Raw genomic sequence first — 57671 nt, 5'->3', positions numbered from 1 at the left:
ACGAATTGATAGATTATGCCATTAGAACCGGTGCACCGTTAGAAGTTGTTGAAAATTTGCAGTCGATTGAAGATGAAGGTGAATCTTACGATTCAATTGAAGAAATCTGGTCTGACTATCCTACAGACGAAGATTATCTTTGGAATGAAGATGAATATTAAAATAAAAGCATAAAGAATAGTTAAAAAGTCTCGATTTGAGGCTTTTTTTTTGTTCTTATTTTTAATTTAACTAATAACATAATGTATCTTTGAGTGCTTTTTAAAAAGCATCAAAATACTCCTAAAACAACGTGCAGCTTAATTATAACACCGCATTGTTTTTTTTAAGCTCACATAATATAAAAACAACATACACATGAGTTTTTTAGATTCTGTACTAAAGATGTTTGTTGGCGATAAATCGAAACAAGATGTAAAAGCCCTAACACCTATAGTTGATAAAATTAAATCGTTTGAAGCCGCACTAGAGGCTTTATCGCACGACCAACTAAGAGAAAAAACCAATACGTTTAAGGCTAAAATTGCCGAAGCAAACAAAGCCATTGACGAGCAAATCGACAAGCTTTTAGAAGAAGCCGAAAATACCGAAGACATCGATGAGCGCGAAGATATCTACGAGCAAATCGACAAGCTTAAAGACGATGCCTATAAAATTACCGAAGACGTTTTAAACGATATTCTTCCCGAAGCCTTTGCCGTGATAAAAGAAACTGCAAAACGCTTTGTTAACAATACCGCTATTACCGTAACGGCCAATGAGTTCGACCGAACACTTTCTGGCGAAAAAGATTATGTGGTTTTAGACAACGACAAAGCCGTTTGGGCCAACTCTTGGGATGCCGCAGGAAAACCCATTACCTGGGATATGGTACATTACGATGTACAGCTTATAGGTGGTGTTGCCATGCACCAAGGTAAAATTGCCGAGATGCAAACCGGTGAAGGTAAAACCTTAGTAGCCACCTTGCCCGTTTACCTTAACGCACTAGCAGGAAAAGGCGTGCACCTAGTTACGGTAAACGATTATTTGGCAAAACGTGATAGCGCTTGGATGGCACCAATTTTCGAGTTTCACGGATTGAGTGTTGATTGCATCGATTATCACAAACCTAACTCGGCTGCCCGTAGAAAAGCTTACAATGCCGATATCACCTACGGAACCAATAACGAGTTTGGTTTCGATTACCTGCGTGATAACATGTCGCACGCGCCAGAAGATTTGGTGCAACGTCCGCACCACTACGCTATTGTCGACGAGGTCGATTCCGTTTTGGTTGACGATGCCCGTACACCATTAATTATTTCTGGCCCGATACCCAAAGGCGACCACCACGAATTTAACGAACTGAAACCCAAAGTAGACGATATTGTTGCCGTACAACGTAAATATTTAACTGGCGTATTGGCCGAAGCCAAAAAACTAATTGCCGATGGCGATACTAAAGAAGGTGGTTTCCAACTGCTTCGCGTGTATCGTGGTATGCCAAAAAACAAGGCATTAATTAAGTTTTTAAGTGAGGAAGGTGTAAAACAATTGCTTCAGAAAACCGAAAACTTTTACATGCAGGATAACAACCGCGAAATGCCAAAGGTTGATGCCGAGCTGTACTATGTGATTGAAGAAAAAAACAATCAAATAGAACTGACCGATAAAGGGGTGGAATACATTTCTGGAAAAGAAAACCCAGATTTCTTCATCCTTCCCGAAATAGGTGTTGAAGTTGCTAAAATTGAAGAGCAAAATCTACCAAAAGAAGAAGAAGCCGAACTTAAAGAAGAGCTATTCAAAGATTTCGGTGTAAAATCTGAGCGCATCCATACGCTTAATCAACTTTTAAAAGCATACGCTTTATTTGAAAAAGACACCCAATATGTGGTGATGGACAATAAAGTGATGATTGTTGACGAGCAAACCGGTCGTATTATGGACGGGCGTCGCTATTCTGATGGATTGCACCAAGCCATTGAAGCCAAAGAAAACGTAAAAATTGAAGACGCTACCCAAACCTTTGCTACGGTAACGCTTCAAAATTACTTTAGAATGTACCGCAAATTGTCTGGTATGACGGGTACAGCGGTTACCGAAGCTGGCGAATTCTGGGAAATCTATAAGTTAGATGTGGTTGAAATACCTACCAACAAACCAATCGCGCGCGATGACCGGGAAGATTTGGTTTACAAAACCAAACGTGAAAAATATAATGCGGTTATTGAAGAAGTTACACAATTATCGCAAGCTGGTCGCCCAGTATTAATTGGTACCACTTCGGTAGAAATTTCGGAATTGCTTGGTAAAATGTTGAGTATCCGAAAAATTCCGCACAACGTCTTAAACGCCAAACAACATAAAAAAGAAGCCGAAATTGTTGCAGAAGCCGGTAATGCGGGTCAAGTAACGATTGCCACCAATATGGCGGGTCGTGGTACCGATATTAAATTAAGCGACGAGGTTAAAAAAGCTGGTGGATTGGCCATTGTTGGTACCGAACGCCACGATTCGCGTCGTGTTGATAGGCAGTTACGTGGTCGTGCCGGCCGCCAAGGAGACCCAGGAAGTTCGCAATTTTATGTATCGCTCGAAGATAACCTTATGCGCCTTTTTGGTAGCGAGCGTATCGCCAAGATGATGGATAGAATGGGCTTAAAAGAAGGTGAAGTTATCCAGCATTCCATGATTTCAAAATCTATTGAGCGCGCCCAGAAAAAAGTGGAAGAAAACAACTTTGGTGTTCGTAAGCGATTGTTAGAATATGACGATGTGATGAACGCCCAGCGTGAGGTGGTTTATAAACGTCGTAAGCATGCCCTTCATGGAGAAAGGCTTCGTGTAGATTTGGCCAATATGATTTTCGATACTACGGAAGGTATTGCCGAAACCAACAAAAACGCCAATGATTTCAAGAATTTTGAATTTGAATTGATTCGCTATTTCTCAATGAGCTCGCCTGTTTCTGAGGCGGAATTCGGGAAATTATCAGCACAGGAAATTACTTCAAAAATCTACAGAGCGGCCTTTGAGCATTACAGAGAAAAAATGGAACGTAATGCTGAAATCGCCTTCCCAGTAATTAAAAATGTTTATGAAAACCAAGGTGATAAATTTAAACGCATTGTAGTTCCGTTTACCGATGGCACTAAGAGTTTAAATGTGGTGACCGATCTTAAAAAAGCTTACGAAAGCCAAGGAAAACAACTCATCACCGATTTTGAAAAGAATATTACGCTTGCTATTATCGATGATGCATGGAAAACGCATTTACGTAAAATGGACGAGTTGAAACAATCGGTACAATTAGCCGTTCACGAACAAAAAGACCCGCTTTTAATTTACAAGTTTGAGGCTTTTGAACTGTTTAAAGCGATGATTGACCAAGTGAACAAAGATGTGATTTCGTTCTTGTTTAAAGGTGAATTGCCACAAGAAACACAAGACACCATTCAAGAGGCCAGAGCAAGAAAACAGGAAAAGGTGCAGACCACAAAAGAGGAAATCCCTAATTTAGATGAACGCTCTGCGCAAAGCCGAGCCGCTGGAAACACGCAACGTAAACCGGAAGTTGTGGAAACCATTGTTCGCGACAGACCAAAAATAGGCCGTAACGACCGTGTTACCATTAAACATGTTTTAAATGGTGAGAACAAAACCTTAAAATACAAACAAGCCGAACCTTTAATTGCCAAAGGCGACTGGGTTTTGATTGATGAGAATTAAATTCTTTTACAACTACAACAATAGAAAAAACCGATAGAAATCTATCGGTTTTTTTATACTCATTTTTCAATTATTCCTTTTTTTTATTAAAAACATAGGTGTACAACCACATTAAAGTAAAGGTTGGAATAACATCTAATCCGGGCAAAGCCTCTTCTACAAAAGCGATGACTCCGGCAATTCTACCGGGTTTCCCTTTGTAAAGTTTGGTCATTAACCAACCTGAAACGGGCGCCCAAACCACATCTGAAAACTCACCCACACCAGGTATAAAAAAAGAAACATAACCTAAGGCATCTAAAATGACACCTATTATTAATACTTTGTATTTATTCATGCCATACGTTTTCTTCTATAAACAAAACAAGAAATATACCATAATTACTTCCCGATGAGCTTTAAAAATTCATTTCTGGTTTCACTTTTTTCAAACTGTCCCCTAAAGCCCGAAGTGGTGGTTACCGAGTTTTGCTTTTGAACGCCACGCATCATCATACACATGTGCGATGCCTCAATAACGACCGCCACGCCTTGAGGTTTTAAGGTGTCGTTTATACAATCTAAAATCTGTTCGGTTAAACGCTCCTGAACCTGTAATCGCCGTGCAAAAACGTCAACGACACGAGGCAACTTGCTCAACCCAACAATTTGTCCGTTGGGTATATAAGCGATGTGAGCCTTTCCAAAAAATGGCAAAATATGGTGCTCGCAGAGCGAATACAACTCTATATCCTTAACAATGACCATTTCGTCGTAAGTCTCTTCAAACATGGCTTCCTTTAATATTTCAACTGGATCTTGATGATACCCTTGGGTTAAAAACTGCATCGCCTTGGCGGCACGCTCAGGGGTTTTTAGTAAGCCCTCGCGACTAGGGTTTTCTCCCAAATCGCTTATTATATGTTCATATCTCGCCTTAACGTCGTCGGTAACTTTTAAATTATATTCTTCAAAACTCTTATACGGCATGGCCCATAAATTTTATTTTTCAAATAAATATAGCCCTAAAAATGGATACCACAATAAAAAAGGCATTTGAAATTGTACAGGAAAACATAAAATAGTAATTTCACCACTGATTTTTTTCAACCAATGATTCAAGCAAAAAACATTCATAAATATTACGGTGATTTACACGTTTTAAAGGGTGTTGACCTCCATATTGAAAAAGGGGAAATCGTTTCGGTTGTAGGCGCCTCTGGTGCCGGAAAAACAACACTTTTACAAATTCTGGGCACGTTAGACAAAGCCTCGTCTAAAGCATCTTTCAAGCTGGACATTAACGGAACCGATGTTAGCGCTTTAAAGGATAAAGCCTTGGCTAAGTTTAGAAATGAACATATTGGTTTTATTTTTCAGTTCCATCAATTGCTACCCGAATTTACAGCATTGGAGAATGTTTGTTTACCTGCTTTTATAAAAGGCACTAACAAAACAAATGCCGAAAAGCGCGCTAAAGAGTTGTTGGATTTTTTAGGGTTATCGCAGCGATACGACCATAAACCTGGTCAGCTTTCTGGTGGTGAACAGCAACGTGTAGCTGTTGCCAGAGCTTTAATAAACAATCCTGATTTAATTTTTGCCGATGAACCTTCAGGGAATTTAGATAGTGAAAGCGCCGAAAACCTACACAACCTCTTTTTTAAACTGCGTGACGAGTTTGGACAAACCTTTGTTATTGTGACCCATAACGAAGAGCTTGCCGACATGGCCGATAGAAAACTCACTATGGTTGATGGCAAAATTATTACTGACCAGCCTTCAAAATAAAAAAGGTTTACAGCACATTGTAAACGCTACAAACCTTATATCTATTTAATTAATTTTTAACGATTAATTTCCAAACGGATAAGTTTCTCCAAAAATAGTAATGTTAGAAGCCGAGTAATTGATTTTTATATTGTTGATGCTCCCAACACTTACGTCAAGTATCCCTGCCTCTATACCGCGTGGCAGTAACAAAACATGTAAATCTTCTTCAATAGTTAAGGTATAAGGTACACCTTTTGAACTTTTTCCTGTTTGCGAACCATCCAGTTTGTATTCGTCATCCCAAATATTGAAAGGTGTATCAGCTCCAGCCACCCAAGTTCTAGTTGAATTTTCGGTGTAGTTAATACTTGCTCCAGTTGGCATGATAATTTTTCCATTATCGATAACCACACTGTATTGCAATTGGTCATCGGCATTAGCTCCCAGATTGGTGACCACATGGTTGCCTTCAACTTTAAAGTCTTCATGATAATAATTATCAAACGTAGTGGTGTGCACACTGTTTGTTTCTCTGTACCATCCCGTTGACACTGCGGTCACAATACCTTTTCTAGTAACACCATCCTTGCACAACACACCTGCACCATAATCAATCGTTGTGGTTTTAGGGAATGTTGTTAAATCCATTGGAGACACGGTAATAGTTGGCCCTTCACTTTTAGATTTTGCCGATCGCGATCCGGTAGTATTTTCAGCCGTTAAAAGGGCATCGCCACTATTATTTCCAACATCTTGAAATATTTTGTTTACTGTAACATATTCGGTTAACGCCTCTAAAGCTGCTGCTGAATCAACACTTTGTGTGGCTTCTTCAGTTTCTTCGCAGCCCATAAGAAAAATGGCTAAAATGGGGACTATTAATTTTCTCATAACATAAAATTTAGTTCATCAAATAACGTAATAAATGTTATTTTCAGTATGGCTTTTGAATGATTTTTTACCGTTTAAACGATATTTTTACCGTTTATCGATATTATATTCGGTTACTCCAATAGAAAAATTGTATTTTTGAGGTAGATATTTAACCATGAATAATACTGCTTTGAAGCTAAATCCATCCGAATTAAAAGAATTCCTTGATGCTAAAGTTGAAACTTACAACAACCCGGATTTTATTGAAAGCGACCCGATTCAAATTCCACATCAGTTTTCAAAAAAAGAGGACATCGAAATAGCTGGTTTTTTAACGGCTACCATTGCTTGGGGTAATCGAAAAAGTATTATCAATAACGCGAAAAAACTCATGGTTTTGTTGGATCATGCCCCGCATGATTTTGTAATAAATCACCAAGATACCGATTTAGAACAACTGTTGCCCTTTGTACACCGCACGTTTAACGGTGTCGATTGCATTCAGTTTATAACCTCTTTAAATCATATTTATAAGCACCACCAAGGCTTAGAGCAGGTATTTGCCAAACACGCCGAAGCAGATTCGCTTCAACACGCTATTTCAAAATTTAAATCTGTTTTTTTTGAAATAGACCATTTAAAGCGAACGCAAAAACACGTAAGCGATCCATTAAAAAATTCGGCAGCCAAACGCATTAATATGTTTTTAAGGTGGATGGTACGCCCAAACAATACTGGCGTAGATTTTGGCATTTGGAAAACCTTATCGCCCAACCAACTTTCCTGTCCTCTGGATGTCCACTCGGGTAATGTAGCTAGAAAACTAGGCTTACTGCAAAGAAAACAAAATGACACCAAAGCTTTATTGGAATTGGATACAGCACTAAGAATCTTAGACTCCAATGACCCAGCAAAGTACGACTTCGCCCTTTTTGGTTTGGGAGTTTTTGAAAAGTTTTAATTAACATGAGTTCTATATAAATATTTCCATTGGCCTTAAACTACCAACAATTTATATGTCTGGTTGAATGAAGTCGAAACCTAATTAAAACCTTTGCCGCTCAAGATGACAACATTCAACTTCATTTGGAATACAAATCAACCGCAGACTTCTTAAATTGTACTTACATTAATTAGAATGAGTTTAAATGTTAAGCTTTTCTTTACATAAGTAACGTTACATTTACAAAATCTTCATTCAAAGCCAAAGTTTTCATAACCTCGCTTCAAGGCTATCAAGGTAATTTTACACCAACTATTAATCCACTAAAATTATCTTAAAAATGAAAAAATCAATTTTACTAAGCTTTTTTGCATGTGCTGCTTTGACGTCTTGCGATATGAAAGACTTTGTTGAGCATGGGAACAACAAGGGCAAAAAAACTATTGTATTAAAAAATCGCTCGGTTACTCCTAACCTACTTGATTTAAAGCCAGGGTTTAAAAACTTACACGTAACCACACTATTGTCTTCAGAAGACGAATTGCCTATTACACCTAACTTTGTTTATGGCAGTATGGCTGACGGTGCTGGACTTTTAAAAAATAACGACGGCACTTTTACTTTAATAAACAATATTGAAGCTGATTACTCTGTAGCTAGAATCACTTTAGACGAAACTTTCAAGCCCGTTGCTGGAGAATATATATTAAATGCAGAAGCTACAGCTCGTACCGCCCAATGCTCTGGTTCCATGATAACCCCAGAAGAGCATGGCTTTGGTCCATTATACCTTTCTGGAGGTGAATGGGGCGGTACTTCTAAAGCGGTTTTTGTAACAGACCCATATAAAGATGGCGCCGATGCCTCAATTGCTGAAACCCTTCCAGCTTTAGGACAATGGTCGGTTGAAAATGCCGTGGCGATGCATAAAAATGCATTCCCAGGAAAAACCGTTGTGCTTGTTGGTGACGATACTAGCGATAACGAAATACCTTCTGGCCAATTAGCTATGTACGTTGGCAACCAAGGTGACTTGCACGGTGGAAACCTTTACGGTTTAAAAGTTTTAACCGAGGGGATTAACTATGAAATGGATATGCAGGAAGGTGTTACTTACGATATTGCATTTGAAGAATACAACGAAAGAACTTTAGACGAGCTTGAAGCTGAATCTAGAGCAAAAGGCATTATGGGCTTCTCGAGAGTTGAGGATATCGACTGGAGACGAGGGTCTGCAGAAAACAACAGAGAATTCTTTTTTGCCGTTACTGGTAGAAAGAAGGATGCTTTGTTAGGAAAAGGCACATTTTACGGAAGAATTTACCATGTTATTTTAGATAAAAACAATCCACTTAACGGCACAATAACTTGTGTATTGGATGGCGACATTTTAGATGGAAAAGCTAAGGCATTCCACAGTCCAGACAACATTGTTGTAACCGAAAACTATGTGTATATCCAAGAAGATCCAAACGGATATCCCGATACTCCAGAAAAGAGTCACTTCGCCCAATTGTACCAGTACAACATTACATCTAAAAACCTTAAAACCGTTTTAGAGTGTAACCAAGAATACGCTGAATCATTGGGCTATGGCACAACTTCTAGAAACTGGGAAATTACTGGCATGATCGATATTTCTGAAACGATTGATGTAGACCGTACCTTCTTGTTAATTACCCAAAACCACGGTTGGGAAAACCCATTATTTACCGACCCTTTAGCAAACCCTAATACAGACAGAAACGAAGGCAGCATGCTTTATGTTATAAAAGGTTTAAACCGATAATAACTTATGAATTTCAATTATAAAAAAGGGGCTTATGCTATCATAGGCCTCTTTTCATTGTTATTAAGTTCTTGTTTACAAGAGCAGCAATCAACATACCAAAGTAAGCAAACAAGTGAAAACAAAATGCTTCAAGAGGCTTTCTCTAGAGTGCTAGGGCTAACCATAACTTATTTGGACAGCCTATCAAATAGCGACATACCCAAAGCATGCGAAAAGTATTACCGAAGTGCGCGGTTACACTTTAAAAGGGCCGAGCCTATTTTGGCCTTTGTAGATTCAGAAAACTATAAGTTTTTAAATCAACCCAACATTTTGAAGGTGGAAGAAGAGGATGCCACCGATATAAAAATTAATAACCCAACTGGTTTTCAGGTTTTGGAAGAAGAACTTTTTGTTGAAAACCCAGATTTTAAGAGCATTAAAAACCATGCGCAAAAAACATTACAGCGGCTTCAACTAATAAAAGAAAACCTCAATTTTAATTATATAAAACCATACCATGTGCTTTGGATAGTTAGGGACCAAATTATACGAACGGCTTTAACAGGCATTACAGGTTTTGACTCTCCCGTATTGGAACAGTCGCTAGAAGAAGCCCAAACCACATATTCGGCATTAAAAACCTATTTGGATATTTATGAATCTTCTTTTAATAACAGTACGCTTTACAAGCAGTGGACACAAGCCCTTGAAGCTGCCAACCGCGATTTAAATGCCGATTTTAAGGATTTTGACCGCTATGCCTTTATAAAAAACCATACGCATAAAAACCTTGAGCTTTGGAACCAAACGGTTACCGATTGGAAAGTTACATTTCCTTTTGAAAAAGCGATTAAGAACAAGGCCACTTCACTATTTTCAAACCAAACGTTTAACATAAACCATTTTTCTGGTTACAACGATAGTTTAACAGAAGAAAAAGTGGTTTTGGGAAAAATGTTATTTTTTGAAAATGATTTATCTTCCTCAAAATCCATAAGCTGTGCCACGTGCCACATCCCCGAAAAGGGATACACCGATGGTTTAACAATCTCAAAAGGTGTAACCCGTAACAGCCCGACATTGCTGTATGCTGGTTTACAACAAGGTTTTTTCTACGACAATCGCTCTGGCAGCTTAGAAGGACAAATTGTTTCGGTTGTTAAAAACAAAAATGAATTCCATAGCGATTTAGACACTTTCGAAAAAGTATTAAAAGACAACCCTAAATACACAGAGGCTTTTAAAACCGCTTTTAAGGATTCCATAAAGCAAGATCACATTAGGCATGCCATTGCCAGTTTTATAAGAAGTTTAACGCCTTTTAATTCGAAATTCGACCGAAACATCAACAACCTAGAAAACACATTATCGGCATCTGAAATTAATGGCTTTAACCTGTTTAATGGTAAAGCGAAATGCGCCACTTGTCATTTTGCACCGCTATTTAACGGCACCGTACCTACACGTTTTAAAGAATCGGAAATGGAGCTTATTGGTATTCCAAAAACTACAGATACCATTCATGCTGAAATTGATAACGATTTAGGGCGCTACAATTTGTTTAAAACCAAAGAAAAAAAGTATTTCTTTAAAACTCCAACTGTTAGAAATATTGAACTCACAGCACCTTATATGCACAATGGTGTTTATAAAACGCTTGATGAAGTATTACATTTTTACAATATTGGAGGCGCTGCGGGCTTGGGCATAGAAATGGAGAACCAAACCTTGCCAACTGACCCGTTAAACCTATCGGAAAAAGAAAAACAAGATATTATCGCATTTTTAAATGCGCTTACTGATAATTCTACGAATTCAGAATTAGATTATTAAAATCTTAATGATATAACCTGTTGTGAATTTTGAAAAGATTGTCTATACCAGAGTATGATTTTTCGATTGCAATGAGAAAAATTTGTGTCGAGAATTAAGATTTTGATAACCAAAAAGTTCTCGATACAATTTTTCGTTCCTCAAAATCACTCGAACTGACGGTCAAACTCAACATTAGGTTCAAAATGCTCAACTTAATAGGGTATAAAAAAGCTGTCTAAAAAGAATCTCTTTGTCATTTCGAGCATTTGATATTAAGAGGAGCAAACATGGTTTGCGGTAAATATCGAGAAACCTCATTATATTGAAAATAAAATATTTAAAAGTTTCTTCGCTTCACTCTTAACAACTTTCTTTCAGACAGCTTTTATCTTTCTAAAATTATAACTACCCTTTTAACCAAGCTTTACGCAAGGCCTTTTGTGCTTCTGTGGCATCTGGATTTTCAATCAACCTTTCCCCTTCAGTGTAAGCTTGGGTTGTTGTGGTTTTTATAAGTACTTCTTCCCCATCGCGCTCAAGCTTTACCTCAATATCTCTACCGGGTTTCCATAAAAACACTTGCTGCAACACCTGGTTAGCGTTCTGTAAGGTTACTTCGGTACCATCAATGCTTTTGATGATATCATTCGGTTGTACACCCTGCTCCTTCCAAAAACTATTTTTCAATACTTTTTCAGTAAAAAATATAGTTCCTTTTTTTCCATCTCCACTAACAATGGGGGCACCATCCATAACAATATAATTAGTTTCAACTTTTCCCGTTCCAATCTCCAAACCAACTTTTTTGAAAAACGTGTTATAGTTTATTGGTAAATCACCAACCACATGTGTATTTAAAAATTCGCCTATGGACGGATAGGTCATTTCAGTAATTTCAGCTATCAACGTATCATCATCAAAAGGCTTATTTTTACCGTATTTATTTGAAAGTTCTTTCATCAAGGATAAAATACCTCGCTGCCCATTGCTTTCCTCTCGCATTAAAATATCGATGCACATGCCAATTAAAGCTCCTTTTTGATACACGTTTAAGTACTGGTCTTTATAGGGGGTTTTCAACACATTTTCACTCATTATGGTGAAACTCATCGCATCGTTTAATTGTTTTGAGGCCTGAATTTTACTATAAATTTCGTTATAAAATTTATTTTCATCCACCAAACCTTGGTCTATTTGAAACAAGGTTGAAAAGTATTCGGTTACCCCTTCGTACATCCAAAGATGTTTTGAAAAGGTTGGGTTGTTGTAATCAAAATAGTGGACATCTTCAGAATGCACACTTAACGGTGTAACGATATGGAAAAACTCATGCGACACCACATCTACCATGGCATCGGCCAAGGCGTCTTCATCCATAGACTCTGGTAAAACCACTACTGTTGATGTATGGTGTTCTAAAGCGCCAAACCCTTTAGGCGAATCGTCGGCACCATCAGACAGATACAAATAAATATCATATCGAGCGGTTGAGTTAATATCGCCCAAATAGGTTTTTTGGGCTTTCATCATTTTAAAAACGGTTTCTTTTAACGATGCCGCAGTATGTTTTTGGTTTGGCGAATACACGCTCAATACAATTTTTATATCGCCTACTTGGAACTCTTCAACATCTAAATTACCGTACATCATAGGGTTATCGGTAATATCAAAGTAACGTGGCGCCAAATAGCTTGTGGTTATCCATTGGCCATCTGTACTGGTTTTAGAGTCTATATTTTGCAATGCCGAAGTACGAACAAAATCGGCATCTGCAGTGACATTCAGTTTGTACTGGTTGCTTTTAAGCGAATCGAAATACCCAACAAAACCATGTAGGTTCAACACATAGTTTTTGGGTTCAATATTGGTTCCTGCCGGCGAAAACGGTTGATCTTTACCAATACCGCCTTCTTCTTCAATATCATAGGTGTCGTTAACAAAATAAGTTACCTTATCTAGTTTTTTGGCATTTGCAATGGTCCATGAATTAGCATCTATTTTAGCTACTTCCATTTCATTGCCAGAGTAATCATAAGCCTTAAAACCATCTACGTATTTTCCAAAATCACTCACCGAATAGGTACCTTGAATAACCCTTGGCAGCCTATAGGTTACCACTTTTTGAGTAAACCGCCCTGGATTAATGGTTACAGGGGCTTTGTCGTTATTAATTTTTGATAAATCTATAGTTGCTTCAATGGGCAAATTTGTTGCCAAATCGTTTCCTGTTTTGTTTGCAGAACCACAACTAGCCAACAAAACACCGGCCATTAAAGCCATAATAGTCTTAGAATTCATGTATTAAGATTTAAAGTTTTTTAATTGACGTGCAAAATACCATTATGTTACGGTCGCCATTCTTAAGGTTTTGTTAAATTCGCAACATGCAAAAACCCTTGGTAAGTATTTTAGTTCCGTTTAAGAACACGGATAAATTTTTGGAAGCATGCATCCAATCAGTAACCGACCAAACCTATGACCATTGGGAATTGTTAATGGTTGACGACCACTCTACCGACAACAGTTACCAAACAGTTAACGCTTTCGCGGAAAACGACGCACGGATTAAACTTTTTGAAAACACGGGAAATGGCATTATCGATGCCCTTCAATTAGCATTTTCTAAAAGTGAGGGCGACTTTATTACCCGAATGGATAGCGACGATATCATGATGCCCAATAAAATCGAAACACTTTCTAAAAACCTACTTCAGTACGGCAAAAACCATGTCGCCGTGGGCTTGGTTAAATATTTTGCAGAAGGTGGCGTAAAACCGGGATACAAAAGCTACGAAGATTGGCTAAACAGGCTCACCAAATCAGGCAGTAATTACGATGAGATTTATAAAGAGTGTGTTATACCATCGCCATGTTGGATGGTTTATCGCGAAGATTTATTAGCCTGCGATGCGTTTAACCCACATATTTACCCCGAGGATTACGATTTAACGTTTCGGTTTTACAAAAACGGTTTTAAATGCATTCCGTGTAACGAAATATTGCACCAATGGCGCGATTATAGCACCCGAACTTCTAGAACGCACGTACATTATGCCCAAAATCATTTTACATCGTTAAAGATCAATCATTTTTTAGATATCGATTACAACCCACAAAAGGTATTGGTAGTTTGGGGCGCTGGCGCAAAGGGTAAAATTGTAGCAAAAACTTTAGTTGATAGCAACATTGACTTTGAATGGATTTGCGACAACCCTAAAAAAATCGGGAAAGATATTTACGGAAAAACCATGCAACCCTTTGAAACATTATCGGGCATAAAAAACTCGCAAAGCATTATTACAGTAGCCAACAAACAAGCGCAAAAAGAAATTCGGGCCTATTTAAATGCCTTACAACTTAATCCTGTTGAAGATTATGTTTTCTTTTGTTAGTAAAATATTTGTAAAGCTGTTACTTTCTATACATTCAAAGCATTATGGATATAAAAGACAAGTTCTTACAACCAAAACAGCATGCTATATTAGATAAAATATGTAGTTTTGAATAATTAAAAAACACTATGCAGTTTAAACACCCTGAACTTCTTTACGCGCTTTTTTTACTGCTCATTCCTATTATTGTTCATTTATTTCAACTTCGGAAATTCCAAAAAGTAGATTTTACCAATGTGGCCTTTTTAAAGGCAGCTACCATGCAAACCCGTAAAAGTTCGCAAATAAAAAAATGGCTGATTTTATTAACCCGAATGTTACTTTTAGCAACTCTTGTTTTTGCTTTTGCACAACCTTTTACCACTAAAAACAACAGCTTTAAAACAGAAAAGGAAACGGTTATCTATCTCGATAATTCGTTTAGCATGCAGGCCAAAGGTAAACAGGGCGTTTTGTTTAAGCGTGCCATTCAAGATTTGATTACTAATATTCCTGAAGACGAAAACGTAACCATTATAACCAATAACAGCAGGTTTAAAAACACTTCCATAAAGGCTATAAAAAATGATTTGTTGCAAATGGAATATAGCGCCAACACTATTTCAACGGAAGCTGCCCTACTAAAAAGTAAGTCGGCGTTTAGCAATAAAAATGGCATTGAAAAAAATATTGTTCTCATTTCAGATTTTCAAGGATTAGACGCCAATTTTCGTCCAGAACCAGATTCTACAACCCAACTAAATCTTGTGAAACTCGAACCAGTAAACCGTAACAACATTTGGGTCGATAGTGCTTTTATTTCTAAAAAAGGTGCCAATGGCATAGACTTGAACATTATTTTGAGAAATAGTGGAACTCCCATAGATAACTTTCCTATTTCGCTATTTAATAACGATACCTTAATTGCTAAAACATCGGTTAGCATCAATAAACGGGCAGAAACCATATTTTCAATTCCCGCCAATGAGGTCATTAATGGAAAAATAACTATAAACGATGCCAACCTACCATTCGATAACACATTATTTTTCAATATTAATAAAACGCCAAAAATTAATGTTTTGGCTATTAATGCAGCAGACGATTCATTTTTAAAGCGCCTTTATACCGATGATGAATTTAATTATTCTTCAACGCAAGTCAACCAACTCGATTTCAATCTTATCGATTCGCAACACCTCATCGTTTTAAATGAGTTAGACGATATCCCCCTATCGCTTTCGGTTGCTTTACAGCAATTCGCCAAACAAGATGGAGCCATCGTTATTATTCCTTCAAAAAATATCAACACAGAATCTTACAATCAATTTTTAGCCAATTACAACAACCGTTTTTCAGAATTAAATCCAACCGAAAAACGTGTAACCACCATAAATTATGGCCATCCGCTGTTTAAAAACGGGGTTTTTGAAAAACAAGTAAAAAACTTTCAATACCCAAGTGTTAACAGTTTTTACAAACTTGCGTTAAACACTATGGCTCCTGTTCTTCAATTTGAGGATGGAGCGCCTTTTCTTGTCCAAAGCCAAAATGTTTATGTATTCACTTCGGCGCTAAATCAAGAAAATTCAAGTTTTCAGAACTCACAGCTTATTGTACCCACACTTTACAACATCGGTAGGCAGAGCCATAAAACACCAGAATTGTACTATACCATTGGAAACGAAAATACTTTTGATATTGAAACGCAAATGCAACAAGACGCTGTTTTATCATTGATTAAAGACGAAGTAAATATTATTCCGAAACAGCAATATTTTAATAACAAAGTAGTTGTTTACACTTCTGAAACACCAGATATTTCGGGAATATACGCTGTTAAAAATAAAAACAAAACCGTAAAAAACCTAAGCTATAACTACAACAGGGACGAAAGTAATTTAAACTACAAAGATTTATCGGCTTTAAAAAATGTAACGGTTAGCAATTCTTTTACCAAAACTTTCGATGCTTTAAAAAGTGACTCGAAAGTTAATGCGCTATGGAAATGGTTTGTTATTTTTGCACTAGCGTTACTGCTAATAGAAATGCTCATCTTAAAATTCTTTAAATGAACATACTTATAAAATCGGCCACAATTATTGATTCTAAAAGCGAGTTCCATAATTCTACTCAAGATATTTTAATTGAAAAAGGCACGATTACAGAGATAGCCCAAAGCATTGAAAATACCAAAAACTATCGAGAAATCCATCTTGAAAACCTGCACATTTCGCAGGGTTGGTTTGATAGTAGCGTAAGTTTTGGAGAACCCGGTTTTGAAGAACGTGAAACCATTAAAAACGGACTGAAAACAGCCGCTTTTTCCGGCTTTACCAGTGTTGCCGTTAACGCAAACAGTAAACCGGTTATTGATTCGAATTCCGATATTACCTTTTTAAAATCTAAAGCAAATAACCACGCCGTAAACCTATTGCCCATTGGCGCTTTAACGATAGGCAGTCTGGGTAATGATCTAGCCGAACTTTATGATATGACATCGGCCGGAGCGGTAGCGTTTTACGATTATAAAAAACCTATATCCAACCCAAACCTCATGAAAATTGCCCTGCAATATGCGAGTAATTTTAACGGTTTGGTATGCTCCTTTCCGCAGGAAAATAAAATTGCAGGGAAAGGTGTTGTAAACGAAAATATAAACAGCACTAAATTAGGATTGAAAGGAATTCCCGCCTTGGCCGAAGAGCTGCAAGTAGCGCGTGATTTGTTTTTACTGGAATATACCGGCGGAAAATTACATATCCCAACCATATCAACGGCTAAATCTGTTGCTTTGATTAGAGCGGCCAAAAAGAAAAAACTGGACGTAACCTGCAGCGTCGCCATTCATAATCTGTATTTTACAGATGATGTTTTAAGTGATTTTAATACGCATTTTAAGGTGTTGCCGCCATTGCGGACACAAACCGATATGGAAGCTTTAATTGAGGGGGTGAAGGACGGCACCATCGATATGATAACCAGCGACCACAACCCAGTTGATGTCGAGCTTAAAAAAATCGAATTCGACCATGCTGAATATGGCACTATCGGACTTGAAAGTGCATTTGGTGCGCTTCAACAAATTTTCACATTAAAGAAAACCATAGACCTTCTAACAAAAGGGAAAACACGTTTTGGGATGGAACAATCAACTATCAATATTGGCAATAAAGCTAACCTTACACTTTTCAACCCAAATGAAAAAGCAACCTTTACCAAAAACCAAATAGTTTCTAAATCGAAGAATGCCATTTTTGAAAACGAAACACTTAAAGGTAAGGTTTACGGTATTATTTCTAACAACCAAGTGGTTTTAAACACTTAAAACATGACAGCAGATATAGAACGCGGACGCAAGAATGCCATTATTAGTTACATCACCATCATTGGTGTTATTATCGCCTATTTTTTAAATAACGAAGAAAAAAACAAAAGCGCATTTGCCAGTTTTCACATTAGGCAATCGCTCGGGCTTTGGCTTACGTTTTGGGCTTTAGGCTATCCTGTTGGCAGTTTTGACAGCTGGATGGTAACTTCTGCATTTTACCTGTTTTTTGCGGTTCTTTTTATTTATGGTTTTTCGGGAGCCGTTTCAAAAAAAATGAATGAAGTCCCTTTGCTCGGCCCTTTTTACCAAAAACTTTTTGCAAACCTAGGTTAATAACATGGAAAATACCGCATTGTCTTTAGAGCATATTACCAGAACATCTTCATTAACCGAAAATGCACCGTTGCTAATAATGATGCACGGTTACGGAAGTGATGAAAATGACTTGTTTTCGTTTGCTTCAGAATTGCCTGAAGAACTTTTTATCATTTCGGTAAAAGCACCTTACGCTATGCAACCTTTTGGCAATGCATGGTACGCCATTAATTTTGACGCTGAAAAGGGAAAATGGAACGATAATGAACAGGCCAAGCAATCGCGTGATTTAATTGCTCAATTTATTGATGAAGCCGTTGCCACTTATCCAGTGGACAAAAATAAAGTCAACCTTTTAGGTTTTAGCCAAGGCAGTATCCTTGGTTATGCCGTGGCACTAACTTATCCTAAAAAAGTAAAAAACATAGTAGCTTTAAGCGGCTACATAAACCAAGATATTTTGCCTAAGGATTTAGAAACCGCAGATTACTCAAACCTGGATTTTTATTGTTCGCACGGTAGTGTCGACCAAGTGATTCCAGTGGATTGGGCCAGGCAGACCGTCCCGTTTTTAAGTCATCTGAATATAAAACACCAGTATTCCGAATTTCCTGTTGGTCATGGCGTAGCACCGCAAAACTTTTACGAGTTTAAAAACTGGCTGATTGAAAGGATTTAATTGAAAACCTTTTAGAAATAGAATTTACTGTAATAAAATTTCCTTTTTGTCATGCTGAACTTGTTTTGCATCTCATTAAGAATGACAAATAATTGCAAAAATTTTTATTCACTAATCCTGAGCCGCTTCCAATTTCTGAACTTCTTGAACCATGTTTTTCTTTTCGAGAACCTCAAATATTAGTTTAGCCATTTTATTGGCCCCTTCCGGATTGGGGTGCAGGTAGTCTGGAAAAAGCTCAATATGATCAATAAATGGCGTATGAAAATCTATTAAAATAGCATCCCTTTTTTTAGAAACCGTTTCAATTTTTGGAATGATACTGTTTACCATAATGCTATCATTATGTTTCTTTCCCCAAGTATCGCCACCATATCGGTGCCCTTTCCAGATTGGTGGTGGCGAGCCAATAATAAATTTCATATTTGGGTTTTTTGATTTTAAGGTATCAATCATAGATAGGTAATCACCTAAAAATTCATGTCCTATTTTCGACCATAAATCAGGCGGGCTATCGTTGGTTCCCAACAAAATAAAACATATATCGGGTGCCCATTTTAAGGCTTCACTAAATTTTGGTTCTTTCCAAATAGGTTTTGGTGCATTCTTTAACATATTCCGTCCAGACAAGCCGTAGTTATTTACTACACAAGTGTCGCCATAAGTTTTAACAAGAAGGTTTCTTAATTGCGACGGGTAACAATCTTCAGCTGGATTAGCCAAATGAGACCCCTGAGTAATGCTATTACCTATACAAGCGATTTTCACCTTGTCTTGGGCATGTAACAACATATTGAAAAATAAAAAGACAACTAAGCTAAAGCCAATTAAACGACTGTTGTTGAAGCAAGTGAATTGTTTCATAAATAAAGAATTTTAAAAAACTGTGTTGTTAACGAAAATAACGATTTACTTTGAGTTTAATGACTTGACTTTGTAAAAGATTTCAACTACCTTCGTTTAACGACGGATATAAGTCATTAAAACGACTCATATTCTTAAAGTTATAGTCAATATTTCCCTTGCACCATTTAATATGAATACCATCCAATTATCAAAACTAGTCTCGTGTGTAGTATTCCAATTATGTTGCATATCCCTTCAAGCGCAAAATGGAAGACTGAGTCTAAGGATTCTGGATGATACGGGGACAGAAACAGCCGCCAGGGTTCAGATTAAAGACAATGAAAATAATTTCTACATTGCAGAAGATGCGTTGATTGCGGGTGGTGATTGCGACATGAGCGATAAAGGAGCCCAGTTAACTGATATTGAATCTATATTAAAGTTGTTCAACAAAGAAATTGCTAATCCTTATTTCAACTCATTTCAGTTCTATTCTGATGGATCTTCCTCCATTACCCAATTACCGGAGACTGTTTATATCATGGCCTTCAAAGGTTCAGAGTTCATTGCATCGATAGATACGGTGAAACTTATTCCAGATTCAAACACTACCCATACTATCCAGTTATCGCGATGGACAAATATGCGTAATCGAAACTGGTACAGTGCTGATGACCATTTGCATATACCGCGCCCTATTGCTGAAATGAACCCTCACATTTCCAAAATAATGCAGGCAGAGGATATACATATAGGAAATCTATTGCAGTCAGGAAAAGTCAAGAATTTTAAAATGGCTGAACAATATGCCTTTGGATCGGAAAGCATTTATGAAGAAAATGGATACCTTTTGGCAGGTGGTCAGGAAAACCCTAGAACTCACATTTTAGGTCATACGATTTCATTAGGTGCAGAAAAGGCTCTATTCAATTTAGAGAAGTACATGGTCTATCGGTTGATTTGGGAAGAATCCTTAGAGTATGGAGGTCTCAATGGATTTGCTCACGCATGGAGTGATGAAGCGGCCGGTCCCTCTCCCCAGGTTGGTATGGCCATCGTACTTCCGCATGACCTGATGCACTTTATCGAGGTACTGCAATTCAATCGAAGCGATTACCGTAGTTGGTATGACGTCCTCAACCTCGGGTTTAAGGTGACCCCAACTGCGGGTACAGATTATCCTTGTGCTGATCAGTCAATCCCCGGTCATGAACGTTTTTATACAAAAGTGGATGGAGACTTCACATTCGAAAACTGGCTAAAAGGCATTGAAAAGGGTAGGACTTTTGTCACCACCGGACCTGTCTTGGATTTTCAAGTGAATGGACAAGAAATGGGTAGTGATCTTGAGTTGAAAGTTGGCGATAGCATATCCGTCTCAGGATGGGTGAAATTTGATACTACAGCTGACAATCTGAACTTTATTGAAATTATTGAAAATGGTCGAGTAATAAAAAAAATTTCACGGGTAAGTACTTCTGACTCATTGAGTTTCGAGTTCTTGCATACTGTTAAAACCTCAGGTTGGTTGGCCCTGCGTGGATATGGTGATAAGATTCAAGAAAATTTATATCCTTTTCCCGCTCATCTGGATATTCTAAAAGCTACCACTAACTTTCATTCAGCCCCAATTTACCTGGATATTATGGGCCAACAAAATCCCGAAACCTCAGCAACTGCAAGTAGTTGGTTACAACGTATTCTTGACCTAAAAAGAATGCTGGAACCTCAGAATCTTGAGTTTCTGGCTGAAAAGATCATGAATCCTTGGCACGGGGTTACAGAGGATGTTTTACTGAGCAGCAAAGAAACACTTATTGAAGATTTGGACTATGCAGAGCAATTCTTTCGAGGGTTGATTAAAGGTAAAGAATAAATGACTATAACTATAACAAGTGCTAAAATGAATATGCGAACTGAGCTCTCTGGTATGATAAAGCGAAACAGAAATTTCAGCACTTCTAGAGTAAACGGGGCGCCTGCCTTGTCGGCTGGCAGGCATACTCATTTTAGCTTGACGTTAAACGAAACGCCAAAAATTAATTATAAAACAAAAAAAATCCAGCCAAAAGCTGGATTTTTAATATTTAAAACAATATAATTTTACTCATTAACCACCAATCTAAAGCCTTCACCGTGAATGTTTAGAATTTCAACCTTTGGGTCTGGCTTTAGGTATTTACGCAATTTGGCGATATATACGTCCATACTACGCGAGGTAAAATAGTTGTCGTCGCGCCAAATTTTGGTTAATGCCAATTCGCGGGGCATCAAGTCGTTTTCGTGCAATGCCAACAAACGCAACAGTTCATTTTCCTTTGGCGATAGTTTTACAGGTTCTCCCCCATCAAAGCGTAAGAAACGAAGTTTGGAATTTAAATCGAATTTTCCAATTTTAAATTCAAACTGTTTGCTGTCCGAAATGGTTTCGGTTGCTTTTCTTTGAATAATGGCCTTAATTTTCATTAATAGAACTTCACTATCAAAAGGTTTATTTAAATAATCATCTGCCCCTACTTTATACCCTTTCAAAACATCTTCTTTCATCGTTTTAGCGGTTAAAAATATAATAGGAACGTCGTTATTTTTTTCTCGAATTTCCTTAGCTAAGGTAAAGCCATCTTTGTACGGCATCATCACATCGAGGATGCATAAATCGAAATCATCTTTCTTGAACTTTTCAAAGCCTTCCATACCATTTTTGGCATGGGTAACTTCGTAATCGTTCATCATTAAATAATCTTTAAGTACGGTACCGAAGTTGGGATCGTCCTCAACCAATAATATTCTTTTTTTTGGATCTTCCATAGTTTACGATATTAGCGGAAGCTTGATTATAAATGTGCTTCCTTTGTCTTTTTCACTTTCTACTGATACGTGACCTTGGTGGTCTTCCACAATACGCTTAACATAAGCCAAGCCTAAACCGTGGCCTTTAACATTGTGGATATTTCCGGTGTGCTCTCTGTAAAATTTTTCGAACACACGTTTGGCAGCAGCCTTACTCATACCGCTACCGTGGTCTTTAACCTTTAGAATAATGTTGTTGCCAACATTTTCGGTATAGACCTCAATTTTTGGTGCATCTGGAGAATACTTAATGGCATTATCCAGCATATTAACTATAACATTGGTAAAGTGTGTTTCGTTGGCCAAAACCGAAGACTGCTCGGCATCCAAGAAGGTTTTTATATAGCCTTGACGGTCTTCAACAATAAGTTCTACATGGGTAATGGCATCTTCGATGAGCTCATGTAAATCTACTCTATCTTTACTTATGTTTAGTTCGTTTTTTTCTAGTTTAGATATTCTCAACACGTTTTCAACCTGGGCATGCATGCGTTTGTTTTCTTCCTTTATCATGGAGAGGTAGCGCATCACTTTATCTTTATCTTCAATAACCTTTGGATTCCTAATTGCATCTAACGCTAAGTTTATCGTTGCTATGGGCGTTTTAAACTCGTGCGTCATGTTGTTGATGAAATCGGTTTTAATTTCTGAAATTTTTCGCTGTTTTACCAACTGCATCAAAGCACTGCCATAGGCTAAAATAATAATTGAAGTAAAGACCACCGATAATAAAATCATCCCGATGATTGATGAAAATATAAATTTCCGGTCATCAGGAAAGTTAACCAATAGCCTGTAAAGGCTTCGGTTGTTTTCATCATAAAAAATAGGTACGCCAAAGGTAGAATTAGCCAAGTTCTCAAAATTTTCGCTTTTTACTTTGGTAGCCAAATCGTTACCGTATATAGCAAATTCGAAATCTATGTTGATACCATATTTTTTTAGCCTTTCGGAAAGCAAGTTTTCTATCTCTTCCTTAGAAACCCTTTTATAAATTGGTCTGGTTTTAAAAAGGGCTTTAAAATCCTTTTCAAAACTCAACTTTTGAGCCTCTTCAAAGGCTCCCTTTCTTGCTATACTTGTTATGGGACTTTTCAAGTCTCTATCAGAAGAACCTAAATCTTTATAAATCTCGGTAGTGGAACTCCCAATAATATTTTTTATATCAAGGCTATCTAAACCAATGTCAAAGAGCGAAGAAGAAAGTTTATAGCTTTCTTCTAGTATATTACTTTTGTAAATTAGTGTTTCTTTAGTGCTATTATTTTTTTGATAAATAAGCAACTGCGAAATAGCATCTTCATCAGTCTTTTTTTCTTTATCCAGTCTTAAATATTCAGAAAAGTACTTCTCGAACTCATTTTCCTCAATGGTGTTAGATACGTTATTAAGTACCGCAACCACATTAGATTTAAAACGCTCTTTTTCGTTCTGTACCGAGTCGTTTATGTAATAAGCCTGAATAGCAATAATACCGATGAGCGATAAACTCATTAATATTATCAGCAGGACAAATAATTTTTTGCTCATCATTCAAATTTAACATTTTAACATTTAGAAAACTGAGGTTTTAACCTAATGTTAACAAAAATGTTAAAATTTAAGAATTTTTAAGAATTTCTTGGTGAATGCGCAATACCTGAGCTTTAGTATCGTCTAAATTTACATTATTGATAACAAAATTAGAGCGTTTGGTTTTTTCTTCATCGGTCCATTGATTCTTCATAATGGCCTCAATTTTTTCTTTTGAAGTATCATCCCGATCCAATAAACGCTTTATTCTTACCGCTTTTGGTGCTACTACCGTAATAACGAGATCGCATGCTTTATCGCCACCATTTTCAAATAAAATAGCTACTTCTTTTATCACATAAGGGGCATCTTGTTTAAAGATCCACTTATTAAAATGTTTGGCCACACGTGGGTGTACAATGGCGTTCATTTTTTCTAAAAAAGACTTATCGTTGAAAATAATATTGGCAATAAAAGGCCTGTTGAGCTCGCCATTTCTATAAGCGTCTTTGCCAAAAAGGTGCGTAAGTTCGCGTTTAATAACCGGTGAACAGTTCATTAGTTTTTTGGCCTCTTCATCGGCTATGTAAACCGGAACACCCAATTGTTCAAATTGTTTTGCTACGGTTGTTTTTCCGCTACCAATACCTCCTGTAAGCCCTACTATCATTATTTTGTTATTATAAATTCTATGTGTTTCTGATTCACTTTGGCATTCTTGACTGTTTCTGGCCATTTAACCAATTCTGGTATTAAAAACGACTGGTTTTGTGCTGCTTTGGTATAATCGCAAACCACTTTAAAATCTTTTGCCGTAACGTTTGCAAAATCACTTAAGCTTACATAATACGACACGCCAACAGTTTTCGGGAAGTATTTTAAGGTTATTTCTTGAGGCACATTTATCATGGTAATAGGAATTTTTAAAGTGCCCTCGGTAAACTTATCCACTTTAGCTTTTAAGTCAACTTTGGTTTCAGAGAATTTTAAATTGGCTTTTTCGTCAGGCAATTTCAACGTAACGGTCTTGTTTACATCGGTACGAACATCTACCATAGTTAAGGGTTCAGTTTCTAAAAAATTAATTTTTGAAACTATAATATTAGGGCCTATTACCGTAATGGAATCTGGTTCTGAAGCCACTTTGCCTGCTAAATCGTACCCCAAACTGAACTTAATATCGGTATTGACCTTAACAGGAACCTTTTTTATCAAATTAACGCCATACCGAAACCTTAGTGTATCGGGCGACAAATTCAGCAAATCTACCTCTTTATCAAACTGTGTGTTTTCTAAAAAAGCCTTGCTTTTGGTCCATTCAAAAACAGCGTCTTTCTTATACACATCCTCAGTGAAATCTATCTTAATCTTTGGGCGATAAAAAGCATATTTCATCCATTTAAAACCATGGGTCTTTAAGGTAATATTGAGATTCACCGAATCGTTTAAAATCACGTATTTATCCGGTACATTTGTCTTTTCAATTCGAAAGGACACCGTATGTGTATATTCTTTTGAAAGCTTTGTAAAAATTAGAATAATAAAAGCCAATAACAAAAAGAGCACAAAAACGTTGATACGCTTGCTTTTAATGGAAGATAGTATACCCTTTTTTATTTTTTTTATCATGTTCTTTTAAAAAATAATTTAGGAAAATGCCTTTCAGGGTTTTTATTTAAAACTGCAACCGCCCAAGTCGATTTTAAAAACCCATAACCATACCCCAAAAATTGCACCAAAATAACAGCTATCGACAATAAGGCTACTACCAAACTACTGGTACTCAATAAGGCTAAAATAAACGCCAAAGCAAAATACACGACATAAATTTTAAATAGCCCATTTATTTGAAACCACAAAAGCACCAAAGACAATACCAAGCCTAAAATAAAAAAAGCTGGAAACCAATACGTGATTTTTGAGGTTGATGGATGCCAAGCGTTTAAAATAGGACGTACCAGTCCGAATTTGTGTACTTGTTTATAAAATGTACTCCATGAAATGCGGCGCTTATGAAACACATATGCTTCGGGAATCAGTTTGGTTTTAAAGCCCAAATCCCAAAGCCTAATGGTTAAATCGGGGTCTTCACCGGGATGTATGCGGCCAAAGCCGTTTGAAGCCTCAAACGCTTTTTTTGATAACCCCATGTTAAAACTTCGGGGTTGGAATTTATCCACGCTGTTTTTACTTCCGCGAATACCTCCTGTAGTAATAAACGAAGTCATTGAAAAATTGATGGCTTTCTGCAAATTGGTGAAAGACTCGTGCGCTGCATCTGGCCCGCCAAAACAATCTACATAATCGGCTTCGAGGCTTTTTTTAACCGCGTTTAAATATTGTGGCGGCAAAATGCAATCGGAATCCAAAATGATAAAATAATTACCTTTGGCGCGTTTCATACCATAGTTTCTGGAATCGCCTGGACCTGAATTTTCTTTATAGAAATAGGAAATATTCAATGTTTCGGAAAAGGCTTCAACCACAGTTTTTGATGATTGTTCGGAGCCATCTTCAACAATTACGATTTCAAAATCGGTATCGCCTTCCAAAACACTAAAACTTTGCAACAATTCCTGAATTTCATCAGGACGATTGTACACGGGTATTATGAATGAAAAATCTAAATTCATTGTACAAATGTAACAAAAAAAGCCACCTTAAAAAGGTGGCTTTAACTATATAGTTGAAAGTGTTTTTACTCATCCTCACCCATAAAAGTACTCATTACGGCATCACTAACCCCCATGTTACTAAAACCACCATCGTTATAAAGATTTTGTAAGGTAACGCGTTTGGTTAAATCGCTAAACAGGGTTACGGTATAGTTGGCGCAATCCATAGCTGTTGCATTGCCTAGTGGCGACATTTTATCGGCGTAAGCAATAAAACCGTCAAAGCCTTTTACACCACTACCAGCTGTTGTTGGTGTTGGTGATTGCGAAATGGTATTAACACGTACGTTTTTATCCCTTCCGAAGAAATACCCAAAACTACGCGCAATACTTTCCAAATACGCTTTATTATCGGCCATATCGTTATAATCTGGGAACACGCGTTGCGCTGCCATATAAGTTAAGGCTACAATGCTCCCCCACTCGTTCATCGCATCTTTTTTATACAACGTTTGCATAACCTTGTGGAAAGACATTGCAGAAACATCGGTACCCTTTTGTGTCCAATCATAATTTTGGTCGGTATAGTGTTTTCCTTTTCTAACGTTAATGGACATCCCGATAGAGTGTAAAACAAAATCGATTTTGCCACCCAAAATTTCCATAGATTTTTCGATTAAATTCTCCAAATCCTCCAAAGAAGTGGCATCAGCAGGAATAATCTCGGAACCTGTTTTTTCGGCCAATTCATTAATTTGTCCCATGCGCATGGCAACAGGTGCATTAGTCAAAACAAACGTTCCGCCTTCTTCATGCACGCGCTCTGCGGTTTTCCAAGCGATAGAATTAGAATCTAAAGCCCCAAAAATGATTCCTCTTTTTCCTTTTAATAAATTATACATGCGTAGTGTTTTATATGTTGATTAGTTTTATGAATATTGAGTGGGTAAAGATAGTATTTATTTATGTTTTAAATATAGCAAAGTTTTAATTAAGCAGTTCCTTAGCATGTGCAATAGCCGAAGACGATATATCTTTTCCGCCTAGCATTTGCGCTATTTCAACGATACGCTCATCATGGTTAAGCTTTATTAAATTGGTTTGGGTAACCTCGTTAACATCTTCTTTAAACACTTTATAATGCGAATGCCCTTTTGCAGCAATTTGAGGCAAATGCGTGATAGAGAACACTTGCATGGTTTTACTCATTTCGAGCATGATATCTCCCATTTTATTTGAAATTTCACCAGAAACGCCTGTATCAATTTCATCGAACATAATGGTTGGTAGTTGAATGTATTTTGCCAAAACCGATTTTATAGCCAGCATAATCCTGGAAAGCTCTCCACCTGAAGCCGCTTTTTTTAGCTCATTAAAACTACCGCCTTTATTAGCTGAAAACAGAAATGACAACTCGTCCTTTCCATTAGATAAAAATGTGGTACCCAAACCAGCCTCTATTTTAAACTGGGCGTTGGGCATACCCAAGCTGGCCAAAATGCTCTCCAATTGTTTTATTAACTTCGGAATAACTTCCGTACGTTTTTTATGAATGTCTTCAGCAATGGCATCCAATTGGTTGGCCTTTGTTGCAATTTCGGCTTCCTTTTTTTCAATATTGCCATCTAAATTTTCTGTAACCGATACTTTGTCTTCCAACTCATTTTTAATGGCTATCAATTCTGAAACATTTGCCGCAGTATGTTTCTGCATCAAATTGTGCAAAAGTTTTAATTTGGCATCAACAACCTCTAAGCGCTGTGGATCGGCATCCATGGCTTCCTGTAAATTGTTCACTTCGCCAAAAAGATCGTCCATTTCAATTAAGCTGCTGTTGGCACGATTGAACAATTCTTCATATTTTGATGAATACCCAGATAGTTTTTGAAAGGTGTTTTTTAAAGTGGTTAACGATGAAAGCAGACCAATTTCATCCTCGCTCAATAATTGGTATGCCTCGCCAAGCCTTTCCTTAATGCCTTCAATATTGTTGAGGGTTTCGTATTCTTCCTCTAGTTGTTCCAATTCGTCTTCAATCAAATTGGCTTCTACCAACTCATTTAATAAAAACACATTGTAATCGTGTTCCTTTATGGCTTCCGCCTTTGACGATATAAGTTCGTCAAGTTCTTTTTTTAGCTTTTTATAGCTTTTATACTCCGTTTTGTATTGCTGTAATTTGCTTTCATTTTTTGCTAAAGCATCAATCACCTGAAATTGAAATTCGTTACTGGTAAGCTCCAGGGTTTGGTGCTGCGAATGGATATCAATCAACCGTTCGCCTAGCAATTGCAATCCGCTTAAATTTACGGGCGAATCGTTTACAAAGGCTCTCGATTTTCCGGAGGGTAAAATTTCACGACGGATGATGGTCTGTTCCTCAAAATCGAAATCCTGCTCCTTAAAAAGCGTTTTCAGATTGTAGTTTGAAATATTGAAAACCGCCTCGATTATACATTTTTCCGAAGCATCTTTTAAGCTGCTTAAATCGGCACGCTTTCCTAAAATCAAAGACAGGCCGCCCAATAAAATGGACTTTCCCGCTCCGGTTTCACCTGTAATGATCGAAAAGCCATCGTTAAATTCGATTTGCAAATTATCGATTAAGGCGTAATTTTTTATTGAAAGTGATGTTAGCATATTTTTGTTTGCAGTAATTAACTTCAGGCTTACTTCTTAAAACTTCCAGCTAAAATCAATATTTAATATTCTGCCATTTGCTACTGTGCATGGGCGCTACTTTTTGCAACGTCTCCTTCACACTGGCAATATCTACGCTAGGGCCATCAGTAAAAATTTGTTCAATTTCGTCAGCCTTTGCATCAAAAAAGGTACGGAGTAAAAATGAATTAGGACGCCGGCTGTTCATTGCCTGAAAACTTTCTAAAGCCGATGCTATTTCGTCTTTTCCTTCCTTTATGTTATCGCTCATAACATCCAAGCCATTGCGGTGATAATCATATAGCACATCGCGATATTCTTTAAATGTTGGCGACAATACATTATCAATCAGTGCAAAGCGGCTTTGTAAGCCGTCTTCTACTTTCCAACCTTTAAAATTGCCCTGTTGTGAATAGTTGGTAATAATCTGTGCTTGTTTGTAATATTCGTCGCCTCCATGTTGTTCAAATGTATCGGCATCCAAAGCTAAAATCATATAAACATGATAGGCTAATATCGAAACTAGGTTCGATTCGAACTGCGACGGATTGTAAATTAAATTCTGATATTCTAAATACCGAAAGCTAAAATCTTTATCGTTCAAATTATATACGGGCGTACTAAATGACGACCCATAAACGGGGCGCGACGATTGCACCTGCAAAGTCCCTTGAAAAGTTTCACCGCTGTAATTGCTAATATTGAGAACCATACTGCAATTAATTCGCTCTTGAGGCTTAACCGTTTGGTTGGTCCATTTTGTATTGTTTATAAACTCGGTAAGTTCTTTTTCCAGTGTTTTAAAAATAGGGAAGTTTTCGTTTCCCGTTTGTTCGGCGTTTACCACCAAATTACAATTCAATTCTTGGGAAAATCCGCTTACGAAAAAACAAAAAGCTAATAAAAACAGTATGTTACGCATCAATTTCAGATATAATTTTATTCATTAAATCGGTAGCCACTTCGGCCTTCGATTTCAATTCAAACTCAGTAATTTGGTCTTTATTGTCAATAAAGGTAACTTTATTGGTATCACTTTTAAAACCTGCTCCTTTATCGTTCAACGAATTTAACACAATTAAGTTTAAATTTTTCTTTTTTAATTTTCCTTTTGCGTTTTCGAGTTCATTTTGGGTTTCTAAAGCAAAACCAACTAAATATTGAGATTTTTTAATGTTGCCTAAAGAAGCCAGAATGTCTTTGGTTTTCGTTAGCTCTAATGTTAACGTATCGGTTTTCTTTTTTATTTTCTGTTGGGCGACTTCTTTTGGTGTAAAATCGGCCACAGCCGCCGATAGGATGGCCACATCAACGGTTTCAAAATATTTATGTACTGCATCGTACATGTCTTGGGCACTTGTTACTGGAACAACATTAATTAAGCTATGTGACACCTTTTGATGTGTTGGCCCTGAAACTAAAATCACCTTTGCTCCTAAATTGGCTGCTGATTTAGCAATTTCAAAACCCATTTTTCCACTGGAATGATTTCCAATAAACCGCACCGGATCTATAGCTTCGTAAGTTGGACCGGCCGTAATCAAAATTGTTTTATTTCTTAGTGGAAGCTGATCTAAAACATGATTTTCAATAAACGCTACAATATCCTCGGGTTCTGCCATTCTGCCCTCACCCACCAATCCGCTGGCCAATTCACCACTAGCGGCAGGAATCATTACATTTTTGTAACTATTTAATACCTCGAAAGAGCGCAACGTACTTTTATGTTTGTACATATCTAAATCCATCGCTGGTGCATAATACACGGGGCATTTGGCAGACAAATACGTGGCGAGCAATAAATTGTCGCAGACACCATTGGCCATTTTCGACAACGTATTGGCAGTAGCTGGGGCAATCACAAATAAATCGGCCCACAGGCCTAAATCGACATGGTTGTTCCAAACGGCATTATCGCCTTCATCATTGTTAAACGACGAATACACAGGATGTTTTGATAAAGTGGATAAGGTTAAAGGCGTTATAAAATCTTTGGCTGCAGGTGTCATTACAACCTTTACATGAGCTCCCGATTTTACAAACAACCTAACCAGCGAAGCTGTTTTATAAGCGGCGATGCCTCCCGTTATTCCCAAAAGTATGTTCTTTCCGCTTAAAATACTCATAAAAAATAGCTTGACAATATTAACCCAACAAACTCCAAAGCCATTTTATTAAAACGGTTTTGGAGTTTGTAAAATGGTGTTTAAATTTAGAAATAATTATTTGGAATCGTCCTCTGTATTTCTAAAATAAATTTTGTCTGTAAGCCATTCTTGAACGGCCAATGCATGAGGTTTTGGTAATTTTTCGTAAAATTTAGACACCTCAATTTGCTCCTTGTTTTCAAATACCTCTTCTAAACTATCATTGTAAGTAGCAAACTCTTCCAACTTATCAATAAGCTCTTTTTTAATTTCTGTATTGATTTGTTCTGCACGTCTTGCGATGATAGAAATAGACTCGTAGATGTTCTCTGTTGGCTCATCTATTTGATTTCTGTCGTACGTTACCGTATTCACCGGAGCATTGATTTTTTTTAAATCCATTGTTGTTATATTTAACTTTTTGCGCTGTAACTTTTTAATTCTTGGGCAATATCTGCATCCATTTCATTAACTTGTTCAATGTATTCAGAATTGCGGTATGATTCTTTGAAAGCTTCAGAAAATTCCTTAGCATCTTCAAGTCTATTTTTTCTTAAGCGTACAATACCATTTTGTAGTGTGCTTTTGATTTCAATAGAATTCATAGCTAGCTTGTATGCCGAATCTAATCTATAATATAGGGCATCTTCCCTTAACCTTGAACCCGGAAAATCGAAAATAAAATTATTGAATGACCTAACCGAAGCCGGATAATCTGAGATTAAATTGTATTGTTTGGCTATTTCGAAAGCCTTTTTTTCCAATTTAAAATCTAGTTCCTTAACCAATTTATTGGCTTCTGCCACATATTTAGACTCTGGAAAAAGGTTTATGAACTCTTGAAGTTTTTCAATAGCTTCCTTAGTTTCAGTTTGGTCTTTTGAATATACTGGAGAAAGCATGTAATAACTCTTTGCACTAAAAAAAGACGCCTCTTCTAATTTTTCACTATTAGGGTAACTGGACGCAAAACGCTCAAACTGATAACCTGCCACATAATAATCCTTCATTTGGTAAAATGAATTGGAATACAAAAACATCAGCTTTTCAGCCTGTGGTTTCCCTCTGTAACTCGGTACTATCTGTGCAAAAAGACGATTTGCTTTAGAGTAATTACCTTTATTATACAAGGCTTCACCCATTTGAAACTTGGTGGCGATGTCTTCGGTCTTTAATGCCTTTTGATATTCGCTACACCCGGTTAAAAGCGTTAATACTATTACTATGTAAAAAAATTTATTCATTTATTTTTATTACAGCTTGCAAAATTAAGCTATTATTATGGATTTTAAAAATATTATTTTGATGCTAAAATAATGGCTTAAATCTTGTAAACGTAAGGATTAAGTAATATTTAACAGACTAAAACTGCTTTACAAAATCTGCTATTTTGGCTTTTAACTGATCTGAAGCTGGCACTAGTGGTAATCTTACGGTGTCTCTACACAATTTCAGAGCTTCAAACACCCCTTTTATTCCAGCTGGGTTATTTTCTTCAAAAATATAACCAATAACGTCAATTAATTTAAAGTGCAGTTTAAAAGCTGCTCTGGCATCACCTTTTAAACCTAAGCGAATCATTTCTGAAAATTCTTTTGGAAACCCTTGCCCTATAACCGATATTACACCTGCACCGCCAGCTAAGACAACGCCAAGTGCTAAATCGTCATCACCTGAAATAATTAAAAAATCTTCGGGCTTGGTTTTTATTAATTCGTAGTATTGAGAAATGCTGTTTCCGGCTTCTTTTACACCTACGATATTTTTAAAATCGTTAGCCATTCGTATTGTGGTTTCAGGCTCAATATTTTTTGAAGTCCTTCCAGGCACATTATACAAAATAATATCTACGGGCGATGCCTCTGAAATGGCCTTGAAATGCTGATAAATACCTTCTTGCGTTGGCTTACTGTAATACGGCGTAACCGACAAAATGGCGTCAACATTGCTTAAATCTGTCGTTTTTATTTCTTCTACTACGGCTAAGGTATTGTTTCCTCCAATACCTAAAACTATGGGAACACGACCATTATTTGTTTTTAATACCGTTTGTAAAACCGCTTGCTTCTCTTCTTTAGTTAGGGTTGCAGTTTCTCCCGTAGTACCGCATACTACAAGATATTCAACGCCATTGTCTATATTGTGGTTTACAATATTGGCCAAGGCTTTATGGTCTACACTTAAATCTTCGTTAAAAGGTGTAACCAATGCAACTCCCGTTCCTAAAAACTTTCTACTCATTATTCCTTTATTTTTTTTAATATATTTAGGTACTTAAAAATTTCTTCCTTAAAAAGGTCAAACTCCTTTAATTTCGTTTTAATTATTAAATCGTTAAGGCGTTCGTCTGATTGTAAAATACCGATTTTAAATTTTGCTTTTGAAAGCGCTGTAATTAATTTTAGTTCTAGTACGTCTTTTTCGTAAAAACTTATAAGCGCATCAAATTCTTTGTTTAAAAATTCTTGCAATTCTACGTTTTTAATGGCACCTTTCCAACCAAAATCCTTAGGATTATAACATTGGTCCCAAGAATTTAAATTTTCTTTTTTATTTTCAGAGAAGGCAATTATCTTTAAACGATTTGGCCTTACTTTTAAATAATCGGCCAGTTTTCTAAACTGCTCAAAACCTTCAACTTCATCAATATTTAAAACAACGCCCAAGCTTATCACCTTATTATTGGCAACATTGGCTTTCCTTTTAGATAACAATTTGTTTAAGTACTTTTTATTTGAATTTTCCTTAAAACCCTTTAAAATCATTTATCTTTATCCTTTGCGCAAAGGTAGCAAAAGTACATTCAAATTATTTGATTTATACATGAGGTTTACACATTTCTTTATTTTGTTATATTTTTTGGTTGTTTCAGGCTGCAAACACTCAAACCCACAACTTACCCAAATAAAAGGCGAGCAAATAGCCATAACCGACTCATTGGATTATGATACGGAAATCGAAGCATTTATTAAGCCCTACCGAGACAATATCCAGAAAGATTTGGATAGTGTTTTAGCTTATTCAGCAGACACCTACTCCAAAACCGATGGTGAATTAAATACGGCAATTGGCAACTTTATGGCCGATGCCATTTACAATGAAGCCAATCCTATTTTTAAAAAACGAACAGGTAAGAATATCGACATGGTTTTATTGAATTATGGTGGTATTCGCTCAATTTTGCCAAAAGGAAAAGTTTCTAAGCGTACTGCTTTTAATCTTATGCCTTTTGAAAACAGTATTGTTGTTGTTGGCCTAAAAGGAAAACAGGTTAATTATATGATCGATTATTTAAGGAAAGGAAAAAGCGCACATCCCATCTCAAAGTTAAAGTTGACAATTGACAGCCATTTTGAGGTCGTTGAAGCTAAAATAAATGGAAAAGAAATTATTGAAGACAGCACATACTTTGTAGCTACTAATGATTATTTATACAACGGTGGTGACAATATGGCTTTTTTTAAACCCAACGACAGTATTTTCAAGCTGGATTATAAAATAAGGAATGCCTTGATAGATAATTTTATAAAAACAGATACCATAAGCCCTGTTCAAGACGATAGATTTACCCAAATTAATTAAAACAACAATGAAACGAAGAACGTTTATTCAGCAAGCAACAGCTGGAACAGCCATGTTAACCCTTGGAGGGTTGGGCCTTCAATCGTTCGCTTCCAGTAAAAACACTTCAAAAATAACCATTCTACATACCAATGACGTTCATAGCCATATTGATGCCTTTGGGCCCCATGACGGTAAAAACGCCAATAAGGGAGGCGTGGCTCGCCGTGCCAGTTTAATTGATAGTATAAGAAAAGAAAATCCCAACACCCTCTTGTTGGATGCTGGCGATATTTTTCAAGGCACACCTTACTTTAATTATTATGGCGGTGAACTGGAATTTAAATTGATGAGCAAACTTAAATACGATGCCGCTACCATAGGCAACCACGATTTTGATAATGGAATTGATGGACTATACGCCCAGTTGCCACATGCCGAATTTCAATTTTTAACGGCCAATTACGATTTTTCAAACACTATAATGGATACCCACACCAAACCCTATACAATTTTTAAAAAAGCTGGTATCAAAATAGGTGTTTTTGGGTTAGGCATTGAATTAGATGGTCTTGTAGACCCGGCTTTATACAAGGAAACAAAATATATAGATCCTGTTGAAATCACCCAAGACATAACACGCATTTTGAAAAAAGAAGAGGAATGCGATTTGATTATATGTCTCTCGCATTTAGGGTATCATTATGGAAAAAACCCCAATAAAATCAGTGATTTAAAATTAGCCCAATCAACCAAGGATATTGACCTTATTATTGGCGGACACACCCATACCTTTTTGCCCAAACCAACTGTAACCAAAAATATTGACGGTAAAAACATGCTGGTTAATCAAGTAGGGTGTTACGGTATCAACCTCGGAAAAATAGATTTTTACTTTGATCAGGATAAAAACAAAGCTGCAGACGGCACTTCAATTATAGTTTAAGCTAAATTTATTTCTGAATAAGATATGCTTAAACGTTGAACGTACGTTTTGTTTTTTTCTTCCATCAGCATAAAATTAAACACAAAATAGAGCCGGATAATAAAGAACAAACTACTTAAAACCTTAAAAAGCCAGTCGTAAACGTAATAGTTGGCCACATAGTCCATAGACAGCCAGAAGACAAAACACATTATTCCAACAAAAAATGTAATAGCCAACTTACTCTTGCTTAGCGAATTCAAGCACACCGCAAACGACAAAAAGGCTACCACCAAGAAACTAAAACTCTGCAACACAAAAACATAAAACTCAAAATCGTTTGAAATAATCAGCCTAAAAATACGACCAATCTCAAACCAAAACTCAAAACTGTTACAAAAATAAATGCCAAATAAACCCTTACCTATTTTTGAAGCTGTTGTAATTTTAATTTTGGCAAAACCGCAAAAAACAAACTAACTATGCAAAGCAAGTACAATATCCGGGGCAAGGAAATGTGCTTGTAATTCAATTGAATAGCACCGAAAGCGTTTCCTAAAAACAGAAATAACAAGAAGCTTCCTGTAGACCAACTTAAATCATTGCAATTTAATAAGCAAAAAAGCAGAAAACGTAGTCACGGCTAAGAAAAGAACAAAACTCAACACTACTGGGTTTTCTAAATAAAAAGCGGCAAAAATTGTTGCAACCATTAATAAAAAAATTGCAAAAAGAACCTTGCCAGAACATAGCAGGAACCAATTTTTCATAACATTAACATAAGTAGGATATTACAATATATGTAATTTAAACACCTTAACACAATAAAAACCACTTTCGTCGAAAAAAATCGTAGTACATACCGTTCATCGAATTTTCCTTGGCAAATCAATAAGTTATCGTTTAAAAATACGTCTAAAGCTGAAAGTATACTTTTTTAACATGAAAGAAAAATTCATTTTTGCTTTAAGAGTTATTGTGGCCTTAATACTTATACAAACACTTCGCTTTAAATTTTTCGCCCATCCAAACAGTGTATATATTTTTGAAAAAGTAGGATTGGAACCTCAGGGCAGAATAGCAATAGGAATACTAGAGCTTATTGCAGGCATTCTATTAGTCTTTAGAAAAACAGCTTGGATTGGGGCTTTTATTGCTATTGTTATTCTTGGTGGTGCCATATTAATGCATTTAACCAAGTTAGGAGTTGAAGTTAAAGGTGACGGTGGCATGCTTTTTATTACAGCCATAGCAACATTTTCGATGTCTGTTATAATTTTAAATCACTATAAAAAGCATATTCCTTTTAAAGAAAAACCTAATCTATAAACTTAAATTCCTGCTCTCTAGGTGTATTACGTAATTTAGACTGCTGATAGTAGAAGAAAAAAGCAACCAGTGCAAATGTTGTAGACAGAAAATTTAAAACACTCAATTCGGTAATATAAATATTGGCCACATCCATAACTTCCGAAAATACAATACACAATGAACCTAAAAACAAAAACAGGGCTTTTTTATTGTCTTTATAAAAATAGTTTAGCAGCGATAAAGGAAGCAATAAAATGGTGACAATATTGTAAATTAACTCAAAATAGTAATCACTTTCTAAGACCAAATCCCTGCCAATTACCACTTGCAAAACATAAACAAAGTAAATACTAAGTGCCAAGAGCACAAAAACATGAGTTTTAAAATGCTTTATAATATGCCTAAAGTTTAAAGACAGACATATTTTAACTACTAAAAATAGATAGGACAATATATACAATAGGTTTCCAAAATAATATTGAAAATCGTATAGTTTTCGTGTTTCATCAAAAGGCATATTACCTATTATTAATCCCATTATATCAGATATTGTATAAAACACTAAAAACAACAAAAACAACCTACTCTTATCTTTTATAAAAAGCAGATAAATTAATGTTATTAAAGGAACAATTAATGAATGTAGGTAATAAGCGACTTTACTAAAGCCACTAAACTCAAAAACAGCAAATAGTAGATAACATAAAACTACAAAACCTATCAATACTTTCGACTTATACATAAGCGACACATTTAACTTTGATGTCAAATATATATATTAAATGCATTTAAACGGTAAAAAAGTGTGTTTAATCGATGAAATGCATCTTTTTGTTTATTTTTTGTAAGAATTCGTATTCATCTACAATTTCTATATTAAGAGATTTTGCTTTTTCCTTTTTGCTGGGACCCATTTTATCACCCGCAACGATGTAACTTGTTTTAGAAGATATAGAACTGCTTACCTTTCCACCGTTATCTTCAATGAGCTTTTTTAGCTCATTTCTGGAAACACTTTCAAAAACTCCAGAAACCACTATAGATTGTCCTTCTAAAATATTGGTTTTGCCTTCAAGTTCCTCTGCAGTCATTTCTAATTGAACTCCAAACTGCTTCAAACGTTCTATTATCTTGATGTTTTCTTCGGAAGTAAAAAAGGTATGGACACTTTCAGCAATTTTAGTACCAATTTCATCGACATTAACCAAATCGTCTTGCGATGCACCAGCAACAGCGTCAATACTTTTGTAATGCTTAACCAATTTTTTAGCAACAGTTTCACCTACATAGCGAATACCCAAAGCATATAAAACGCGTTCAAAAGGTATATGTTTTGATTGTTCAATACCCTGAATCATGTTTTCAGCACTTTTTTCGGCCATGCGCTCAAGCGGAATAATTTGTTCTTTTGTAAGTTCGTATAAATCAGAATAGTTTGAGATTAAATTTTCTTTAACCAAAAGCGCTACGGTTTCGCCTCCCAAGCCCTCAATATCCATTGCCTTTCTAGAAATGTAATGCTGAATCCTACCAACTATTTGTGGTTTACAACCATTGTAATTAGGACAATAATGTTGGGCCTCGCCATCTTGCCTCACAAGTTTCGTACCGCACTCGGGACAGTTTTTTATATAAACAGTTGGCTTGGAATCGGGCAAACGCTTCAACAAATCCACACCGAGAATCTTCGGAATAATTTCACCACCCTTTTCAACAAAAACTGTATCACCCACCCTAACATCTAACTTTTCGATTTGATCGGCATTGTGCAAAGACGCCCTTTTAACAGTGGTTCCTGCCAACTCTACAGGTTCTAAATTAGCTACAGGCGTGATTGCTCCAGTACGACCAACCTGATAACTGATGTTATTAAGGCGGGTTGAAACCTGTTCTGATTTAAACTTATACGCCATGGCCCAACGCGGTGCCTTGGCTGTGTACCCCAACTCATCTTGCTGCTGCAAACTATTTACTTTTACAACCACACCATCAGTTTCATAGGGTAAATCGTGGCGGTTTGTGTCCCAATAATTAATGAATTCTAAAACCTTATCAATGGAAGTTGCTAATTTTGCAGCATCAGGCACTTTAAACCCCCATTGCCTAGCTTTTTCCAAACCTTCAAATTGGGTGTTAACGCCAAGGTTGGACCCTGCTAAATTATACAGTAAACATTCTAACGGACGTTTGGCCACTTCGGCGCTGTCTTGCAATTTTAAACTACCCGAAGCTGTATTTCTTGGATTTCTATAAGGTTCTTCGCCAATTTCAATACGTTCATCGTTCATTTTATTGAAACCATCAAATGGCAAAACAATTTCGCCCCGTATATCGAATTTTTGCGGATAATCGCCTTTCAACTGCAATGGCACCGACTTTATTGTTTTTACATTTGCCGTTACATTATCGCCCTTAAAGCCATCACCGCGTGTGACCGCTTTTATTAAAACACCGTCTTCGTAGGTAAGACTGATAGAGGCACCATCATATTTTAATTCGCAAGTGTATTGTATATCGCCATCGATTAATTTTTTAATACGCTTTTCCCAGTCTAGCAAATCTTCTTTTGAATAGGAATTATCAAGCGAGTACATTCTATTTTCATGAACAATAGTCTCGAAATTTTTGGTTACCGCTCCACCTACGCGTTGTGTTGGCGAATTGGGATCAAAAAATTCTGGATGCTTGGCTTCCAATGCTTGAAGTTCCTTTAATTTTATATCGAACTCAAAATCTGAAATCGTAGCGCTATCAAGCACATAATAGTTGTAATTATGCTCGCGAAGCTCGTTTCGTAAGTTTTCAATGCGTTTTTGCGTATTATCCATTAGCTTTTTCGGCTTTAATCATCCTATCTTTTTTAAAGATATCTTGTTTTAGTTCTATGTGTTCAAAGTTTTTATGCCTTAGCATGTCTATCATTGCCTTTCCCAAGTATTCATTAATTTCAAAAAACAATAATCCACTATTATTTAGATTATCATTGGCAAAATCTGTAATGGCTTTGTAAAATACCAAAGGATCCTCATCTTTTACAAAAAGTGCTATATGAGGTTCGTTATCTATAACATTAGATTTCATATATTGTTTTTCCTTTTCCCGCACATATGGTGGATTAGAAACAACAATATCGAATTTTATATGGCCAGTAATGTTATCAACCGACAGGATATCGGCTTCTATAAATGTGACTTCAACCCCATTCATTTTTGCGTTTTTACTGGCCACTTTCAAGGCTTTTGGACTAACATCAAGGGCGTAAACTTTTGCGTCTGGTAAGTGTTTGGCCAAGGCTATCGCAATACAACCACTGCCCGCACCTATATCTAAAATGCTTATTTGAACCTTTGCATCGACCTTTTTAAGCACCCACTCCACAAGCTCTTCAGTTTCTGGTCTGGGGATAAGTACATTTTCATTGACTTGGAATGGTAACCCGAAAAATTCGGTTTCCCCGACGATGTATTGAATGGGTTTTTCTTTTTTTAACTCTACCAAAGCATTCAAAATGTTTTGGTTATCATCAAAATGTAAATTTGGATTGGTAGCCAATTGAACCCGACTTACTCCAAAATAAGCTTCAATCAAGTGATAGAAAAAACTATCAACCTCCTCAACAGGATAGATAGCATCCAATTCTTGATGAAACTTAGTTTGAATTGCCTTTAACTCCATTTTAAGATTATAATGTTTTTGTCATCCATACACCACAGGAATAATGCCCAGTATTTCCCAATGCACTGTCTATGTGCTTAAACCCAAAAATTTCGTAAACATGAATAGCTGCCTTTAACTGTGAGGCAGACTCTATATAGCAGGTTTTATAGCCCATTTTTTTTGCTGCATCGATACATTTTTCAAACAGCATCTTTCCGTACCCATTTCCTCGAATTTCTGGAGCAAAATACATTTTTTGAATTTCGCAAAAACCTTCATCGTAATCCTTTAAAGGTTTTACACCTGCACCTCCAAAAACCTCTCCGTTACTCTCAACAACATAATAGACTTCCTTCGGGTTTTGATAAGCCTCGTACATTTGGGCTGTTTCTGGGTCTTCATAAGCCGTTCCTTTCAAAGGAATTTTAAATTCATGAAAACACGCTTTAATAACGCGCTCTATCTGCACATTATCCTGAGGTTCAATTTCTCGAATAACTATAGTATCTTTACACACTTTTAAGGCTTATTTAACGAAGTGAAGATACATTAATTAGAAAAAAATGGAAGTTAAAAAACTTATAATCTTATCAACAATATGTTTATTTGTAATAGCTTGTACGGTTACAGAAAAGCCTCAATTTATTGGTGTTGAGAATATTAAAATTGAAGACTCTAATCCTAATTTTGTAACCTTTACGGCCGATGCCCGCTTTATAAACCCAAACGATATTGGAGGCGAATTGCAAACCGATGCGATAAAAGTAATTGTTAACGATAATGAAATGGCCACCGTATCAACCAAAAATTTTGAGGTTCCTGCAAAGAATGAATTTACCATTCCGTTGCGCACCCTTGTTACAGCCGATAGTATTTTTACCAATAAAAACCTTGGCGGATTAATTGGTTCTTTGTTCAGTAAAAAAGTTAAAGTACAGTACAAAGGCGATATAAAGTATAAAGTTTATGGTTTTTCGCATTCGTACCACGTTGATATAACTGAAAACGTAAGACTTAAATTTTAATGGCAAACCTGCACGAAATTTACATAAAACGCTGTTTAGAAATAGCCAAAAACGGTTTGGGCACAACGCGACCAAACCCTTCGGTAGGGTGTGTAATTGTGTACAACAACAAAATTATAGGTGAAGGATTTACAAGCAAGTATGGTGGCAACCATGCCGAAGTGAACGCTATAAATTCTGTAAATGATAAAACACGACTAAAAGGAGCTACACTTTATGTAACATTGGAACCTTGCTCGCATTACGGAAAAACACCACCTTGCAGCGACCTGATTGTACAACACCAAATCCCGAATGTGGTTATAGGCTGTATTGACGATAACAAGCAAGTCGCCGGAAAAGGCATTGCCAAACTAAAAGCCGCCGGTTGCCATGTTACGGTTGGCATTATGGAACAAGCATGTAAATTGCACCACAAACGTTTTTTTACGTTTCATAACAAAAAACGCCCTTATATTATTTTAAAATGGGCCGAAACAAGCGACGGATTTATCGCTCCAGATACAAAAAACGAACAAAAACCCGTTTGGATTACCAACCCTTTTTCAAGGCAATTGGTACATAAATGGCGCGCCGAAGAACAGGCCATTTTAGTGGGTGCCAATACGGTTTTACAAGATAACCCGAGTTTGACCGTTCGGGATTGGACTGGGCAAAACCCTATTCGTATTGTGTTGGATAAAAATGAAACGCTTTCAAAAAAAAACAGTGTTTTTAATGATGAAGCCAAAACCATTTTACTAAAGGACACATCAGCTAAAGCCATATGCAATAGGCTATACAACGAAGATATAAATTCGGTAATTATTGAAGGCGGCACAAAAACCCTTCAAATATTTATTGATGAAAATTTATGGGACGAAGCCCGGATTTTTACAGGAAAACCTATGTTTAAATCTGGGGTTCGGGCTCCTAAAATATCAGGTGCTCTAATTTCTGAACAGAAAATAATCAACGACACCCTAAAAATTTTAAGCTATGATTAAAGCTATTATTTTTGATTTTGGCAATGTTTTCATCAATTTAGATATAGAAAGTGCACTAAAATTTGCATTGGAAAAGTTTGAAATGGAATCCCTTTCGGAAGATATTTCAGCATTCAACAGCTTGTACGAGCAGGGCTTAATGTCTACCAATGAGTTTCTCGATGCTTACGCTAGTAATTTTCCGAAGCTTTCAAAAACCGAATTAAAGCATATCTGGAATTTTATGCTGAAAGACTTCCCCGAGCATCGGTTGGATTTTATAAAAACACTTAAAAATATGGGAGATTACAAACTAATTCTACTGAGCAACACCAATGATTTACACATTACATGGATAAAGGAAAACGTATGGTTTTATAACGATTTTAAAGCGTGTTTTGATGACTTTTACCTGTCACACGAAGTTAACATCGCAAAGCCAAACCCAGCTATTTTTAATTTCGTATTAAACAAAAACAATTTGAAAGCTGAAGAATGTTTTTTTATTGATGACAACCAAAGTAATATTGAAAGCGCCAATGCATTAGGTTTTAAAACTTGGCACATAAATCCAAAAACTGAAGATGTAACTACGTTATTTGAAACCAAAAAGAACTTATTTTAATTTGGAAGAAAAAGACACATACAAAACAATACGTAAACCCTCCGAACCCGTTCTATTTAAAGACAAAAACAGTAAATTTTTTGGTTACGCCTTTCCGGTTTTAACCGAAGACCAAATAAAAACCCATCTCGAAAACATTAAAAAAGAGCATCACGCTGCAAGGCATTGGTGCTATGCTTACCAAATTGGAGCAGAAGACATATACTATCGCGCCAATGACGACGGGGAGCCTAGCAATTCGGCTGGAATGCCCATTTACGGACAAATACAATCTTTTGAGGTTACCAATGTTTTAATTGTTGTTGTGCGCTATTTTGGCGGCGTAAAACTGGGCGTTGGCGGGCTGATAAACGCTTACAGAACCGCTGCGCAGATGGCATTGGAAGCTTCAAAAATTGTAAAAAAGACCATAAATATTCAGTATAAAATCTGTTTTGATTATAAAAACATGAATACCGTAATGCGCGTTATTAAAGAGCGTCGGTTAAAAATTATAGACCAAAAAATGGAAATGGATTGTGAAATCACCATCACCATCAGAAAAAAAGAGGCTCAAAAGGTTTTCGATATTTTTGACAATTTATTTGAAATTGAAATAAGACCCATTGGATAAAGAAAATCCCGAATTGACAACCAAACCGGGACTTTCTAATTGAAATTAAATAAAAATTAACCACTACAATTCTACTAACTATAGATTTTATAATGCATATGAAACTTTCTTATTTTTTATAAAAAAGAATGTATGCCATAACTGTTTTTAAACATACCCACACTTAGAATTGCTGAAATACAAATGAGCAAAATGCTCAAAGGTATTACCAACTTATCCATAAGTGAAAGCTGCGAGGCTCGCTCCTTATCTCCAATTAATCCGTTATTATCTAAAAACATTGCTAAAGCCCAAGCCAATACAGGGTTGGTAACCATTGCCGTAAAAACGCAAATTCCTGCCGCTTGTGCACAAGCACTCTTTTTAACCATTTGAATACCTGCCTCAATCATAGGCAAAAACACGCCAACCAATAAAGCTATACACCGCACTGGTGGCCAAACAGCCACATCCATTGGGCTTCCTAAAATAGCAACCGCCAACACCATTAAGCCCAAAAGAATAGCCCCACCGGGAATTGGCCTTTTGGCTATCGCTGCAGGAATCATATAAGTTCCCCAAGACGAGGTTATATTACCACCACCAACGGCCGTACCTACCATTTGCCGAAACGAGCACATCGTCATAGTGTCATCAACATCCATTAACACTTTTTCAGAACGCTTCGGATAATTCATTTCCTGAAAAATACGATGGCCTAAAAAGTCTGGTGACCACATGGCAACGGCTAAAATCGCAAAGGGTAAAGAGGCTATAAAATGCTGTGCATTGGGAAGTCCAAGCATCCATCCTTCCTCGGTACTGCCCCACCAGTGTACCGGATTTAGGTTGGGCAAGCCCATTTCGGTTGTAAACTGCAGGTCGAAACCAGCTCCACCAATTAAAGCCACAAGTAATGCCGTAATGGCACATGCGGGAATTGCTAACCAACGTTTGTCTATTCTGGCCAAAAAACTGTAAAGAACCACTGTAACGCCCAATATCACCAAGCCTAAAAAGCCCATAGAACCAAGTTGAACGCTTGAAGACTCCAGTCCTACACCCCATGATTGTACCGCTTGTATTTGGCTAAAAGCTCCTGTAAAGCCTAAAAATATCAGCAATCCTCCGGCTACACCCTTACTGGTTAAATTTACTAGACGAGAGCCGCCTTTAAACAAACTAAGAAGCAAACCGAACACCCCTACTAAAATGGCCAATGCCAAAGGGTGGGCGCCTGCGATGGCTATACTCGCTATTAACGGAATCATTGGGCCATGGTTTCCAGCCAAATTTGCTCTCGGGTTAAAAAAACCAGACGCTAAAACCACAAATAATATGGCAGGGATTATCATTTCAACTCGTGAAACCTCGATGGCAAAATCTTTACCCAGTGTAATATGGTCCCAAGCTTCGGTCAATCCATTTGCCCAGGCCATCATCACCGACGAATACATGGCAATAATACCTAGTGTACCAGCTAAAGCTGGAACTAAATCTTCCCACTCGAACCTAAAATCTCTTCCAGGAAGGTTAAGTCGGTACCGTTTGGGTTTCATAATTTGCAGTTCGTGTTCTAGATATTCAGACCGACTAGCAAATTCTGAAGCTGGTTTATGAAGTTCTTTATAACTTTTCATTGGTTGGTGTTTATTATTCAAAAAAAGAATACATACATGGTGTTAAACATTAATTAGTTTACTCTTACTTCTTTGAAATAATTTTTCAAAATATTGGCCGCGGCATCAATTTCTTCCTTTGTGTTCTCTCTAGCCTCTTTCAACTTGTAATCCCAGCCCAATGCGTCCCATTTATGGATGCCCAATTTGTGATAGGGCTGAATTTCAAATTTCTCGATGGTTTTATAATCCTTAAAGTAATTGCCCAATTCATGAAGCAGCTCTGGTTTATTAGTTATTCCGGGAATGAGTACATAGCGCAGCCACATTTTTTTACCCGATGCCTCCCTATGTTTAGCAAAGGTAAACGTGGTTTCTTTGTTTTTCTGCCCAGTTAAAAACTCGTAGCCTTCTTCAGTTACATGCTTTATATCAAGCATTACCAAATCGGCATAGTTGTCCAATAAATCTTCAGTAAAATGATTTAAAACCCTGCCGTTGGTATCAATATTGGTATGGATGCGTTCTTCCTTTAAACGTTTAAAAAAAGGAATCAACCCTTTTGATTGCAACAGTGGTTCGCCACCAGATACGGTTACCCCGCCTTTTTTTCCAAAGTAGGGTTTCATTTTAACCGCTTGTTCTACTAATTCATCAATATGGATTTCTTTTCCACCAGACGTATCTATGGTATCTGGATTGTGGCAGTACAAACATTTTAATTTACAACCTTGTAAAAAAACCACCATTCTAATACCCGGACCATCATGAGTGCCGAAAGATTCTACAGAATGAACCCGTAATATGTTATCTTTTGTTTTGATAGGATTTAGCTTGAAAAAATGTACCTGAAAAACTAATCACCACAATTCGTTTTCCAGATACATACAAAAACATTAAATATAAACTAGAATGATTCGTGGAACGAACGCGTAATAACCTCCATTTGCTGTTCTTTTGTTAGCCTAACAAAATTAACGGCATAGCCAGAAACCCTAATGGTTAGTTGTGGGTATTCTTCTGGGTGCTCCATAGCGTCAAGTAAAGTTTCCTTATCTAACACATTGATGTTTACGTGCTGTGCTTTTCTTGAAAAATAACCATCTAAAATGGTGGCTAGATTTTCTATACGTTCCTCACTATCGGCTCCTAAAGATTTCGGAACAATAGAAAAAGTATTAGAAATACCGTCTTGGGAATCTTCATAATCTATTTTTGCAACAGAATTTAGTGACGCAATAGCACCGTGAGAATCCCTACCGTGCATTGGGTTAGCCCCTGGTGCAAACGGTACGCCTTTTGCTCTTCCATCTGGAGTTGCCCCGGTTTTTTTACCATACACCACGTTTGATGTTATGGTGAGCACAGACAAGGTGGGCTCAGCATTTTTATAAACCGGTAATTTTTTAAGTTCGCTATTAAAATCGGCTACTGCTTTAGCCGCTAAAGTATCAACACGGTCGTCATCGTTACCATAGCATGGGAAATCGCCCTCTATTTTGAAATCGACTGTTAAACCTTCTTCGTTTCTAATAGGTTTTACTTTGGCATATTTTATAGCAGAAAGTGAATCGGCCACAATTGACAACCCTGCAATACCATAGGCAATATTAATACTTGGGTTGGTATCGATTAAAGCCATTTGAGCTTTTTCGTAATAGTATTTATCGTGCATGTAGTGGATAATGTTCATAGAGTCATTGTAAACACGAGCCACTTCCTTCATGGCTATTTTGAAATTGGCCATAACCTTATCAAAATCTAAATACTCGCAATCGCATGGCTCAATACCTTCAACCATTTGTGTTCCGGTGATTTCACATCGCCCACCGTTAATGGCCAACAATAAAGTTTTAGCCAAATTGGTTCGAGCACCGAAGAATTGAATAGACTTACCAAGTGCCTGGTAAGATACACAGCATGCAATACCGTAATCGTCATTACCTCTAATGGTTCGCATTAACTCATCATTTTCAAATTGAATTGAAGAGGTATCGATAGCCACTTTTGCACAAAAGTTTTTAAAGTTTTGTGGCAAATTTTTAGACCAAAGTATCGTCATGTTAGGTTCTGGTGAAGGCCCTAGATTATAAAGTGTATTTAAAAAACGGAAAGATGTTTTGGTTACTTTGGTTCTTCCGTCTTCAAACATACCGCCAATAGCTTCAGTTACCCACGTAGGATCACCTGCAAAAATCTCGTCGTAGGCACTCATTCTTAAATGACGCACCATACGTAGTTTCATAACAAATTGATCAATATACTCTTGAGCCTCGGTCTCTGTAATTAAACCTTCTTGCAAGTCATTTTCAATAAAAATATCAAGGAAGGTCGATACGTTACCTAAAGACATAGCGGCACCGTCCTGCTCTTTAACAGCGGCAAGGTAAGCCATATAGGTCCATTGCACCGCTTCGCGTGCGTTTTCTGCTGGTCGACTTAAATCTAAGTCGTATTTTGCACCAAGTTCAATCATGTCTTTAAGCGCACTTATTTGATCAGCAACCTCTTCGCGCATGCGAATAACGGCATCGGTCATCGGCCCTGTGATTTTTGCCAAATCTTCTTTTTTAGACTTGATTAAAAAATCGATACCATAAAGTGCTATGCGGCGGTAATCGCCAATTACTCTACCACGTGCATAGTTATCTGGCAACCCGGTTAAAAATCCTAATGAACGGAACTTTTTAATTTCTGCGTTATAGGCAGAAAAAACACCATCGTTATGGGTTTTAACATATTTTGTAAACAATTCGGTTAGATTGTCATTTGGTTTTACACCTTGTTCAGACAATGCTTTTTGAACCACTTTAAAACCACCAAAAGGCTTCATGGTACGCTTTAACAACTCATCTGTTTGCAAACCAACAATGACTTCGTTTTCTTTATCGATATATCCAGCATCAAAAGCGCTTATTGTCGAAATTGTATCGGTATCTAGCGATCGTACACCATTATTTTGTCGTTCTTCTTTGGTTGCCGCTTTACATATATCCCATAATTTTTGGGTTTTTGCACTAGGTCCTACCAAAAAATCGTAAGAACCATGATAAGGAGTTACGTTTTTATTGACAAAATCCCTAACATCAACTTTATCAGTCCATGTACCTGGCTTAAACTGTTTTACTTCCATCTTTCTATATATTTATAATATTTTGTGATAATTCATGTTAACTAGGTGTCAAAATTAGGCACCAAAACCCTGAAGAAAGATGACTTTTATCAGCAAACAGATGACGCGAATCGATTTAAATATTAAATAAAAAAACAGATGAAAAAATAAACTAAACGCAACAAAAACTTTAAAAACTTCTAAAACGTCATTTTTTTAACAAAAACAACGACAAAAGCAAAAACAATGAAACTTATTTTAGATACATTTTTTCAAAAAGAATAAAATGTAATGTGTCTCAAACTATTAGACAACTCTTTAGAATTTGAATACTAAAACACAAAGAATTCGTAAATCATCATTAATCAAAAATCATTTTAATTTGCTATTTTGCAGTACTAGACTATCTAAATTAAGCATGAAAGATATAACCAGACTTTTTGATTTTCCATATCATCAATTAAGAAACCACCCATTAAAGGCCAGTCTGGTCACAAAATATAATGGTGAATGGGTAAAAACCTCTACACAGGAATACATTGATAAAGCAAACGCCATTAGTAGGGGCTTGTTGAAACTTGGTATAAACAAAAACGATAAGATTGCGGTCATTTCATCAACCAACCGTACCGAATGGAATATTGTAGATATTGGTGTACTTCAAGTTGGCGCTCAAAACATTCCCATTTACCCAACCATTAGTGCTGAAGACTATGAATATATATTAAACCACAGTGAATCTATTTATTGTTTTGTCTCGGATGAAGAAGTTTTGGAAAAAATCAATCAAGTAAAATCCAACACCAAAATCAAGGAGGTTTATTCTTTCAACCACATAAAAGGATGCAAACACTATTCTGAATTGCTTGAATTAGGCAAGGACCAAGGTAACCAAAATGACGTAGAAGACAGAAAAAACAATGTAAAACCAGAAGAATTGGCTACTATAATTTATACATCGGGGACTACCGGAAAACCTAAAGGCGTAATGCTCTCTCACAACAATATTGTTTCAAATGTACTTGCAGCACGGAAAAGATTCCCTTTGTCTCCAGAAGACCGCGCTTTGAGTTTTTTACCCATATGCCACGTTTTCGAACGTGTATTCACTTACTTATATCAATATGTTAGTATTGAAACTTATTTTGCCGAAGCCCTTGATAAAATAGGTGATAATGCAAAAGAAATAGAACCCCACACCATGACAGTTGTCCCCAGATTAATTGAAAAAGTTTATGATAAAATAATAGCTAAGGGGGCCGAATTAACCGGTATAAAGAAAAAACTTTTCTTTTGGGCTGTTGATATTGGAAACCAATACAAGCCTTACAAAAAAAATGGTTTATGGTATACATTAAAGCTATCCATTGCCCGAAAACTAATTTTCAGTAAGTGGCAGGCTGCACTGGGTGGCCACATCGTGTTTTTAGCCTCTGGTAGTGCTGCTTTACAACCTAGATTGGGCAAAATATTTGGAGCTGCCAATATGCCCATAATGGAATGTTATGGCCTCACCGAAACCTCGCCTGGTGTATCGGCCAGCGATAAGAGAAATGGAAACTGGAAAATTGGTTATGTCGGCAAAATTATTGACGGAGTGGAAGTAAAAATTGCTGAAGATGGCGAAATTTTAGTAAAAGGACCAAACGTAATGATGGGCTACTATAAAGAACCAGAGAAAACAGCAAGTGTTATGACGGGTGATTACTTCCATACAGGAGACAAAGGCGAAATAGATTCTGAGGGTTTTTTAAAAATTACCGGTAGAAAAAAAGAAATGTTTAAAACATCTGGCGGAAAATACATTATACCCACCTTACTCGAAAATGAGCTAAAACAATCAAGATTCATCGAGCAAATTATAGTAATAGGAGAAGGCGAAAAAATGCCGGCCGCCTTAATTCAGCCCAATTTTGAATTTATTCAAGAATGGCTTAAGCAAAAAGGACACCAGGTTGGATCTTCAGAAACCGAAATATCCAACTCACCTATTGTTCAGAAAAGAATACAAAAAGAAGTAGACAACTGTAACACTAAATTTGGTAAATGGGAGCAAATAAAAAAGTTTGAGCTTACTCCAGAAGTTTGGTCGATCAAATCAGGGCACTTAACGCCCACAATGAAAATGAAGCGAGATGTTATAAAACAAAAATACGCTTCTCTTATTGAAAATATTTACCGGCCAAAGTAAAACAAACAACAAATAATAGGCTTATTTTTTCACGTTATTTATTATGCATGCATAATATTTTTTTTTATATTTGGAACGTAACAAATATAAACTAAAATACAAACTACTGCATGCGCAGAAATCACAACGTGATAATTAAATTGATAGATGAAAGATAAAACCATCGACTATGTATTAAGAACCACTTGGCTCACCGTTCAAAAAATGTATAATGAAGAAGCTGCAAAGTTTGAAAGCACCATGGCAACAGGCTTTACATTATTAAGCATCGATCCCGAAAAAGGCACCCCCTCTACGGCACTGGGTCCAAAAATGGGCATGGAAGCCACAAGTCTCTCACGAATTTTAAAAACCATGGAGAAGAAAGGCCTGATAGAGCGTTGCCCCAATCCAAATGACGGACGCGGTGTAATAATATGTTTAACAGAGTTTGGTAGGGAAAAAAGGGCGCAATCGAGAGAAAAAGTACTGACATTTAACGAAGTTATCCGAGCCAATATTTCTGAAGAGAAAATCAACCATTTTTATGAAGTGGCCGAAACCATCAACGAAATGGTTTGTAACAAAAAGATATATAATCAAAATGATTAGTCAATAAAATGAGTAAAAGAAGAATTAAAAAGGTAGCCATTATAGGCTCCGGAATTATGGGTAGCGGTATTGCATGTCATTTTGCCAATATTGGCGTAGATGTCCTGCTATTGGATATTATTCCGAGAGAACTAAACGATAAAGAAAAAGCACAAGGTTTAACCTTAGATGATAAAGTAGTGAGAAACCGATTAGTAAACGATGCTTTGGCATCTGCCTTAAAATCAAAGCCCTCTCCTATTTACCACCCAAAATTTGCAAGTAGAATCACCACTGGAAATCTAGAAGACGATATTGCCAAGGTGGCCCATGTCGATTGGATCATGGAAGTGGTAGTAGAACGCCTTGACATAAAAAAGCAGGTTTTTGAAAAACTTGAAAATCACAGAACGCCCGGAACATTAATTACGAGCAACACCTCTGGGATTCCAATAAAATTTATGAGTGAAGGGCGAACCGAAGATTTTCAAAAACATTTCTGTGGTACCCACTTTTTTAATCCAGCTCGTTACTTAAAGTTATTTGAAATCATTCCTGGCCCAAAAACAGATGCCAAAGTTTTAGAATTCTTAAATGGTTATGGCGCACAGTTTTTAGGAAAAACCTCAGTAGTTGCAAAAGACACTCCGGCCTTCATAGGAAACCGAATTGGTATTTTTAGCATTATGAGCCTGTTCCATACGGTTAAGGAAATGGATCTGACCATCGAAGAAGTCGACAAGCTCACGGGACCGGTAATTGGCAGGCCAAAATCGGCCACGTTCCGAACTGTAGATGTCGTTGGTTTAGATACTTTGGTGCATGTAGCCAATGGTATTGCTGAAAATTGCAAAGACGACGAGCGCATAGAATTATTTAAGCTGCCCGATTTCATCAATACCATGATGAAAAACAAATGGTACGGCAGCAAAACTGGGCAAGGTTTTTATAAAAAAATTAAAGGTGATAACGGAAAAAGCGAAATTCTGTCGCTCGACCTCAACACCTTAGAATACCGATCCTCTAAAAAAGCAAAGTTTGCCACTTTGGAGTTGACTAAATCGGTTGATAAGGTTATTGATAGGTTTGAAATTCTTATCTCAGGAAAAGATAAAGCTGGCGAATTTTATCGAAAAACGTTTGCTGCATTGTTTGCTTATGTGTCACATCGAATTCCTGAAATTTCAGATGAACTATATAAAATAGACGATGCCATGAAAGCTGGTTTTGGCTGGGGGCATGGCCCATTCCAAATCTGGGATGCCATTGGTGTTGAAAAAGGTATCGACCTTATAAAAGCAGAAGGATTAGAACCTGCCAAATGGGTAAACAATATGCTTTCTGCTGGAAATTCGTCTTTTTACACTATTAAAGAAAGCGCCACTTACTTTTATGATATACCTTCAAAATCACAAGAAAAAGTACCCGGACAAGATGCCTTCATTATATTAGATAACATAAGGCAGTCGAAAGCGGTATTCAAAAATGACGGTGTTGTTGTTGAAGATTTGGGCGATGGCATTTTAAATTGCGAATTCCAAAGTAAAATGAATACCATCGGCGGTGATGTGCTAGCTGGTTTAAACAAAGCTATCGATATCGCAGAAAAAGATTTCGAGGGATTGGTTATCGGCAACCAAGGCGCCAATTTCTCAGTTGGTGCCAATATCGGTATGATTTTTATGATGGCCGTTGAACAGGAATATGACGAGCTCAATGGTGCCATCAAATATTTTCAAGACACCATGATGCGCATGCGCTACTCGGCAATTCCAACGGTTTCTGCGCCTCACGGCATGTCGTTGGGCGGTGCTTGCGAACTCTCAATGCACGCTGACAAGGTTGTCGCAGCAGCCGAAACCTACATGGGATTGGTTGAGTTTGGGGTTGGTGTTATTCCCGGAGGAGCAGGTTCGAAAGAAATGGCTCTGCGCGCATCAGACACTTTTAGGAAAGGTGATGTTGAACTCAATGTTTTACAGGAATATTTTCTAACTATTGGTATGGCGAAAGTATCTACCTCAGCTTATGAAGCTTTTGATTTAGGTGTGCTTCAAAAAGGAAAAGATATTATAGTTGTAAACAAAGACAGACAGATTGCTACCGCTAAAGCACATGCCAAGCTATTGGCAGAAGCTGGCTACACGCAACCTATAAAACGCACCGATGTTAAGGTTTTAGGAAAACAGGCATTGGGCATGTTCTTGGTCGGTACCGACTCCATGGAAGCTGCCAATTACATTAGCGAACACGACCATAAAATTGCCAACAAACTAGCCTACGTAATGGCTGGTGGCGATTTATCGGAGCCTACCTTGGTGAGCGAACAATATTTATTGGACCTAGAACGTGAAGCATTCTTGAGTTTGTGTACAGAACGTAAAACTTTAGAACGCATCCAACACATGCTAAAAACAGGAAAACCATTAAGAAATTAAAAAATGAAACAAGCATATATAGTAAAAGCATACAGAACTGCTGTTGGCAAAGCTCCAAAGGGTGTTTTTCGTTTTAAGCGAACAGACGAATTGGCAGCCGAAACCATACAGTATATGATGAAGGAGTTACCAGGTTTTGACAAATCCCGCATTGATGATGTCATTGTTGGAAATGCCATGCCCGAAGGTTCACAAGGTCTGAATATGGCGCGGTTTATTTCACTGATTGGATTGGACAGTATCGATGTACCCGGTGTAACTGTAAACAGGTTCTGTGCATCTGGAATAGAAACCATAGGTGTGGCCACAGCAAAAATTCAAGCGGGAATGGCCTCTTGTATTATCGCCGGTGGAGCCGAAAGTATGAGTGCCGTACCCATGACGGGCTTTAAGCCAGAATTGAATTATGACACCGTAAAAGCAGGACACCCCGATTATTATTGGGGAATGGGCAATACGGCTGAAGCTGTAGCCAACCAGTTTAATGTTTCACGCGAAGACCAGGACGAATTTGCTTATAATTCGCATATGAAAGCTTTAAAAGCACAGGCAGAAGACCGTTTTCAAAAGCAAATCGTTCCTATAGAGGTGGAAGAAACCTATATTGATTCCAATGGAAAAAAAGCAACAAAAAATTACACGGTCACCAAAGATGAAGGTCCACGAAAAGGCACAAACTTAGAAGCTTTAGCAAAACTAAAACCTGTTTTTGCTCAAGGCGGAAGTGTTACCGCTGGTAATTCTTCACAAATGAGTGACGGTGCTGCTTTTGTTATGGTTATGAGCGAGGACATGGTAAAAGAACTCAATCTTGAGCCTATTGCAAGATTAGTAAATTATGCCGCTGCTGGGGTAGAACCCCGAATTATGGGTATTGGTCCTGTAAAAGCGATTCCTAAGGCATTGAAACTGGCAGGTTTAAAACAAGACGATTTAGAACTTATAGAACTTAACGAAGCCTTTGCATCACAATCTATAGCTGTTATTCGAGAATTGAATTTAAATCCCGACCTCGTAAATGTAAACGGCGGAGCTATTGCATTGGGGCATCCGCTTGGTTGTACGGGCGCAAAGCTTTCCGTTCAATTATTCGACGAAATGCGCCAACGCAACATGAAAGGAAAGTATGGTGCAGTTACCATGTGCGTTGGAACAGGCCAAGGTGCATGTGGTATTTTTGAATTTTTAAATTAGAAATAAGACTAATTGAATCTATTAATCTTAAAAAACTATGGAAGAAAAGGACATTTTACGCGGCGGACAATTCTTAGTAAAAGAAATTGACTGCGAAGACATATTTACTCCCGAAGACTTCAATGAAGATCAAAAAATGATGAAAGAAGCCGTAACCGAATTCGTTGACCGGGAAATTTGGCCCAAGAAGGCGCAATTTGAACAAAAAGATTACGCTCTTACCGAATCTTGTATGGAAAAAGCAGGCGAACTCGGGTTTTTAAGTATTGCCGTTCCTGAAGAATATGGCGGCATGGGAATGGGCTTTGTCGATACCGTTTTGGTTTGCGACTATATTTCTGGTGCTACAGGTTCTTTCAGTACGGCTTTTGGTGCACATACTGGTATTGGCACTTTACCCATTACTTTATACGGAACCGAAGAGCAGAAGCAAAAATACGTTCCTAAATTAGCTACTGGAGAATGGTTTGGTTCTTATTGTTTAACCGAACCCAGCGCGGGCAGTGATGCCAATTCTGGAAAAACCAAAGCTGTGCTTTCGGATGACGGAAAATCCTATAAAATAACTGGACAAAAAATGTGGATCTCTAATGCAGGATTCTGCAGTTTGATGATTGTTTTTGCCCGTATTGAAGATGATAAATATATTACCGGGTTTATTGTTGAATACGACCCAGAAAACCCTAATGGCATTACGCTGGGCGAAGAAGAACACAAATTAGGTATTCGTGCCTCTTCAACCAGGCAGGTATTTTTTAACGATACCGTAGTTCCTGTTGAGAACATGCTTTCAACAAGAGGTAATGGTTTTAAAATTGCCATGAACGCTTTAAACGTAGGCAGAATTAAATTGGCTGCCGCCTGTCTAGATGCACAAAGACGCACTATTACAGAGTCGATAAAATATGCCAACGAGCGTATTCAATTCAAAACACCTATTTCAAGTTTTGGTGCTATCCGTCAAAAAATAGCAGAAATGGCAACCAACTGTTGGGTAGGCGAAGCAGCAACTTATCGGGCTTCCAAAAACATTGAAGACCGTATTACCATTAGAAAAAATAACGGCAAAGACTCAGACCAAGAAGCAGAACTGAAAGGTGTTGAAGAATATGCCATTGAGTGTTCAATTTTGAAAGTAGCTGTTTCTGAGTTTATTCAAAACTGTACCGATGAAGGTATTCAAATTTTTGGTGGTATGGGCTTTTCGGAAGACACCCCAATAGAATCGGCGTGGCGCGATGCCAGGATTTCTAGAATTTACGAAGGAACAAACGAAATTAACAGAATGCTGTCCATTGGCATGCTTATTAAAAAAGCCATGAAAGGCCACGTTGACCTATTAACACCAGCACAAGAAGTCGCCGAAGAATTGGTTGGCATCCCGTCGTTTGAACCTAAAGACTTCTCAGAATTATTTTCAGAAGAAAAAAGCATTGTAAAAAACCTGAAAAAACTGTTCTTGATGGTTGCAGGTGCTGCACTTAAAAAGTACGGTGAGGAAATAGAAAAACAACAGCAACTTATGTTAGCGGCTTCCGATATTTTAATTCAAATTTACTTGGCCGAATCTGCTATACTCCGTGCCGAAAAAATGGCAAAAAAGGAAGGCGAAGACAAGGTAAAAGAGCAAATAGCTATGGCCAAACTCAACCTGTTCCATGCTATCGATGTCATTGAAACTGCAGGGAAACACTCGATAATTTCGTTTTCTAAAGGAGACGAACAACGTATGATGCTTATGGGGCTTAAGCGCTATATAAAATATGTAAACATGCCTAATATTATAGAATTGAGGCATATTATAGCACAAAAAGTAATTAATGAAAATAAATACTGCTTCTAAGCAGAGTGACTAACTCAATTTTAAAAACGCCTTGACTATATTTCGAGGCGTTTTAATTTTCAATAAATTCTACAAATAGATTTAACAAAAACTTAAGAAGCTTTTTGCTTAATTTACTCGAAATTATAAAAATGAACTTTCACTTCCTTTTACTACACTTTTTACTTGCATTTTTTTGTTTTTCGGCTAAGGCACAGAGCCTCCTGGATGAGAGAACCCATTTTACAATGCAAGATACCTTGAGAGGAAGCATTACTCCAGAACGCGAATGGTGGGATTTAACCTATTATGACCTAGACATGAAAGTCAGTCCCGATAGAAAATTCATTTCGGGTAAAAACACCATGAACTACAAAGTGTTGAACAATCAATCTGTTATGCAAATTGATTTACAGCCTCCAATGCAATTATTGAAAGCTGTTCAAAATGGTAAAAATTTAGAAATAAAGCACAATGATAATGCCCATTTTATAACACTTGTTGAAAATCAAAATATTGGCGATATCAAAAGCATTGAATTATTTTATGAAGGACACCCCAAAGAAGCCGTAAGAGCACCTTGGGATGGCGGTATCACCTGGGAAAAAGACACCAACGGTAATCATTTCATAGCCTCTTCTTGCCAAGGTTTGGGCGCCAGTGTATGGTGGCCTTGTAAAGACCATATGTACGACGAGGTAGACAGTATGCAGATAAGCGTTAATGTGCCTTCAAGTTTAATAAATGTTTCAAATGGAAGGCTTAGAAGTGTTGAACAATTTGGAGATACCAAAACGTACCGATGGTTTGTTTCCAATCCCATAAACAATTACGCCGTTAGCATAAACATAGGGGATTACATTAAC

At 37.1% G+C, this 57671-nt stretch carries 50 protein-coding genes (2 of these 50 running past the window's edge); 25 read left to right on the top strand and 25 right to left on the bottom strand.

Annotated features, from left to right (window positions below):
* A protein-coding gene (locus GSB9_00164; GenBank protein UKM63621.1) for a DUF2795 domain-containing protein crosses the window boundary here: on the top strand, nt 1-161 show its 3' portion. 61 nt of this gene lie to the left of the window's left edge; 161 of the gene's 222 nt are visible here — the last part of the coding sequence; the start codon falls outside the window, past its left edge; it ends in the stop codon at nt 159-161.
* Nucleotides 162-357: 196 nt separating this feature from the next.
* The gene (gene secA / locus GSB9_00163; protein ID UKM63620.1) at nt 358-3714 is read left to right on the top strand and encodes a preprotein translocase subunit SecA; all 3357 of its coding nucleotides are present in this window, start codon (nt 358-360) and stop codon (nt 3712-3714) included.
* A 70-nt stretch (nt 3715-3784) separates the two neighbouring features.
* On the opposite strand, the gene GSB9_00162 is transcribed toward secA, so the two are convergent.
* Together GSB9_00162 and folE are read right to left on the bottom strand one after the other, a co-directional pair.
* Nucleotides 3785-4051 carry a hypothetical protein gene (locus tag GSB9_00162; protein ID UKM63619.1) on the bottom strand — a complete coding sequence of 89 codons (267 nt, stop codon included), beginning with the start codon at nt 4049-4051 and terminating at the stop codon, nt 3785-3787.
* A 44-nt stretch (nt 4052-4095) separates the two neighbouring features.
* A complete protein-coding gene (gene folE, locus GSB9_00161) occupies nt 4096-4683 on the bottom strand; it encodes a GTP cyclohydrolase I FolE (GenBank protein UKM63618.1) in 588 nt (195 codons plus the stop codon).
* Between the two features lie 123 nt (nt 4684-4806).
* Between folE and GSB9_00160 the strand changes: the two genes are divergently transcribed.
* Nucleotides 4807-5484 (top strand): ABC transporter ATP-binding protein, encoded by a 678-nt coding sequence (locus GSB9_00160; GenBank protein ID UKM63617.1) that lies wholly within the window; start codon nt 4807-4809, stop codon nt 5482-5484.
* Between the two features lie 63 nt (nt 5485-5547).
* On the opposite strand, the gene GSB9_00159 is transcribed toward GSB9_00160, so the two are convergent.
* Entirely contained in the window at nt 5548-6357 is an 810-nt protein-coding gene (locus GSB9_00159) for a hypothetical protein (protein ID UKM63616.1), read from the bottom strand.
* Nucleotides 6358-6514: 157 nt separating this feature from the next.
* Here GSB9_00159 and GSB9_00158 point away from each other — a divergent pair, with 157 nt between their 5' ends.
* The 3 genes from GSB9_00158 to GSB9_00156 all read left to right on the top strand — a co-directional run bounded on the left by GSB9_00158 (nt 6515) and on the right by GSB9_00156 (nt 10889).
* Entirely contained in the window at nt 6515-7300 is a 786-nt protein-coding gene (locus tag GSB9_00158; GenBank protein ID UKM63615.1) for a TIGR02757 family protein, read from the top strand.
* A 322-nt stretch (nt 7301-7622) separates the two neighbouring features.
* Nucleotides 7623-9071 carry a PhoX family protein gene (locus GSB9_00157; protein ID UKM63614.1) on the top strand — a complete coding sequence of 483 codons (1449 nt, stop codon included), beginning with the start codon at nt 7623-7625 and terminating at the stop codon, nt 9069-9071.
* Between the two features lie 6 nt (nt 9072-9077).
* On the top strand, nt 9078-10889 hold the full coding sequence (locus GSB9_00156; protein UKM63613.1) for a methylamine utilization protein: 1812 nt from the start codon (nt 9078-9080) through the stop codon (nt 10887-10889).
* Nucleotides 10890-11276: 387 nt separating this feature from the next.
* Here the strand turns inward: GSB9_00156 and GSB9_00155 are convergent, their stop codons facing one another.
* Nucleotides 11277-13169: a peptidase M61 gene (locus GSB9_00155; protein ID UKM63612.1), complete on the bottom strand. Its 1893-nt coding sequence runs from the start codon at nt 13167-13169 to the stop codon at nt 11277-11279.
* Between the two features lie 86 nt (nt 13170-13255).
* On the opposite strand from GSB9_00155, the gene GSB9_00154 reads away from it, so the two are divergent.
* The 5 genes from GSB9_00154 (at nt 13256) to GSB9_00150 (ending at nt 18567) form a co-directional block, all read left to right on the top strand.
* Nucleotides 13256-14263, top strand: coding sequence for a glycosyltransferase (locus GSB9_00154; protein UKM63611.1), 1008 nt, complete (start codon nt 13256-13258; stop codon nt 14261-14263).
* A gap of 128 nt (nt 14264-14391) precedes the next feature.
* Nucleotides 14392-16317: a BatA and WFA domain-containing protein gene (locus GSB9_00153; GenBank protein ID UKM63610.1), complete on the top strand. Its 1926-nt coding sequence runs from the start codon at nt 14392-14394 to the stop codon at nt 16315-16317.
* The gene (locus GSB9_00152; GenBank protein ID UKM63609.1) at nt 16314-17570 is read left to right on the top strand and encodes a dihydroorotase; all 1257 of its coding nucleotides are present in this window, start codon (nt 16314-16316) and stop codon (nt 17568-17570) included. Before GSB9_00153 ends, GSB9_00152 begins: the two co-directional genes overlap by 4 nt.
* Nucleotides 17571-17573: 3 nt before the next feature.
* Nucleotides 17574-17906: a hypothetical protein gene (locus GSB9_00151; protein ID UKM63608.1), complete on the top strand. Its 333-nt coding sequence runs from the start codon at nt 17574-17576 to the stop codon at nt 17904-17906.
* 4 nt (nt 17907-17910) lie between these two features.
* Nucleotides 17911-18567, top strand: coding sequence for an alpha/beta fold hydrolase (locus GSB9_00150; protein ID UKM63607.1), 657 nt, complete (start codon nt 17911-17913; stop codon nt 18565-18567).
* Nucleotides 18568-18678: 111 nt separating this feature from the next.
* Here GSB9_00150 and GSB9_00149 read toward each other — a convergent pair whose 3' ends face one another.
* A complete protein-coding gene (locus GSB9_00149; GenBank protein UKM63606.1) occupies nt 18679-19431 on the bottom strand; it encodes a GDSL-type esterase/lipase family protein in 753 nt (250 codons plus the stop codon).
* Between the two features lie 172 nt (nt 19432-19603).
* On the opposite strand from GSB9_00149, the gene GSB9_00148 reads away from it, so the two are divergent.
* Nucleotides 19604-21289: a CehA/McbA family metallohydrolase gene (locus GSB9_00148; protein UKM63605.1), complete on the top strand. Its 1686-nt coding sequence runs from the start codon at nt 19604-19606 to the stop codon at nt 21287-21289.
* 227 nt (nt 21290-21516) lie between these two features.
* Here GSB9_00148 and GSB9_00146 read toward each other — a convergent pair whose 3' ends face one another.
* The 13 genes from GSB9_00146 to GSB9_00134 all read right to left on the bottom strand — a co-directional run bounded on the left by GSB9_00146 (nt 21517) and on the right by GSB9_00134 (nt 33912).
* On the bottom strand, nt 21517-22221 hold the full coding sequence (locus tag GSB9_00146) for a response regulator transcription factor (protein ID UKM63603.1): 705 nt from the start codon (nt 22219-22221) through the stop codon (nt 21517-21519).
* Nucleotides 22222-22224: 3 nt separating this feature from the next.
* The gene (locus GSB9_00145) at nt 22225-23757 is read right to left on the bottom strand and encodes a HAMP domain-containing histidine kinase (GenBank protein UKM63602.2); all 1533 of its coding nucleotides are present in this window, start codon (nt 23755-23757) and stop codon (nt 22225-22227) included.
* A gap of 106 nt (nt 23758-23863) precedes the next feature.
* Complete coding sequence (gene coaE / locus GSB9_00144) at nt 23864-24448, bottom strand: dephospho-CoA kinase (protein ID UKM63601.2); 585 nt, start codon at nt 24446-24448, stop codon at nt 23864-23866.
* Complete coding sequence (locus GSB9_00143) at nt 24445-25404, bottom strand: YbbR-like domain-containing protein (protein ID UKM63600.1); 960 nt, start codon at nt 25402-25404, stop codon at nt 24445-24447. The genes coaE and GSB9_00143 overlap by 4 nt, the downstream gene beginning before the upstream one ends.
* A complete protein-coding gene (locus GSB9_00142) occupies nt 25401-26408 on the bottom strand; it encodes a glycosyltransferase (GenBank protein ID UKM63599.1) in 1008 nt (335 codons plus the stop codon). The genes GSB9_00143 and GSB9_00142 overlap by 4 nt, the downstream gene beginning before the upstream one ends.
* Nucleotides 26409-26473: 65 nt before the next feature.
* Complete coding sequence (locus GSB9_00141; protein ID UKM63598.1) at nt 26474-27292, bottom strand: SDR family oxidoreductase; 819 nt, start codon at nt 27290-27292, stop codon at nt 26474-26476.
* Nucleotides 27293-27377: 85 nt separating this feature from the next.
* Nucleotides 27378-29030: a DNA repair protein RecN gene (gene recN, locus GSB9_00140; GenBank protein ID UKM63597.1), complete on the bottom strand. Its 1653-nt coding sequence runs from the start codon at nt 29028-29030 to the stop codon at nt 27378-27380.
* A 55-nt stretch (nt 29031-29085) separates the two neighbouring features.
* A complete protein-coding gene (locus tag GSB9_00139; GenBank protein UKM63596.1) occupies nt 29086-29973 on the bottom strand; it encodes a DUF4835 family protein in 888 nt (295 codons plus the stop codon).
* On the bottom strand, nt 29966-31177 hold the full coding sequence (gene coaBC, locus GSB9_00138) for a bifunctional phosphopantothenoylcysteine decarboxylase/phosphopantothenate--cysteine ligase CoaBC (GenBank protein ID UKM63595.1): 1212 nt from the start codon (nt 31175-31177) through the stop codon (nt 29966-29968). Before coaBC ends, GSB9_00139 begins: the two co-directional genes overlap by 8 nt.
* A gap of 96 nt (nt 31178-31273) precedes the next feature.
* Entirely contained in the window at nt 31274-31600 is a 327-nt protein-coding gene (locus GSB9_00137) for a DNA-directed RNA polymerase subunit omega (protein ID UKM63594.1), read from the bottom strand.
* An 11-nt stretch (nt 31601-31611) separates the two neighbouring features.
* Nucleotides 31612-32442, bottom strand: coding sequence for an outer membrane protein assembly factor BamD (gene bamD / locus GSB9_00136; protein UKM63593.1), 831 nt, complete (start codon nt 32440-32442; stop codon nt 31612-31614).
* A gap of 118 nt (nt 32443-32560) precedes the next feature.
* Nucleotides 32561-33439, bottom strand: a complete 879-nt coding sequence (gene dapA, locus GSB9_00135) for a 4-hydroxy-tetrahydrodipicolinate synthase (GenBank protein UKM63592.1) — start codon at nt 33437-33439, stop codon at nt 32561-32563.
* Nucleotides 33439-33912, bottom strand: a complete 474-nt coding sequence (locus GSB9_00134; protein UKM63591.2) for a hypothetical protein — start codon at nt 33910-33912, stop codon at nt 33439-33441. The genes dapA and GSB9_00134 overlap by 1 nt, the downstream gene beginning before the upstream one ends.
* A 109-nt stretch (nt 33913-34021) precedes the next feature.
* Between GSB9_00134 and GSB9_00133 the strand changes: the two genes are divergently transcribed.
* The 3 genes from GSB9_00133 to GSB9_00130 all read left to right on the top strand — a co-directional run bounded on the left by GSB9_00133 (nt 34022) and on the right by GSB9_00130 (nt 37013).
* Nucleotides 34022-34780 carry a 5'-nucleotidase C-terminal domain-containing protein gene (locus GSB9_00133; protein ID UKM63590.1) on the top strand — a complete coding sequence of 253 codons (759 nt, stop codon included), beginning with the start codon at nt 34022-34024 and terminating at the stop codon, nt 34778-34780.
* A 7-nt stretch (nt 34781-34787) separates the two neighbouring features.
* Nucleotides 34788-35705, top strand: a complete 918-nt coding sequence (locus GSB9_00132) for a metallophosphatase (protein UKM63589.1) — start codon at nt 34788-34790, stop codon at nt 35703-35705.
* Nucleotides 35706-36626: 921 nt separating this feature from the next.
* Nucleotides 36627-37013 carry a DoxX family protein gene (locus tag GSB9_00130; protein ID UKM63587.1) on the top strand — a complete coding sequence of 129 codons (387 nt, stop codon included), beginning with the start codon at nt 36627-36629 and terminating at the stop codon, nt 37011-37013.
* Here the strand turns inward: GSB9_00130 and GSB9_00129 are convergent.
* The 4 genes from GSB9_00129 to GSB9_00126 all read right to left on the bottom strand — a co-directional run bounded on the left by GSB9_00129 (nt 37003) and on the right by GSB9_00126 (nt 41169).
* Nucleotides 37003-37533 (bottom strand): hypothetical protein, encoded by a 531-nt coding sequence (locus tag GSB9_00129; GenBank protein ID UKM63586.2) that lies wholly within the window; start codon nt 37531-37533, stop codon nt 37003-37005. The genes GSB9_00130 and GSB9_00129 overlap by 11 nt on opposite strands.
* A gap of 271 nt (nt 37534-37804) precedes the next feature.
* Complete coding sequence (gene ligA, locus GSB9_00128; GenBank protein UKM63585.1) at nt 37805-39823, bottom strand: NAD-dependent DNA ligase LigA; 2019 nt, start codon at nt 39821-39823, stop codon at nt 37805-37807.
* Nucleotides 39816-40670, bottom strand: a complete 855-nt coding sequence (gene prmC / locus GSB9_00127; GenBank protein ID UKM63584.1) for a peptide chain release factor N(5)-glutamine methyltransferase — start codon at nt 40668-40670, stop codon at nt 39816-39818. The genes ligA and prmC overlap by 8 nt, the downstream gene beginning before the upstream one ends.
* A gap of 7 nt (nt 40671-40677) precedes the next feature.
* Complete coding sequence (locus tag GSB9_00126) at nt 40678-41169, bottom strand: GNAT family N-acetyltransferase (GenBank protein ID UKM63583.1); 492 nt, start codon at nt 41167-41169, stop codon at nt 40678-40680.
* Between the two features lie 46 nt (nt 41170-41215).
* Between GSB9_00126 and GSB9_00125 the strand changes: the two genes are divergently transcribed.
* Genes GSB9_00125 through GSB9_00122 form a run of 4 tightly spaced genes read left to right on the top strand, consistent with a single transcriptional unit; the run spans nt 41216 to nt 43880 of the window.
* On the top strand, nt 41216-41677 hold the full coding sequence (locus tag GSB9_00125; GenBank protein ID UKM63582.1) for an LEA type 2 family protein: 462 nt from the start codon (nt 41216-41218) through the stop codon (nt 41675-41677).
* Nucleotides 41677-42663, top strand: a complete 987-nt coding sequence (ribD, locus tag GSB9_00124; GenBank protein ID UKM63581.1) for a bifunctional diaminohydroxyphosphoribosylaminopyrimidine deaminase/5-amino-6-(5-phosphoribosylamino)uracil reductase RibD — start codon at nt 41677-41679, stop codon at nt 42661-42663. The genes GSB9_00125 and ribD overlap by 1 nt, the downstream gene beginning before the upstream one ends.
* Nucleotides 42656-43267, top strand: coding sequence for an HAD family phosphatase (locus GSB9_00123; protein ID UKM63580.1), 612 nt, complete (start codon nt 42656-42658; stop codon nt 43265-43267). Before ribD ends, GSB9_00123 begins: the two co-directional genes overlap by 8 nt.
* A 1-nt stretch (nt 43268) precedes the next feature.
* Complete coding sequence (locus GSB9_00122) at nt 43269-43880, top strand: YigZ family protein (protein ID UKM63579.1); 612 nt, start codon at nt 43269-43271, stop codon at nt 43878-43880.
* A gap of 116 nt (nt 43881-43996) precedes the next feature.
* On the opposite strand, the gene GSB9_00121 is transcribed toward GSB9_00122, so the two are convergent.
* The 3 genes from GSB9_00121 to pflB all read right to left on the bottom strand — a co-directional run bounded on the left by GSB9_00121 (nt 43997) and on the right by pflB (nt 48611).
* A complete protein-coding gene (locus GSB9_00121) occupies nt 43997-45499 on the bottom strand; it encodes a DUF3360 domain-containing protein (GenBank protein ID UKM63578.1) in 1503 nt (500 codons plus the stop codon).
* Between the two features lie 53 nt (nt 45500-45552).
* Nucleotides 45553-46227 (bottom strand): pyruvate formate-lyase-activating protein, encoded by a 675-nt coding sequence (gene pflA / locus GSB9_00120; protein ID UKM63577.1) that lies wholly within the window; start codon nt 46225-46227, stop codon nt 45553-45555.
* A 158-nt stretch (nt 46228-46385) separates the two neighbouring features.
* Nucleotides 46386-48611 (bottom strand): formate C-acetyltransferase, encoded by a 2226-nt coding sequence (gene pflB / locus GSB9_00119; protein UKM63576.1) that lies wholly within the window; start codon nt 48609-48611, stop codon nt 46386-46388.
* A 397-nt stretch (nt 48612-49008) separates the two neighbouring features.
* Here pflB and GSB9_00118 point away from each other — a divergent pair, with 397 nt between their 5' ends.
* From GSB9_00118 to GSB9_00113, 6 genes are all read left to right on the top strand, one after another.
* Nucleotides 49009-50781 (top strand): long-chain fatty acid--CoA ligase, encoded by a 1773-nt coding sequence (locus GSB9_00118; GenBank protein UKM63575.1) that lies wholly within the window; start codon nt 49009-49011, stop codon nt 50779-50781.
* Between the two features lie 147 nt (nt 50782-50928).
* A complete protein-coding gene (locus GSB9_00117) occupies nt 50929-51372 on the top strand; it encodes a MarR family transcriptional regulator (GenBank protein UKM63574.1) in 444 nt (147 codons plus the stop codon).
* Nucleotides 51373-51380: 8 nt separating this feature from the next.
* On the top strand, nt 51381-53789 hold the full coding sequence (locus tag GSB9_00116; GenBank protein UKM63573.1) for a 3-hydroxyacyl-CoA dehydrogenase/enoyl-CoA hydratase family protein: 2409 nt from the start codon (nt 51381-51383) through the stop codon (nt 53787-53789).
* A gap of 3 nt (nt 53790-53792) precedes the next feature.
* Complete coding sequence (locus tag GSB9_00115; protein UKM63572.1) at nt 53793-54983, top strand: acetyl-CoA C-acyltransferase; 1191 nt, start codon at nt 53793-53795, stop codon at nt 54981-54983.
* A gap of 37 nt (nt 54984-55020) precedes the next feature.
* Nucleotides 55021-56826: an acyl-CoA dehydrogenase family protein gene (locus tag GSB9_00114; GenBank protein UKM63571.1), complete on the top strand. Its 1806-nt coding sequence runs from the start codon at nt 55021-55023 to the stop codon at nt 56824-56826.
* Nucleotides 56827-57053: 227 nt separating this feature from the next.
* Nucleotides 57054-57671: the start of a M1 family metallopeptidase gene (locus GSB9_00113; protein UKM63570.2), read on the top strand. Its footprint extends 933 nt past the window's final position; only the first 618 of its 1551 coding nucleotides appear in the window; it begins with the start codon at nt 57054-57056; its stop codon lies beyond the right edge, outside the window.

The organism is Flavobacteriaceae bacterium GSB9 (assembly GCA_022749295.1).
Classification (GTDB): Bacteria; Bacteroidota; Bacteroidia; order Flavobacteriales; family Flavobacteriaceae; genus Flavisericum.
Note: the sequence above shows the minus strand (reverse complement) of the source record. Positions and strands in the feature narration are given on the sequence as shown.

What these genes read in the sequence shown, in the direction of transcription:
- ribD (UKM63581.1), top strand. Translation starts at nt 41,677, where the DNA reads ATGGCAAACCTGCACGAAATTTACATAAAACGCTGTTTAGAAATAGCC.
- pflB (UKM63576.1), bottom strand. Translation starts at nt 48,611, where the DNA reads ATGGAAGTAAAACAGTTTAAGCCAGGTACATGGACTGATAAAGTTGAT.
- GSB9_00116 (UKM63573.1), top strand. Translation starts at nt 51,381, where the DNA reads ATGAGTAAAAGAAGAATTAAAAAGGTAGCCATTATAGGCTCCGGAATT.
- GSB9_00137 (UKM63594.1), bottom strand. Translation starts at nt 31,600, where the DNA reads ATGGATTTAAAAAAAATCAATGCTCCGGTGAATACGGTAACGTACGAC.
- GSB9_00150 (UKM63607.1), top strand. Translation starts at nt 17,911, where the DNA reads ATGGAAAATACCGCATTGTCTTTAGAGCATATTACCAGAACATCTTCA.
- GSB9_00159 (UKM63616.1), bottom strand. Translation starts at nt 6,357, where the DNA reads ATGAGAAAATTAATAGTCCCCATTTTAGCCATTTTTCTTATGGGCTGC.
- GSB9_00143 (UKM63600.1), bottom strand. Translation starts at nt 25,404, where the DNA reads ATGATAAAAAAAATAAAAAAGGGTATACTATCTTCCATTAAAAGCAAG.
- GSB9_00114 (UKM63571.1), top strand. Translation starts at nt 55,021, where the DNA reads ATGGAAGAAAAGGACATTTTACGCGGCGGACAATTCTTAGTAAAAGAA.
- GSB9_00129 (UKM63586.2), bottom strand. Translation starts at nt 37,533, where the DNA reads ATGGGATTAATAATAGGTAATATGCCTTTTGATGAAACACGAAAACTA.
- GSB9_00154 (UKM63611.1), top strand. Translation starts at nt 13,256, where the DNA reads ATGCAAAAACCCTTGGTAAGTATTTTAGTTCCGTTTAAGAACACGGAT.
- GSB9_00142 (UKM63599.1), bottom strand. Translation starts at nt 26,408, where the DNA reads ATGAATTTAGATTTTTCATTCATAATACCCGTGTACAATCGTCCTGAT.
- GSB9_00146 (UKM63603.1), bottom strand. Translation starts at nt 22,221, where the DNA reads ATGGAAGATCCAAAAAAAAGAATATTATTGGTTGAGGACGATCCCAAC.
- GSB9_00125 (UKM63582.1), top strand. Translation starts at nt 41,216, where the DNA reads ATGGAAGTTAAAAAACTTATAATCTTATCAACAATATGTTTATTTGTA.
- GSB9_00118 (UKM63575.1), top strand. Translation starts at nt 49,009, where the DNA reads ATGAAAGATATAACCAGACTTTTTGATTTTCCATATCATCAATTAAGA.
- folE (UKM63618.1), bottom strand. Translation starts at nt 4,683, where the DNA reads ATGCCGTATAAGAGTTTTGAAGAATATAATTTAAAAGTTACCGACGAC.
- GSB9_00158 (UKM63615.1), top strand. Translation starts at nt 6,515, where the DNA reads ATGAATAATACTGCTTTGAAGCTAAATCCATCCGAATTAAAAGAATTC.
- GSB9_00133 (UKM63590.1), top strand. Translation starts at nt 34,022, where the DNA reads ATGAGGTTTACACATTTCTTTATTTTGTTATATTTTTTGGTTGTTTCA.
- secA (UKM63620.1), top strand. Translation starts at nt 358, where the DNA reads ATGAGTTTTTTAGATTCTGTACTAAAGATGTTTGTTGGCGATAAATCG.
- bamD (UKM63593.1), bottom strand. Translation starts at nt 32,442, where the DNA reads ATGAATAAATTTTTTTACATAGTAATAGTATTAACGCTTTTAACCGGG.
- recN (UKM63597.1), bottom strand. Translation starts at nt 29,030, where the DNA reads ATGCTAACATCACTTTCAATAAAAAATTACGCCTTAATCGATAATTTG.
- GSB9_00160 (UKM63617.1), top strand. Translation starts at nt 4,807, where the DNA reads ATGATTCAAGCAAAAAACATTCATAAATATTACGGTGATTTACACGTT.
- GSB9_00148 (UKM63605.1), top strand. Translation starts at nt 19,604, where the DNA reads ATGAATACCATCCAATTATCAAAACTAGTCTCGTGTGTAGTATTCCAA.
- ligA (UKM63585.1), bottom strand. Translation starts at nt 39,823, where the DNA reads ATGGATAATACGCAAAAACGCATTGAAAACTTACGAAACGAGCTTCGC.
- GSB9_00145 (UKM63602.2), bottom strand. Translation starts at nt 23,757, where the DNA reads ATGAGTTTATCGCTCATCGGTATTATTGCTATTCAGGCTTATTACATA.
- prmC (UKM63584.1), bottom strand. Translation starts at nt 40,670, where the DNA reads ATGGAGTTAAAGGCAATTCAAACTAAGTTTCATCAAGAATTGGATGCT.
- GSB9_00123 (UKM63580.1), top strand. Translation starts at nt 42,656, where the DNA reads ATGATTAAAGCTATTATTTTTGATTTTGGCAATGTTTTCATCAATTTA.
- GSB9_00130 (UKM63587.1), top strand. Translation starts at nt 36,627, where the DNA reads ATGAAAGAAAAATTCATTTTTGCTTTAAGAGTTATTGTGGCCTTAATA.
- GSB9_00149 (UKM63606.1), bottom strand. Translation starts at nt 19,431, where the DNA reads ATGAAACAATTCACTTGCTTCAACAACAGTCGTTTAATTGGCTTTAGC.
- GSB9_00155 (UKM63612.1), bottom strand. Translation starts at nt 13,169, where the DNA reads ATGAATTCTAAGACTATTATGGCTTTAATGGCCGGTGTTTTGTTGGCT.
- pflA (UKM63577.1), bottom strand. Translation starts at nt 46,227, where the DNA reads ATGGTGGTTTTTTTACAAGGTTGTAAATTAAAATGTTTGTACTGCCAC.
- dapA (UKM63592.1), bottom strand. Translation starts at nt 33,439, where the DNA reads ATGAGTAGAAAGTTTTTAGGAACGGGAGTTGCATTGGTTACACCTTTT.
- GSB9_00151 (UKM63608.1), top strand. Translation starts at nt 17,574, where the DNA reads ATGACAGCAGATATAGAACGCGGACGCAAGAATGCCATTATTAGTTAC.
- GSB9_00162 (UKM63619.1), bottom strand. Translation starts at nt 4,051, where the DNA reads ATGAATAAATACAAAGTATTAATAATAGGTGTCATTTTAGATGCCTTA.
- GSB9_00157 (UKM63614.1), top strand. Translation starts at nt 7,623, where the DNA reads ATGAAAAAATCAATTTTACTAAGCTTTTTTGCATGTGCTGCTTTGACG.
- GSB9_00153 (UKM63610.1), top strand. Translation starts at nt 14,392, where the DNA reads ATGCAGTTTAAACACCCTGAACTTCTTTACGCGCTTTTTTTACTGCTC.
- GSB9_00156 (UKM63613.1), top strand. Translation starts at nt 9,078, where the DNA reads ATGAATTTCAATTATAAAAAAGGGGCTTATGCTATCATAGGCCTCTTT.
- GSB9_00121 (UKM63578.1), bottom strand. Translation starts at nt 45,499, where the DNA reads ATGAAAAGTTATAAAGAACTTCATAAACCAGCTTCAGAATTTGCTAGT.
- GSB9_00117 (UKM63574.1), top strand. Translation starts at nt 50,929, where the DNA reads ATGAAAGATAAAACCATCGACTATGTATTAAGAACCACTTGGCTCACC.
- GSB9_00141 (UKM63598.1), bottom strand. Translation starts at nt 27,292, where the DNA reads ATGTATAATTTATTAAAAGGAAAAAGAGGAATCATTTTTGGGGCTTTA.
- GSB9_00152 (UKM63609.1), top strand. Translation starts at nt 16,314, where the DNA reads ATGAACATACTTATAAAATCGGCCACAATTATTGATTCTAAAAGCGAG.
- GSB9_00115 (UKM63572.1), top strand. Translation starts at nt 53,793, where the DNA reads ATGAAACAAGCATATATAGTAAAAGCATACAGAACTGCTGTTGGCAAA.
- GSB9_00132 (UKM63589.1), top strand. Translation starts at nt 34,788, where the DNA reads ATGAAACGAAGAACGTTTATTCAGCAAGCAACAGCTGGAACAGCCATG.
- GSB9_00139 (UKM63596.1), bottom strand. Translation starts at nt 29,973, where the DNA reads ATGCGTAACATACTGTTTTTATTAGCTTTTTGTTTTTTCGTAAGCGGA.
- coaBC (UKM63595.1), bottom strand. Translation starts at nt 31,177, where the DNA reads ATGAGTATTTTAAGCGGAAAGAACATACTTTTGGGAATAACGGGAGGC.